General features: G+C 51.1%; 54 protein-coding genes, 2 tRNA genes and 1 pseudogene (2 of these 57 cut by a window edge). 31 read left to right on the top strand and 26 right to left on the bottom strand.

All coding sequences use genetic code 11. The annotated features are described in order from the left end of the window. Together O9K67_RS15590 and O9K67_RS15585 are read left to right on the top strand one after the other, a co-directional pair. Positions 1-278, top strand: the 3' portion of a protein-coding gene (locus O9K67_RS15590) for a translesion error-prone DNA polymerase V autoproteolytic subunit (protein WP_061494772.1). 145 nt of this gene lie to the left of the window's left edge; 278 of the gene's 423 nt are visible here — the last part of the coding sequence; the start codon falls outside the window, past its left edge; its stop codon occupies positions 276-278. A gap of 2 nt (positions 279-280) precedes the next feature. Then, entirely contained in the window at positions 281-1,546 is a 1,266-nt protein-coding gene (locus tag O9K67_RS15585; RefSeq protein WP_061494773.1) for a Y-family DNA polymerase, read from the top strand. On the opposite strand, the gene O9K67_RS15580 is transcribed toward O9K67_RS15585, so the two are convergent. After that, complete coding sequence (locus O9K67_RS15580; protein ID WP_061494774.1) at positions 1,539-2,210, bottom strand: SOS response-associated peptidase; 672 nt, start codon at positions 2,208-2,210, stop codon at positions 1,539-1,541. The genes O9K67_RS15585 and O9K67_RS15580 overlap by 8 nt on opposite strands. Positions 2,211-2,488: 278 nt before the next feature. Between O9K67_RS15580 and O9K67_RS15575 the strand changes: the two genes are divergently transcribed. After that, entirely contained in the window at positions 2,489-2,953 is a 465-nt protein-coding gene (locus O9K67_RS15575; RefSeq protein ID WP_061494776.1) for an STM2901 family protein, read from the top strand. Further along, positions 2,947-3,273, top strand: a complete 327-nt coding sequence (locus O9K67_RS15570) for a DUF1493 family protein (RefSeq protein WP_061494777.1) — start codon at positions 2,947-2,949, stop codon at positions 3,271-3,273. Before O9K67_RS15575 ends, O9K67_RS15570 begins: the two co-directional genes overlap by 7 nt. A gap of 806 nt (positions 3,274-4,079) precedes the next feature. Here the strand turns inward: O9K67_RS15570 and O9K67_RS15565 are convergent. From O9K67_RS15565 to O9K67_RS15530, 8 genes are all read right to left on the bottom strand, one after another. Further along, complete coding sequence (locus O9K67_RS15565) at positions 4,080-4,505, bottom strand: hypothetical protein (RefSeq protein ID WP_408612877.1); 426 nt, start codon at positions 4,503-4,505, stop codon at positions 4,080-4,082. Positions 4,506-4,554: 49 nt separating this feature from the next. Further along, on the bottom strand, positions 4,555-5,424 hold the full coding sequence (locus O9K67_RS15560) for a winged helix-turn-helix domain-containing protein (protein WP_061494778.1): 870 nt from the start codon (positions 5,422-5,424) through the stop codon (positions 4,555-4,557). Positions 5,425-5,735: 311 nt separating this feature from the next. Then, the gene (locus O9K67_RS15555; protein ID WP_061494779.1) at positions 5,736-6,413 is read right to left on the bottom strand and encodes a fimbrial biogenesis chaperone; all 678 of its coding nucleotides are present in this window, start codon (positions 6,411-6,413) and stop codon (positions 5,736-5,738) included. Beyond that, positions 6,403-8,046, bottom strand: coding sequence for a fimbrial adhesin EcpD (gene ecpD, locus O9K67_RS15550; protein WP_061494780.1), 1,644 nt, complete (start codon positions 8,044-8,046; stop codon positions 6,403-6,405). Before ecpD ends, O9K67_RS15555 begins: the two co-directional genes overlap by 11 nt. Continuing rightward, the gene (locus O9K67_RS15545) at positions 8,036-10,558 is read right to left on the bottom strand and encodes a CS1-pili formation C-terminal domain-containing protein (protein ID WP_061494781.1); all 2,523 of its coding nucleotides are present in this window, start codon (positions 10,556-10,558) and stop codon (positions 8,036-8,038) included. The genes ecpD and O9K67_RS15545 overlap by 11 nt, the downstream gene beginning before the upstream one ends. 31 nt (positions 10,559-10,589) lie before the next feature. Then, a complete protein-coding gene (locus tag O9K67_RS15540; protein ID WP_071889984.1) occupies positions 10,590-11,255 on the bottom strand; it encodes an EcpB family pilus assembly chaperone in 666 nt (221 codons plus the stop codon). A 55-nt stretch (positions 11,256-11,310) separates the two neighbouring features. After that, positions 11,311-11,892: a common pilus major fimbrillin subunit EcpA gene (ecpA, locus tag O9K67_RS15535; RefSeq protein WP_061499962.1), complete on the bottom strand. Its 582-nt coding sequence runs from the start codon at positions 11,890-11,892 to the stop codon at positions 11,311-11,313. A gap of 967 nt (positions 11,893-12,859) precedes the next feature. Next, complete coding sequence (locus O9K67_RS15530) at positions 12,860-13,438, bottom strand: LuxR C-terminal-related transcriptional regulator (protein WP_271044604.1); 579 nt, start codon at positions 13,436-13,438, stop codon at positions 12,860-12,862. Between the two features lie 617 nt (positions 13,439-14,055). Here O9K67_RS15530 and O9K67_RS15525 point away from each other — a divergent pair. Further along, positions 14,056-15,438 carry a diguanylate cyclase gene (locus O9K67_RS15525; protein WP_061494783.1) on the top strand — a complete coding sequence of 461 codons (1,383 nt, stop codon included), beginning with the start codon at positions 14,056-14,058 and terminating at the stop codon, positions 15,436-15,438. 50 nt (positions 15,439-15,488) lie between these two features. Here O9K67_RS15525 and O9K67_RS15520 read toward each other — a convergent pair whose 3' ends face one another. Beyond that, positions 15,489-16,238 (bottom strand): SDR family oxidoreductase, encoded by a 750-nt coding sequence (locus O9K67_RS15520; RefSeq protein ID WP_061494784.1) that lies wholly within the window; start codon positions 16,236-16,238, stop codon positions 15,489-15,491. Positions 16,239-16,338: 100 nt separating this feature from the next. Here O9K67_RS15520 and O9K67_RS15515 point away from each other — a divergent pair, with 100 nt between their 5' ends. Further along, positions 16,339-16,698 (top strand): winged helix-turn-helix transcriptional regulator, encoded by a 360-nt coding sequence (locus O9K67_RS15515; protein ID WP_061494785.1) that lies wholly within the window; start codon positions 16,339-16,341, stop codon positions 16,696-16,698. Here the strand turns inward: O9K67_RS15515 and O9K67_RS15510 are convergent. Beyond that, complete coding sequence (locus tag O9K67_RS15510; RefSeq protein ID WP_061494786.1) at positions 16,695-17,480, bottom strand: SDR family NAD(P)-dependent oxidoreductase; 786 nt, start codon at positions 17,478-17,480, stop codon at positions 16,695-16,697. The genes O9K67_RS15515 and O9K67_RS15510 overlap by 4 nt on opposite strands. A 127-nt stretch (positions 17,481-17,607) precedes the next feature. Continuing rightward, entirely contained in the window at positions 17,608-18,057 is a 450-nt protein-coding gene (locus O9K67_RS15505; protein WP_061494787.1) for a winged helix-turn-helix transcriptional regulator, read from the bottom strand. Positions 18,058-18,210: 153 nt separating this feature from the next. Between O9K67_RS15505 and agp the strand changes: the two genes are divergently transcribed. Next, on the top strand, positions 18,211-19,449 hold the full coding sequence (gene agp, locus O9K67_RS15500) for a bifunctional glucose-1-phosphatase/inositol phosphatase (protein WP_061494788.1): 1,239 nt from the start codon (positions 18,211-18,213) through the stop codon (positions 19,447-19,449). Positions 19,450-19,488: 39 nt separating this feature from the next. Here agp and O9K67_RS15495 read toward each other — a convergent pair whose 3' ends face one another. Next, positions 19,489-19,716 carry a YccJ family protein gene (locus tag O9K67_RS15495; protein WP_061494789.1) on the bottom strand — a complete coding sequence of 76 codons (228 nt, stop codon included), beginning with the start codon at positions 19,714-19,716 and terminating at the stop codon, positions 19,489-19,491. Positions 19,717-19,736: 20 nt separating this feature from the next. Beyond that, complete coding sequence (gene wrbA, locus O9K67_RS15490) at positions 19,737-20,333, bottom strand: NAD(P)H:quinone oxidoreductase (protein WP_061494790.1); 597 nt, start codon at positions 20,331-20,333, stop codon at positions 19,737-19,739. Between the two features lie 394 nt (positions 20,334-20,727). Between wrbA and O9K67_RS15485 the strand changes: the two genes are divergently transcribed. Both O9K67_RS15485 and O9K67_RS15480 read left to right on the top strand, forming a co-directional pair. Beyond that, a complete protein-coding gene (locus O9K67_RS15485) occupies positions 20,728-20,904 on the top strand; it encodes a con-10 family general stress protein (protein ID WP_071889987.1) in 177 nt (58 codons plus the stop codon). A 131-nt stretch (positions 20,905-21,035) separates the two neighbouring features. Next, positions 21,036-21,956 (top strand): DMT family transporter, encoded by a 921-nt coding sequence (locus O9K67_RS15480; protein WP_061494792.1) that lies wholly within the window; start codon positions 21,036-21,038, stop codon positions 21,954-21,956. On the opposite strand, the gene rutF is transcribed toward O9K67_RS15480, so the two are convergent. From rutF to rutA, 6 genes and pseudogenes are all read right to left on the bottom strand, one after another. Then, positions 21,944-22,450, bottom strand: coding sequence for an NADH-dependent FMN reductase RutF (gene rutF / locus O9K67_RS15475; protein ID WP_061494793.1), 507 nt, complete (start codon positions 22,448-22,450; stop codon positions 21,944-21,946). The two genes, O9K67_RS15480 and rutF, sit on opposite strands and share 13 nt — an antisense overlap. A gap of 9 nt (positions 22,451-22,459) precedes the next feature. Continuing rightward, positions 22,460-23,050: a malonic semialdehyde reductase gene (locus tag O9K67_RS15470; protein WP_061494794.1), complete on the bottom strand. Its 591-nt coding sequence runs from the start codon at positions 23,048-23,050 to the stop codon at positions 22,460-22,462. Then, the gene (gene rutD, locus O9K67_RS15465) at positions 23,047-23,859 is read right to left on the bottom strand and encodes a pyrimidine utilization protein D (RefSeq protein ID WP_061494795.1); all 813 of its coding nucleotides are present in this window, start codon (positions 23,857-23,859) and stop codon (positions 23,047-23,049) included. The genes O9K67_RS15470 and rutD overlap by 4 nt, the downstream gene beginning before the upstream one ends. A 7-nt stretch (positions 23,860-23,866) precedes the next feature. Next, positions 23,867-24,253, bottom strand: a complete 387-nt coding sequence (gene rutC / locus O9K67_RS15460; protein ID WP_061494796.1) for a pyrimidine utilization protein C — start codon at positions 24,251-24,253, stop codon at positions 23,867-23,869. Next, positions 24,249-24,957 (bottom strand): annotated as a pseudogene (rutB, locus tag O9K67_RS15455) (pyrimidine utilization protein B); the annotation flags it as partial. The gene rutC and the pseudogene rutB, both read right to left, overlap by 5 nt. Beyond that, positions 24,957-26,048 (bottom strand): pyrimidine utilization protein A, encoded by a 1,092-nt coding sequence (gene rutA, locus O9K67_RS15450; protein WP_061494798.1) that lies wholly within the window; start codon positions 26,046-26,048, stop codon positions 24,957-24,959. The pseudogene rutB and the gene rutA, both read right to left, overlap by 1 nt. A gap of 278 nt (positions 26,049-26,326) precedes the next feature. On the opposite strand from rutA, the gene rutR reads away from it, so the two are divergent. Then, positions 26,327-26,965 (top strand): HTH-type transcriptional regulator RutR, encoded by a 639-nt coding sequence (gene rutR, locus O9K67_RS15445; protein WP_061494799.1) that lies wholly within the window; start codon positions 26,327-26,329, stop codon positions 26,963-26,965. Between the two features lies 1 nt (position 26,966). On the opposite strand, the gene O9K67_RS15440 is transcribed toward rutR, so the two are convergent. Continuing rightward, on the bottom strand, positions 26,967-27,362 hold the full coding sequence (locus O9K67_RS15440) for a lysozyme inhibitor LprI family protein (protein ID WP_061494800.1): 396 nt from the start codon (positions 27,360-27,362) through the stop codon (positions 26,967-26,969). Between the two features lie 457 nt (positions 27,363-27,819). On the opposite strand from O9K67_RS15440, the gene O9K67_RS15435 reads away from it, so the two are divergent. From O9K67_RS15435 to O9K67_RS15410, 6 genes are all read left to right on the top strand, one after another. After that, positions 27,820-28,803, top strand: coding sequence for an autoinducer 2 ABC transporter substrate-binding protein (locus tag O9K67_RS15435; protein ID WP_061494801.1), 984 nt, complete (start codon positions 27,820-27,822; stop codon positions 28,801-28,803). Positions 28,804-28,909: 106 nt separating this feature from the next. Then, complete coding sequence (locus O9K67_RS15430) at positions 28,910-30,409, top strand: sugar ABC transporter ATP-binding protein (protein WP_061494802.1); 1,500 nt, start codon at positions 28,910-28,912, stop codon at positions 30,407-30,409. Beyond that, positions 30,402-31,391 (top strand): ABC transporter permease, encoded by a 990-nt coding sequence (locus O9K67_RS15425; RefSeq protein ID WP_061494803.1) that lies wholly within the window; start codon positions 30,402-30,404, stop codon positions 31,389-31,391. Before O9K67_RS15430 ends, O9K67_RS15425 begins: the two co-directional genes overlap by 8 nt. 1 nt (position 31,392) lies before the next feature. Beyond that, on the top strand, positions 31,393-32,346 hold the full coding sequence (locus O9K67_RS15420; protein WP_061494804.1) for an ABC transporter permease: 954 nt from the start codon (positions 31,393-31,395) through the stop codon (positions 32,344-32,346). A 16-nt stretch (positions 32,347-32,362) separates the two neighbouring features. After that, positions 32,363-34,000, top strand: coding sequence for an FGGY-family carbohydrate kinase (locus O9K67_RS15415; RefSeq protein ID WP_061494805.1), 1,638 nt, complete (start codon positions 32,363-32,365; stop codon positions 33,998-34,000). Further along, complete coding sequence (locus tag O9K67_RS15410) at positions 33,997-34,599, top strand: KpsF/GutQ family sugar-phosphate isomerase (RefSeq protein ID WP_061494806.1); 603 nt, start codon at positions 33,997-33,999, stop codon at positions 34,597-34,599. Before O9K67_RS15415 ends, O9K67_RS15410 begins: the two co-directional genes overlap by 4 nt. A 74-nt stretch (positions 34,600-34,673) precedes the next feature. Here O9K67_RS15410 and putA read toward each other — a convergent pair whose 3' ends face one another. Then, positions 34,674-38,633 carry a trifunctional transcriptional regulator/proline dehydrogenase/L-glutamate gamma-semialdehyde dehydrogenase gene (gene putA, locus O9K67_RS15405; RefSeq protein ID WP_271044603.1) on the bottom strand — a complete coding sequence of 1,320 codons (3,960 nt, stop codon included), beginning with the start codon at positions 38,631-38,633 and terminating at the stop codon, positions 34,674-34,676. Positions 38,634-39,052: 419 nt separating this feature from the next. Here putA and putP point away from each other — a divergent pair, with 419 nt between their 5' ends. Continuing rightward, the gene (gene putP / locus O9K67_RS15400; RefSeq protein ID WP_061494808.1) at positions 39,053-40,561 is read left to right on the top strand and encodes a sodium/proline symporter PutP; all 1,509 of its coding nucleotides are present in this window, start codon (positions 39,053-39,055) and stop codon (positions 40,559-40,561) included. Between the two features lie 100 nt (positions 40,562-40,661). Then, on the top strand, positions 40,662-41,096 hold the full coding sequence (locus tag O9K67_RS15395) for a DUF3574 domain-containing protein (protein ID WP_061494809.1): 435 nt from the start codon (positions 40,662-40,664) through the stop codon (positions 41,094-41,096). Positions 41,097-41,130: 34 nt separating this feature from the next. Here O9K67_RS15395 and O9K67_RS15390 read toward each other — a convergent pair whose 3' ends face one another. After that, positions 41,131-42,315, bottom strand: coding sequence for a NupC/NupG family nucleoside CNT transporter (locus O9K67_RS15390; protein WP_061494810.1), 1,185 nt, complete (start codon positions 42,313-42,315; stop codon positions 41,131-41,133). A 276-nt stretch (positions 42,316-42,591) separates the two neighbouring features. On the opposite strand from O9K67_RS15390, the gene efeU reads away from it, so the two are divergent. The 6 genes from efeU to O9K67_RS15360 all read left to right on the top strand — a co-directional run bounded on the left by efeU (position 42,592) and on the right by O9K67_RS15360 (position 48,721). Next, complete coding sequence (gene efeU, locus O9K67_RS15385) at positions 42,592-43,425, top strand: iron uptake transporter permease EfeU (RefSeq protein WP_061494811.1); 834 nt, start codon at positions 42,592-42,594, stop codon at positions 43,423-43,425. Positions 43,426-43,476: 51 nt separating this feature from the next. Next, positions 43,477-44,604: an iron uptake system protein EfeO gene (gene efeO, locus O9K67_RS15380; protein WP_061494812.1), complete on the top strand. Its 1,128-nt coding sequence runs from the start codon at positions 43,477-43,479 to the stop codon at positions 44,602-44,604. Between the two features lie 3 nt (positions 44,605-44,607). After that, positions 44,608-45,891, top strand: a complete 1,284-nt coding sequence (efeB, locus tag O9K67_RS15375; protein ID WP_061494813.1) for an iron uptake transporter deferrochelatase/peroxidase subunit — start codon at positions 44,608-44,610, stop codon at positions 45,889-45,891. Between the two features lie 538 nt (positions 45,892-46,429). Then, on the top strand, positions 46,430-47,218 hold the full coding sequence (phoH, locus tag O9K67_RS15370) for a phosphate starvation-inducible protein PhoH (protein WP_061494814.1): 789 nt from the start codon (positions 46,430-46,432) through the stop codon (positions 47,216-47,218). A gap of 174 nt (positions 47,219-47,392) precedes the next feature. After that, a complete protein-coding gene (tnpA, locus tag O9K67_RS15365; RefSeq protein WP_061493626.1) occupies positions 47,393-47,827 on the top strand; it encodes an IS200/IS605 family transposase in 435 nt (144 codons plus the stop codon). A 195-nt stretch (positions 47,828-48,022) separates the two neighbouring features. Then, complete coding sequence (locus tag O9K67_RS15360; RefSeq protein WP_061494815.1) at positions 48,023-48,721, top strand: hypothetical protein; 699 nt, start codon at positions 48,023-48,025, stop codon at positions 48,719-48,721. Between the two features lie 358 nt (positions 48,722-49,079). Here the strand turns inward: O9K67_RS15360 and O9K67_RS15355 are convergent. Beyond that, a tRNA-Ser gene (locus tag O9K67_RS15355) sits at positions 49,080-49,167 on the bottom strand. Between the two features lie 582 nt (positions 49,168-49,749). Next, a tRNA-Ser gene (locus O9K67_RS15350) sits at positions 49,750-49,837 on the bottom strand. Between the two features lie 263 nt (positions 49,838-50,100). On the opposite strand from O9K67_RS15350, the gene ghrA reads away from it, so the two are divergent. From ghrA to ymdB, 6 genes are all read left to right on the top strand, one after another. Further along, the gene (gene ghrA / locus O9K67_RS15345) at positions 50,101-51,039 is read left to right on the top strand and encodes a glyoxylate/hydroxypyruvate reductase GhrA (RefSeq protein WP_061494816.1); all 939 of its coding nucleotides are present in this window, start codon (positions 50,101-50,103) and stop codon (positions 51,037-51,039) included. A gap of 83 nt (positions 51,040-51,122) precedes the next feature. Then, positions 51,123-51,860: a phosphatase gene (locus O9K67_RS15340; protein WP_061494817.1), complete on the top strand. Its 738-nt coding sequence runs from the start codon at positions 51,123-51,125 to the stop codon at positions 51,858-51,860. Between the two features lie 19 nt (positions 51,861-51,879). Further along, the gene (locus tag O9K67_RS15335) at positions 51,880-52,434 is read left to right on the top strand and encodes a TorD/DmsD family molecular chaperone (protein WP_061494818.1); all 555 of its coding nucleotides are present in this window, start codon (positions 51,880-51,882) and stop codon (positions 52,432-52,434) included. A 102-nt stretch (positions 52,435-52,536) separates the two neighbouring features. Further along, complete coding sequence (locus tag O9K67_RS15330; protein ID WP_061499963.1) at positions 52,537-53,022, top strand: DUF1097 domain-containing protein; 486 nt, start codon at positions 52,537-52,539, stop codon at positions 53,020-53,022. A 145-nt stretch (positions 53,023-53,167) separates the two neighbouring features. After that, a complete protein-coding gene (locus O9K67_RS15325) occupies positions 53,168-53,479 on the top strand; it encodes a type 1 fimbrial protein (protein ID WP_140418302.1) in 312 nt (103 codons plus the stop codon). A gap of 102 nt (positions 53,480-53,581) precedes the next feature. Then, positions 53,582-54,124: an O-acetyl-ADP-ribose deacetylase gene (ymdB, locus tag O9K67_RS15320; RefSeq protein WP_061494820.1), complete on the top strand. Its 543-nt coding sequence runs from the start codon at positions 53,582-53,584 to the stop codon at positions 54,122-54,124. A 71-nt stretch (positions 54,125-54,195) separates the two neighbouring features. Here the strand turns inward: ymdB and mdoC are convergent, their stop codons facing one another. Then, positions 54,196-55,344 carry a glucans biosynthesis protein MdoC gene (gene mdoC / locus O9K67_RS15315; protein ID WP_061494821.1) on the bottom strand — a complete coding sequence of 383 codons (1,149 nt, stop codon included), beginning with the start codon at positions 55,342-55,344 and terminating at the stop codon, positions 54,196-54,198. 272 nt (positions 55,345-55,616) lie between these two features. Here mdoC and mdoG point away from each other — a divergent pair, with 272 nt between their 5' ends. Next, positions 55,617-57,118, top strand: partial view of a glucans biosynthesis protein MdoG gene (mdoG, locus tag O9K67_RS15310; RefSeq protein ID WP_088236549.1) — the 5' portion only. It continues 34 nt past the right edge of the window; only the first 1,502 of its 1,536 coding nucleotides appear in the window; it begins with the start codon at positions 55,617-55,619; the stop codon falls past the right edge of the window.

The raw sequence follows: 57,118 nt of genomic DNA, 5'->3' as shown, positions 1-57,118 counted from the left end.
CAAGCGCTACGTATTTTGTAAAGGCAGCTGGCGATTCAATGATCGAGGGTGGGATCAGCGATGGTGATCTCCTGGTGGTTGACAGCTCCCGGACCGCTCAGCATGGCGACATTGTGATAGCGGCTGTAGATGGTGAATTTACAGTTAAACGCCTTCAGCTCAGGCCAACCATTCAGCTCAACCCAATGAATTCGGCGTACAGCCCGATCAGGGTGACGAGCGAAGATACGCTGGACATTTTCGGTGTGGTGACTTTTATCGTTAAAGCGGCGAGCTGATTATGTTTGCGCTGTGCGATGTGAACTCGTTCTATGCGTCGTGCGAGACGGTATTCCGCCCGGACCTGAAAGGGCGTCCTGTTGTCGTTCTTTCGAACAATGACGGCTGTGTCATTGCGCGCAGCGCTGAAGCGAAGCCACTTGTCGTTATGGGTGAGCCTTACTTCAAGCAGAAAGAGGCGTTCAGGCGGCACGGCATAGTTGCGTTCAGCAGCAATTACGAGCTGTACGCGGATATGTCAAACCGCGTGATGACGACACTCGAGGAGATGAGCCCTCGCGTCGAAATATACTCAATCGATGAGGCATTTTGTGACGTGACCGGCGTTCGCAATTGCCGGGATTTAACCGACTTTGGGCGCGAGATACGCGCGACCGTGTTGAAGCGCACTCACCTGACTGTCGGCGTCGGCATAGCTCAGACCAAAACCCTGGCGAAGCTGGCCAACCACGCTGCAAAAAAATGGCAGAAGCAAACCGGGGGCGTTGTAGACCTGTCAAATGTTGACCGTCAGCGCCGTTTGTTGGCGATGGTGCCGGTGGAGGATGTCTGGGGTATTGGCAGGCGCATCAGCAAGAAGCTCAACGCTATGGGTATAAAAACTGCGCTGGAGCTTTCAGAGCAAAGCACCTGGATTATCCGGAAGCATTTTAATGTCGTGCTAGAGCGAACTGTGCGGGAACTGCGCGGGGAACCCTGCCTCGGACTGGAGGAGTTCGCACCGGCAAAGCAGGAGATCGTCTGCTCCCGCTCATTCGGGGGCCGCATCACTGACTATCACGAAATGCGCCAGGCCATATGCAGCTATGCTTCACGCGCTGCTGAAAAATTACGTGGTGAGCACCAGTATTGCCGGTTCATATCCGCTTTTGTCAAAACATCGCCCTTTGCACTTAACGAACCGTACTACGGCAACAGCGCATCGGTGAAGCTGTTAACGCCAACACAGGACAGCCGGGATATCATCGGCGCCGCAACGCGCTGTCTGGACAGCATCTGGAAAGACGGTCATCGATATCAGAAAGCAGGTGTTATGCTGGGCGACTTTTTCAGCCAGGGCGTGGCGCAACTTAATCTTTTTGACGATAACGCCCCACGCGCGAATAGCGAAAAACTGATGGCGGTACTGGATCAACTCAACGCAAAAGACGGGCGCGGAACGTTATATTTTGCAGGGCAGGGGATACAACCCCAGTGGCAGATGAAGCGTGACATGTTATCGCCGCGTTATACGACCCGATTCTCGGATCTGCTGGTGGTCAGGTGACTGGTTCGATTAACTCTGGTCCCTGATTTTTCGGATTCCCCACGGCGCGCGAAACCGCGTGCCAGATAAACTTGTCGGCAGACACTGCACCGTCAGCGATAATCTCTTCCGCTTCTTTCCCTCCGATCTCCTGCCGCATCCATTCCCGTGCTGCTTCCGGTGACAGCACCAGGGGGCGTCGGTCATGAATATCGACCAGGCCTTTATCTGCTGCTGATGTGACTATCAAAAACCCCTCATCCTCGTCGCCACGCTCGAACGGAGTGCTGCCGATCGCCGCCATGAATATAGGCTGGCCATCTTCCCGGTGAATGAAGTAGGGTTGTTTCTTGTCGCCTTCCTTCCGCCACTCGAACCAGCCGTCGGCAAAGCAGATAGCGCGGCCATGTTGCCATAGCGGCTTAAACATCCTGCTGGTGGCCGCAGTTTCTACCCGAGCGTTGATTAGTGGTGCCTTATCCCACCATCCCGGTGCATATGACCAGAGTACAGGATCAAGATAGAGTTGTTCGTCACGTTCACTTAGCAGCAAAACCTTTGTTCCCGGCGATACGTTGTAACGGCCAATGGGTTCCGGGTCGTAAGCAATGTTGCGATCAGCTTCATCGGCCAGGTATGCCAGGTACTCTTCACGGGTTTGGGCTTGTGCAAAACGTCCACACATAGAAACCTCCAGTCAGCAGACTGAAAGTATAGGATAGGGAGGAAAAACGGTGCGCACCTTTAAAACGTGATTTTAAAGGAGATCAGATTAAAAATGAGAAGCCCTTACGAGTAAAGGCAGGAAAATAAAATCTGGAAACGGCCTCGCAAAACGAGGGTAAATTGTCAGGAAGTTTTTTCTTCATTTTATCCAAGGAATTGTCGGGAAGATTCTGATAGACAAGCTTAAAAATATTGCCCAAGCTCTTTATCCGTAAGAACTTCAACGGGATAAATATCATGGACACGGTAGAGGAACTCAACGGAACGTATTTTTACGCGGGTAAATCTAACCTGACAGCGACAGAATTGTTTTTTATGGTTTTTTGTGAGAAAACCGTCGAGCAATTTGGTCTTGGGCTTCTGGATTTTAGCGCAGTTATTGCAGTGGTTTCAGGACGTAACGATCTTGAGACAAGACAGAAACCCAGTGATGCACTTAAAGGAACATCCTATGCGTCAAAAGGGGCGCGAGCCGTCTTCAAAAAAGCAAAATTTCCGTTTGGATTGTCGTTACCTACGTGGCTTGGCGGATACACGCCATGGACTGCCCGTAGGGTTATGGTCAGAAATATAGGAACCTTTGTGGGTCGTACTATACCACTGCTTGGAGTGCTCGTTTTGACAAACGACGTGTCGCAAATTGTTTACTGTACAATTCGGGACTACAACGCTATTGCAAGGGGTAACGATAAAATATGGTAAATGATATCGAGGCTCGTGTTTATGAGCTAATACGCCCCTTTGCCGGAACTTATGTATTTTCAAATAAGGAGGTTCCATTAACCCCGGAAACTGATCTGGATTCAGATTTAGGTATCGATGAGCTTGAAGCTGAAGATTTGATGAATCTGTTTTTTAAGGAATTTGGCGTTGACAGAAACAATTTTAAAATAACAACCTATTACCCGAATGTCCCGTTTTCCTTGAATTTCTTCAAAAAGAGGGAACCAGTACCTGTACCGAATTTCACGATAGGCATGTTGATTGAATCAGCTAAAGCAGGTCATTGGTTGTATGACTGATAACGCTTTCGGCGTTGTGAAACACGAAAATAATGGTGTTTCATCAGACCGTATGTAAGAGCGCGATGCGGCAGGGTGTCTGTTGTTCATGCCCGTTGAATCAAGGGTCAACGCTGGAATTTGACTACTGCACTGTGATGTAAATCGACAGGGCTTTACCTTCATTTCCCTTTCCAAAAACACAGGCATAAAAAAAAGCCGTAAGAGGCTGGTTTTCTTGGGTGATTTGGGGCGACACAAGAGGATTTGAACCTCCGACCACTGACACCCCATGATGATGCGCGCTATTTATGGTGTATGATCGTTAGAATTTCGCCGTAACTTTAGGTTCAGAGCGGGCATAAACTGTTGGTATATTAACTCATTAAAAGTTAGTAAGAGATTGATTTTAGGTTCTATGAAATAAACAGTTTATACCATCAAAAACTCGTAACAGCATGAATTAAAATGGTTTTAGATCGGTCTTGAAAACCGGCGACCCGAAAGGGTTCCAGAGTTCGAATCTCTGCGCTTCCGCCAGATTAAACAAGGGGTTACCGAAAGGTAACCCCTTTGTTTTTTTCTAAGGTGATGGGCGAGGGATGTTTATCTGGCCTGCAGCCTGCTCCTGGCATCAGTATCCCAGCATTACTCCAGTTGCTTCATATGTATTTCAGAAATTCTGGCCGTTTTGATCGCGCATATCGTTGTGCGTTACCTTAACCTCACTGGCAATCTGATGTCGTCAATTATCGTATGACAGTATAATGATATTTCCTAAGCATGAAGGCTGAAAAATATCATATTAGCTATTCTTCATTGTTAATTCAGCGTGCACAAAAAAATAAAGGTCGTTTGCCGATTGCAAATAGAAAACCACTATCACCTTGATTTTGAATAAAATAATTAATATATTTTTGTGGGTAGACATAAAAATCAGGCATGACCAGGGCAATGATGTCATCGGATAAGGTTTCAACATTTTTAACTTTGTTTACCATAGTCGATGTGAAGTTGTAGGTATCTCTGTTTTCTGTCCATGTATAAGAAACATCTCTGCGTATATTTCCCGCAGGGTGATTGTTTTTTATATAATTGCCACTAACAGCTACCACACCTCGGTGTTCTTTCAGATTATACATAAAATCTAATGTCAGATTAGCGTGAGTATCCTCATAAAAAACCACGAGCGAGGCAGTACATTTTTCCTCATTATAGTGTCGCGATATTAAAAATTGATAAAAATAGTCCACGGCTACACCGACGACAAAGAAAAAAAAGGAAAAGAAAATTATTTTCTTTCTAGTCACTATTGATTCCTCGGAAGTAAAGTGAAACGCATTCAGGTCCCGATGTCGTTAAAATGTTATTTTTGCAAATCAATGCAGTTAACGTGGGCGATGTTTTGGACATGGGAAAATATACCCAAGGGTAATTCTTGCAATTTAAACCTGACTCTAATATCAGTGACTTATATTTCTGATAGTTACTGCTACCGTCTAATGCGTCGTCTTTAGTATAGAAACTGCATCCGTTATCTTTTTCCATTAATGAGTAAGAATTAAGTAAGCCAGTACCACCGCTTAAATGTTTTGCAACGCTGTTTATAAATAGACCTATAGAAAAAGAAATAAGCATTACAATAATTGGCAGCTTATAGCGATGGGCGAATGCTATTTTTTTTAGGAATGATCTTTTATGAATTACACCAGGGCCATTCTCTTGGAGATCCAACTCCCCATCATGTAGATTCGCGGGGATATTGACCTCATCACTTCGCGCAGAAGGAATGTCATCTATGTTATTATGGTTTATTGTAATATTTTCCGCGTCAGACCGTTTGGCTATTTTAACGCTTCCGTCTATCTGAAAACCTTTTCTGGGGATGGTCGCAATTAATCTTCTATCCGTTTCTCCTACGGCGCGCAATCCTCGACGAACAATAGAAATATTCTGGTAAAGAGTATTTGTTGGTACGAGCATACCTTCCTCTTCCCAAACCTTTTTGAAGAAGTCCTGCTGGAGTACTATCTCCGGAGAAGCTTCCAAAAGGAGTAAGAGACAGCGGCTGGCAGGCGTTGTCAATGTTACGTTCATCTCTGGATTGCAGGCTGATGTCAGCTTTTTTGCATCCGGTCGGAATTCAATATTATCGTTGATAATCCAATACATATATCTATATACGCCACAGCCGGTGGCGATGTCCCTTTTTAGAATTACATCTTCTCTGATTAAAAGCGTTGGCTCTATTTATTTCATCATATCAATGGAATGTTTACCATTCTTTTTTACAATGATTTGTGTAGCATAACACAAATACTTAACACCGTGTAAAACCAGGCTTTTATATAAGTAAGCAAGCGTTCTTCCTTGAGGGCAGAAATCGATGCATGAAAATAGATAGGTTAATACATATACAAAAAATGAATTCGTAATGCCTATTCATTGATGGGTATTATACAAAATTACTTTTACAGCGTTAATTATTTACATACGTCTGTGACCTTTATAAAACGATCGTCATAAATAATGAATATATTTGCTGAGGTTTCGAGCCGCTTCTTCTGAAGAACATCTCCGGGACGCATATACCACGTATCACTCTCATCCTCTGTCGCTTCACAATTTGGTTTTATGAGTAACCTGAACCAGGTGTTACCACTATTTTTAAACAAACCAGCCTGTCGATCATATACCCATCTGAAATCAACGTTGCGGGGACGAACGACCAAAATTGTATCGATTACAATGACAGGTATTATACTGACGTTCCCATTGTTGTTACTGAAATTTGTCCGGTTTTGTAAGGGGATTTCCTCAAATGCAATACGATAGTAACGCTCGGTATTATCTTTAGGACCATTGAAAAAAAATTTAAAAAAATCTCCTTCGCCGGGTTGCAGTGTTATTTGTCGAGGAGAGAATAGCAGTTGTCCGTCTACTGGCTGAATTTTATTTTCATGCGGCCCCGGGGTATCTATGGGTACAGCAGCTACACGATAAAGACGCGTCGCTTTATTATTATTTATAACATACTTAGTCACCATCCTGCTTGCGGGGGGCATTGAAAAGGTCAGACTACCGACATAAATAGCCTGGGAATAGGTGCTTATTGAGAGTGCGACCGCAATACCTATAAGTTGTCTGGTTTTAAGGAACATTTTTCCACGTTGCCTTTATTCGAATTTCACCGGATGCACTGACATCACCATACCACCCCGTTTGGTTTACCGTGTTTAACGATTCTGGGGAATCCATGGCTATGGAAAACTTTACATTTGATTTATTCATAACACCTGACACCCCAGTTGTGTCTGTCCAGGGAGTTGTAATCCACAGAGCATCAGTTATATCTCGCCATTGACCGTCACAACCTACATCATAAGTTTTATCGACCCCTCCTTTTGTTGTAAAGATCAGTGAAGCAGGGAAAGGCACATGCATAAGGCCATCATCGGAACTAAAAATGCACCACGGACGGCCATTAATATTTTGCGTTGGGCCGGTTATTTGTACCATGACTTCATCCGCTGCTGTTTTACCGTTGGTTGTAACAATATAATCAAAATCAAGGGCAGGTTTAGCTCTTCCTACCGCTCCGGTACGATGGGGATTAATCATATAATCTTTAGATATAATGCTAACGCTGAAGTCGCGAGGTTTAATAACCATTTGCGCAGAAGGCGAAAATTCATACCAACCTGACTCTGGGGCCGTGATGTTCTGAACCCGAAAATTGAATAAGTCATGTGTGTTAGTATCGCTTATTCCCAGATTAACCATCGTTTTGAAAAAATTACCCGATAAAAAAATATAGAGAGAATCTCTACCTTTCATGTCATTAAATGAATAATAATTGGTTATACCACTAACATTTTTCCAGGATCTTCCATCAATACTAAATTGCATGTCTCCGGATTTGATTGTTGCTGCCAGCGTAGGATGGTTGATGGCCGGGAAAATACGAATTGAACTATTATTAAGACCATTGTGATTTAGGGTGTAACTCATCATTTTGCATGTTACCCCTGTATTTCCCCCAAGGACCTGAATATTACATCCGGAGTTGCCTTCTCCTAATGTTGGACGACCATCACTGTCTATAAAAACCTCTGATAACGCGTTTGTATTGTATAACTTCAAATGCGCTGCTTTGGTATAGGATACTTTTCGCACGTACCAATAGCCGGACCCCATATATCGGCAGCGTTGACCAGCAATCGCGTTATAATTCTCCCGGGTCTGGCAGGTATTTATTGTCATGGTAAAATTACTACCAACCGGAGTGGCATTGAGATATTGGTAAAACTGATCGGACATCATTCCATGCATCCATTTTGCATCGCCAGTCGGTACGATAACACCATAAAATCCTTTAGCATCGGTGGCTTGAGGCGGAATCATACTCGTATTCATATCGCAACCTGAATACCAGTTAATACAACGTAACCCTCGGAGTGGCTGTGAGACGGGGCTATTGTCTAACCACATATCAAATCTCCAGTTCCCTAGCAGCAGTGTGTTATAGCCATTATCGATATATCCAAGACTCTCCTGGTATTTCGTCCCCGAACCTGAATACTTTAAGCCAGTCCAACGATTCGAACCGGTCATGCGAGGATCCAATACCCCCCCAGGAGTCACAAAAAAATTGTCGTCTGTGTCATTTTCGATAAATACATACTCACGTGTTGGCGCGTCTCCCCATACTGTTTTGGTCACAGCCGGATAGCATGGGGTTGCCAGCAAGCAACTAAGGCATAAAAAAATAAGATAAATCCCGCTAATCTTCATGGAGAATCCCTGCAGAAAGGGTCGCGGTATACGTTTTTAAACCCTGACAGACGATATCACCAACCCAAATTGCGCCACGCGCGTGTTGGATATCCAGAGATGCTTCACAACTTTTATTTTTTCTGTAAATAAAATCTATGTCTGGATAATTTTTATCAATATCAATAATAAATTCACCATTACTGTCGGTTGTTGTTTTACCAATGTGATTATTGATTTGAACATGAGTAAGCAATGTTCCATCTTCCGCACGCATGCGGCCGAAAACAGTAACCATTTGCCTGACTGATGGGCGAATCAATACAAGATTACCGGGATAAAGCGTGAGCGCGGTTTTTCTGTCACTCACAATATCGTAACTATCTAGCGAGTCTTTACTATTATTGATTTCGACGTCGTAGCGATTGTAAGGCTCAAGAGGGATATAGTTTTGTTTACCGCTTAACTGAAAAGTACGGCCATTAATCCTTGCTGTAAGTTTTCCTTCATCATTAACGTCAGTGTTGAAAATTACACCCGCATTACCTTCGCTATTACCGCTTGCAGCAATATGTTTTCCGACCCAGCCGATACTTCCACTGGCTGTCAGGTTGGTATTGATATATCCATCCATCCCACTATTGATATTTAATGTTCCCGATGAATAACGGGTTTCATATTTTGTCCATGCTCCACCACTGAATGTATCGTTATCTTCACTTGTCCCCGATATAACGCGAGAAAGATTCGCCCCAACAGTACGAATAACGCTGCCCTGAAAGTATTTTTGTGCGGACAGATTAGCGATGGTACTGCCATTTTGGTGTGTTAAACCCGTTCTAAGCCAGCCACCCAACGGCAGGGTAAAATCAAGTCCGATATATTTCTCCGTACGGATACGATTACCGTTGTACCCGCTTTCGTACCGTTGTATTCCTGCGCGCATCCCTAAAGAGCCATACTTACCGTTATAGAGCGACTGAGTATAATCAGAAGTGAAGTAATGACTTCGATAGCGGCGGTCGTCGTTATAGCTACCGCTTATTGTGCCCAGGAGGGGCCATATGGCATTCAGATTCAATGATGCACCGATTGCCCGATTATCTGATCCATTGCGGCGTAACCTATTGCCAATAATGGCTTTATCCTGACTGAACCAGACGGAACTAAATCCCCCCGGGAGTGTGGCACTCAGGCTACTGGTGCTGCTCCAGGAGCGATCGGTGGACAACATGTTTTGCATACTTAATGTCATATAACTGGCAATGGGCCAGGAGAGTTGTGCCTCGCCAATAGTAAGTGCGTTATAGTTATATCCCGTGGCCATCCAACTAAAGCTTTCAACTCCACCTGCTGCGGACAACCCCATAAGAACCGTTTTTTTTGCCCGCAGTTTCTCCCCATTTTCCGTACTCCAGGCATTCATCTGCATATTCCCACCCCAAATTTGCCACCCAACAGGCATACCGGCCCCCCGGGTGTGTGCGAAAAATTTGTTTATGCGCTGGATGGTTTTACTGACCGTTTGACCATTAACAATTACTTCGGTACTGATGTCATAAATACCGTATGGCAATCCCCGGGTATCTACTTCATGACTACCCATGCCGAAGTTTTGTACACTGAGTAATTTCCCATCCCGGGATAAATGAACTTCTCCAGCTGAAGGAAGAAACACGATGACAGGCAGGGTGGAATATGATGAATCGAAGACTGTTGAGTTCGCATTGTTTCCCCATGAAATACCATAAATTTTCCCCGAAGTGATTGCAGTTATTGGACCCAGCGATTGCATATTCCATGTGTCTAACATTCCACCCGCAAAACGATAACCCGCAAAGTCACGTTCATACATAGCCTTGTATATTTCTTTTTGTTGCCTGTTTGTCCCGATGCCGTAAAGTGTTCCATCAATTGCAATATGGTGTTCACGTAAAGCAGTGACGTTATTCATCGAAAGATAACTGGACGTATTATTCTTTCCATCTCTCATTTGGTTATTATAAATGCCAAGATTATAGCTTATTGTATGGCTGATGTTTTCCCCGCTGGATTTACCAATGTCATCGCTGCGAGAAAGTAAGTGGGTTTGTAATGCTTGCTGACGGACAATAAGTTGTAGTGTGAGTCGCTGGAAATTCAAGTATAATCTTGCATTCTGACTCAGCCGGATAACAAAGTTCTGGTCAAATGCCGTTTGTTTAAGTGTGGATAGCTCGTGACGTGTTTTTTCATTTATCGATGCATTATTATCACGCTCTTCAAGGGTGACGTGATGCACATGGATCGCATTATTGATAAGTAATATAGAAACAGTCCCGATACGTTGATCGTCCTGGTTATTCTGCACGCCATCCAGGTGCAGGAAAAGTGGTATAGTCATTCCATCACGCAATGCGCTATCAAATGCTTTTGGTATGATAACGCCGCCAATTTGACTGATATGAGATGTGACGGCAAAAGTGCTGTTTGAAACAGTAAAGAGCACAATACCTAAAGTATTTAGAATTTTTTGGAGATGATTATAAAGCATACACAAATATGATGACTCCACGATAAAATAATTATTTTATGGGGATAAAGTGCTCGGCTTGCCAAAAAGCAATGTGTCCGTTGGGATTTGATACATCAACATGTGTGAATACTCGTGATTTTCCGGGCATCAGGAAGTAGTTTTCCTTACATTCGCGGCTTCGTTGTGTTAGGCATGGGCCATATGCAATGAGTCGGAGTGTGGCGTTACCTGTATTTAATATCTTACCCGGTGTGTACTGATAGTCATATTTCACTTTACGTGGCGCTACGACCAAAATTGTACTGATACGGGCAGATACTGTTGCGATAGCATTCCGTGATGAGTTATTTCTTTGTCCCTCACTTAGTGCTTGATCAAGCCATGTTATTCGGTAATACCTTTCTCGGTTATCTTCGGGGCCATTGTAATAAAAACGGATGATTTCATTGCTCTTTGCAGGTAATAATAAACTGCCGGGAGTAAATAAAAGTTCATTTTTGCTATCCATTGGAATAGTTTCCCCATTATCAAGCGGTGAGGTTATTCTATCTACATGAATATTAATGAATCGCCCTGAAGTGGTAGTGTTTTTAATCTCTTTACTTATCATCGAATCGTTACTATGCATGAATGATGAGATATCACCAACATCAAGCGCTGATACGGGAAACGTACTGATTAGAAGACTCCATACTAACAAAATAGTCTTTTCCATTGGCATACCATTAAATAAGCAGGGCGGTTCACCGCTCCTGCTTTAGATAAAAAAATCAGCTGGTCCAGGTTGTATCGAATTGAACACTGACGTCACCACTCCAGATCCCCTCAGGAAGTTGGCTGAAATCAGAGGCTTGTGTGGAACCATCTACTGTGCCGTTAATAATTGAGAATGTGAAGCTATCCTGCGCTGCTGTGCGGCCTGGGGTATTGTAACCGTTACCCAGAGGACTTAAATTCCCGCCAAGGATACCGCTAGCTGTATCAATCATCACAGTATCGCTACTTTTAGATAAAGTTGTTCCCAAATAACTTACGCCGACATCGAGTGTGGAGCCTGAACCGTTGAGTTGTGTTAGCGTATTTGCAAGTAGTCTCGAGGTGAGTTTAAATGCTGTTGTTTGAGGCTCACCTTCCAACGCGACGTCAAATAAACCTTTCTGTGAACCAAAACCACCGATGCCTTGAGCATATTGGAAGGATAAGCTGCCTAGAGGTGTTACGATCAGTTTGCTTGATGTATCTTTTTTTGCTGTTGCGGACCAGGTCGCAACGGCCTGAGCCGTAACTCCGGCCTGAACACTTCCGGTTGTAAATGTCGCCATCAGTGCAAAAATAAATGCAGTCTTTTTCATATTAATTAACCACCATGTTGAAGGCCAATTTATATTGGCGAAATCCCATGTGGACAACCATGGGTGTTTTGCAAGGTTGAGCATTCAATTGTTCCAGCCTGTTAAGATCGTATGTATATAGATACGGTGATTAAGTATTAACTCCTGAGCCCATGATAGTTCAGAATTAGCATTGGTATTTACATATTCATACTGCGAAAATGTCTATCGACAAATAAGACATTAATCCTTTTTCGGACCATTCATTTGCATGCTTAAGACTAGCAGTGGTCGTCCTTTCCGGTTAGTAAAAAAATATAATGACGAAAAAAAATAAGTTACATTACACGTGTGTTAATTGGAAAGTCCGGAACAATCAACTGGTTATGCCTTTTTTTAACTTTTATCTAACATTTATGTTGTGTGACAGGATAGATGATGTGTTTTTTTAAGAGCTATAGAGGTGGTTTTTACCCGGTTTGCAATCAAATATTTCAGTGAAAATAGAAAATTATAAGGAAAATATTGATAATTTTAGATTGGGAAGTGCTTGTGCCTACATGGCGAAAAGAATAGGGAAGAGAGCAAAATAAGAACTGTCCATCGTATTGCCAACAAATTTGTGGCAGATATCTGCGGAGTGGGTGGTCAGAGGGAGAGTTACGTGAAAAATGAAACGCATGACATTGGACAATGTGTTTTATTTATTAAGCAGGATGTGATTGAAAACGTAAAGCGGTATGGTTTATTGAAAAGAACTGGCTTTATCTCTAATTCAAAATACTTAATAAAAATTATTTAACTGATATGTTTTGTAGCTTCGCCTCGTTTTTGTTATTCCTTGTAGGAGGTATGATAGTCATCAAATGGCAAGGCGCAATGTGCTTTCCCGCCTGGATTAGTGAACAGTCTCGTATCAGTCAGGTTAATGCCTCCGTTTGTACTGTAATGTGTAACAGGCGGAGGCAGAATGATTGCAGACGGTGAGTTATAAATTACAACCCAGTTGTTCAGCTTTGGAGCGCGACGGAAGTCGGGTGCAGGAATCTTCAAGGAGTTTTTCCCGGATAAGAAGAAGATCATTAATTTTCTTTCCGCCAAGTTTTTTACATGCTCTGGTGCGATAAGCGTACACTTTTTTGGGTGACAAGTTTAAGGCATTAGCAATTAAGTTAATGCTGCTTCCTTTTAGTGACTCATTCAGAATGATGTTTTCGATGTCACTAAGCATGCTACTGGTTGTTCTGTATTTTTTCTCTTTTTTGATTGTGAAATTAATGGCTTCAATGATGCTGGATAATGATTCTCTTGATTTTATAACATTATCGGCATCGCCGATCACTATATCCCTCGTGCCTTCCAATAATACTAACAATTTGCTTTTTTGATTTATTGATGATATCGCTCTCGCGTAATAACTATTTTTGACATCGACATGGAGAATTACCATATCATCACAGGTTAATTCTTCTACGTGAAAATTGTTCAGATCATATGCAATTGTTTTCCACCCTTTTAATTTTGCCAATGCAACAACTCCATACCGCAAATAAATGTTACTGCTCATTATATAAATATTCATGTCTTCCCTGGCTGTGTGATTTTATGTAATGGAGTATGTAATTGTAAGGTGTTCGACGGGCAACTCTGAAATTAAATTATCTTAAATGCGTAGGCAAAACATGCAAATGCTACAAAAACAATGGTTATTTCTACCACACGTTAATTGACATGTTTTGTGTTGATCATCAGTCAATGAAACACTTTATCTTTTCGCCATCACCGATCTTAAACACCTTATATGCATACCGGCTTAACATTTAAGGTAAGTGACTAACACACGCAAAAGCGCAGCGATAACATATGTGTAAACCCCAAAACGAATAACAGGTCTGTTAATGACTTTCGTTTGTGCTGTTTCTGCTACGTCTATTTTATAAGGTCTATACTTCATTCATGCATAGAGATGCTCACTCAAGATTTGGTTTTTAATTCTGTGTTATGTTTACTTTTTGACTTTTAAACCTGCGTAGCCTCTTATTGATAGATTTTTATTTGACCTGCCAGTGAGCCACGGAAAACGTTCGCTATCGCTGGCATCGTTTTACATGCTGACTGCTATCGACAGCCCATGTTCAGACGCTAGCCCAAACCAGAGGTATTTTTACTGTAGAGGTTTGAATGATGGAGACTTATATTAAAACAATGAAAGGTGAGTGGGAGGATTTACTCGGTCAGACAGACTTCCATATACGCCGCATGGCTGCAGAACTGGCCAAAGCTCATGCGCACGAACTGAGTATTGCCTTCTATCGCATCGTCCTTGCCGACGCGCACGCCGAGGAGTTTCTGTCAAACGAGCAGGTAGAAAAACAACTCAAGCATGCCCTCGAATTGTGGATCGTTGAGGTTTTGTCGTGCCAGGTAGAGGATATCGATCGTCAGATACAGGTTCAACAACATGTTGCCGAGATCCATGCGCGCATTGGTATTCCGGTTGAACTTGTTGAGATGGGATTTCGCGTACTCAAAAAACTGCTCTATCCGTTTATTATTGCCTCGTCATGCAGCGCACAAGAAAAGCTGGAACTCTATCATTATTCTATCAACAGTATTGATCTGGCGATGGAGATTATGTCACGGGCGTTTTCATTTACTGAAAGTAGTTCCGCAAAAGAGGATGAAAACTACCGCATATTCTCTCTGCTGGAGAATGCTGAAGAGGAGAAGGAGCGTCAGATCGCGGCGTTGCTGGCGTGGGAAATGGATATGATTTACAAAGTGTTGTTGGATTCTGACTTAGGTAATAGCCTGCCACTAAGCCAGTCGGATTTTGGACTTTGGTTTAATCACAAGGGACGCCATTATTTTAGCGGTATCGCCGAAGTTGGGCATATTTCAAGGCTATTACAGGATCTTGATGAACTGTTTCGTAATATTGGTATGACACCAAAAGCGCTTCGCAACAAACCTATGCGAATTAAGTTTTTGATGCAAATAAGGAATACGCTTGCGCAAATTAATTCATTGTTGCGGGAGTTATTTGATGAAGTGTCTCGTCATGAAGTCGGTATGGATGTCTTAACGAAGTTACTGAACCGTCGATTTTTGCCCACTATTTTCAAACGGGAGATTTCGCAAGCCAATCGCGCTGGCTCACCGTTGTCGGTGCTAATTATTGATGTGGATAAATTCAAACAGATTAATGACACATGGGGGCATATTGTGGGTGATGAAATCCTGCGCAAAGTATCAAATGCCTTTTATGATAACGTTCGGAGTTGTGATTATGTTTTCCGCTATGGCGGCGATGAGTTTGTCATTGTATTAACTGAAGCATCCGAAGTTGACACTCTGCGTATTGCTGAACGTATCCGCACACGCGTGGAGAAAACAAATATCAAGTCGCCCACTGGCGAGAATATTGCACTTTCGTTATCTATTGGCGCGGCGATGTTCAGCGGACATCCTGACTATGAGCGGTTGATCCAGGCTGCGGACGAAGCCCTGTACATTGCCAAAAAAAGGGGACGGAATTGTGTTGAGTTGTGGAAAGCTGCACCCTAAGTATTGTCTCCGTTTTTTCAACGAGCCGCGCGTGGCGGCTCCTTTTGCAACTACAGACTGCCTGTGCCGCCATCCACTAACAACTCGGTCCCGACCACATAACTGGACTCATCGGATGCCAGGAAAAGCGCGGCTTGCGCCAGCTCTGTTGGTGTGCCCAGTCTGCCGAGCGGCACCAACGCGTTAATATCGCTTTGCAGCGCCTGTTGCGCTGGGCCGCTTAACCCAAGTTTATTCATCGCCGGCGTTTCCACCGGGCCCGGGCTCAGCCCGTTAACGCGCACACCACGTGATAACAGTTCCCCTGAGAGCGTTCTGGCAAGTGAAAGTAATGCGGCTTTGCTCGCCGCGTACACGCTGCTGGCTGGCAGCCCGATGCGTGCGCTGACAGAGCCGCACAGAATCACCGATGACGGATTATGCAGCAACGGCAATAGTGCCTGGATCAGAAAATAAGGGCCTTTCAGATTGGTATCCATCAATTGATCCCAGTTTTCTTCACGCCACTCCTCAAGCAAACCGTGGGAGACATCCCCGGCATTAATATACACCACGTCCACTCGAGGCCAGCGTGTGGCGAGCGCTGTGGCAAGCTGGCGCTGCTCATCGGTTCGCCCGGCATCGGAGGCAATCACCCACGCGTCTGGCCCTAACATCGCCTGTGCCTGCGCCAACGTAGTTGGGTTGCGCCCGGTGATCGCAACTTGCGCCCCCTCGGCAATAAATGTCTGCGCCGTGGCCAGTCCAATGCCGGTGGTTCCACCCGTGATCAACGCATATTTACCTGCTAAACGGCCCATTTTTTCCTCCTCATCTTTGACTTGAGAAGGCACTATAAAGTCGTTAGTATCTTTTGAATACAAGGTACCAAATGGATACTAAAGAGGCGGGAGGTGCGCTATGGCGGAACCAGCGGTAGGGGGGCCGGAAAAAAATAATGCGACAGAACCCTGTCCGATGACGGATTTTGTCAGCCTGATTTCGGGAAAATGGGCGATCCCGATCCTTTATCGCTTGATTGTCCTGAACACGCCGGTGCGTTTTAGCGATCTGCAACGGGCAGTGTCCCCGATTACGCAAAAAGAGCTGACGCGCCAGCTACGTTTGTTTGAACAGCGCGGGCTGGTGTCGCGTCAGGTCTATGCGGAAGTGCCGCCGCGCGTGGAATATTGCATTACGCCGCTGGGATCAACCTTGCGAAGCGCACTGGATCCGCTGGCGGAGTGGATGCGCAGTCACGGCGGCGCGTTAAAACGTTAACGGTGGGTGTAGCGGGACGCTGGTTTACCATTGCGTGCAGCGCTGAATAGCGCCAGTCGAGCCGCTTCCCACTCCTCCCATAACTGCACATTTTCTACAGGCGGTATGGTCACGGGTTCACCAAGATCCAGCCCCGCCAGTGCGGCATCCACTAAATCTTCCGTGGTCATCACCGAACCTTCCGGCAAAGCATCCAGCGTAATACCGGAATGGCCCCAAATTTCTGTGGCTGTTGCCGCAGGCAGTACTGCCTGAATGCGAATGTTGCTGTCGGCGAACTCTTCCTGTAAACCGCGGGTGAAATTCAGCACCCAGGCTTTGGTTGCACTGTACACGGCGCTGCCTGCACGGGCATGGAATGCTACTACTGACGCAATATTGATTAGGGTCCCACGATTGTTCTCAACAAAGCGGGGCAACACCGCCAGCGTCAGGCGCATCAGTGCGGTCGTATTCAGTGTATTGATGGCTTCATGTTGTTGTGCCGTGCTGCTGAGGAATGGTGAGAGCGCTGCTGCTCCGGCATTGTTAACCAGCACCGCAATTGACGCATCTTCCTGGAGTACCGTTTCAACGCGCTGAATACCCTCAGGCTGGCTAAGGTCGGCTACCATGGTCCGGGCTTCGATACCGTAACGTTTTTGTAGATCCGCGGCCAGTGAGTTCAGTCGGTCTTCGCGGCGAGCGACCAGCAGCAGGTTGTAGCCTCGGGCAGCAAGACGGTCTGCATAAACAGCGCCAATGCCAGAAGATGCGCCAGTGATAAGTGCGGTAGTGGTCATGTTCGTTTCCTCTCACAAAGTGGTTTTATAATGAAACTATATTCAGCATGCGGCATTTGGTTTTATTATGCAACCAAATAGAGGGCAAAAAATGCGCTATTGGGAAAGAAAAGAGTAACGTGTTGAATTACTGCGGGCGGGCAATACGCAATGTCACCTCTTCAGGTTGCAGTTCACGCCCATCTTCTGCACGTAGCGCCAGTTTCTGTAACGGTCGGCGTGACTGATTATCCACCAGCACGCTGGCAGGTTCGCCCTGCGCAAACAGCCATTCGTTCCCCCATTGTGAGAGCGCCACCAGCACGGTTTGCAGGGAACGGCCTTTATCCGTCAGCACGTACTCCTGCCATGCACTGCCATCAGAGGCCGGTTGCATACGCAGGATCTCTTCATCCACCAGCAGTTTAAGTCGTGCGGTCAGCATATTTTTGGCGATGCCAAGGCTTTTTTGAAACTCGCCGAAGCGTTTAATGCCACTTAGCGCGTCGCGTACAATCAACAGCGACCACCAGTCGCCAATAATATCCAGCGAGCGGGCGACAGGGCAGAAGGTCTCTTCAAGGCGGGTGCGTTTCATGGTGTTCCTCCGGTTAGTGGTTTAATTATAAAACTACCCACGGCAGGAAAACATCGCTTTTTGCGCCAGAACACACTCCGTGAAATGCGTCCCGGTTTGTCGTCATAAATGTGTCACACTTTTATTTTCAGGCTGAGAAAAGAGGAAAACAGGATGAAAACCGTACTCTGGCTCACGGCGATCGCCGCTGCTATGGCAACACCTGGCGTGATAGCGCAAACCACGCCGCAGAGCTACCAGTTACAGCAAGTGTTGATCATGAGCCGACACAATCTGCGTGCGCCGCTGGCAAACAATGGCAGCGTGCTGGAGCAATCCACACCAAACGCCTGGCCTGAATGGGATGTCCCTGGCGGTCAGCTCACCACCAAAGGTGGGGTACTGGAAGTCTATATGGGGCATTACATGCGCGAATGGCTGGCGGAGCAAAAGCTGGTGAGTTCCGACGAGTGTCCGGCGTCGAACAGTGTTTATGTGCGGGCGAACAGCCTGCAACGTACGGTCGCGACCGCTCAGTTCTTTATCAGCGGTGCTTTTCCGGGCTGCGATGTGCCGGTTCATCATCAGGATAAGATGGGCACCATGGATCCCCTGTTCAACCCGGTTATTACAGATGAGTCTGATGCTTTTAGCCAGCAAGCGGTAAGTGCAATGGAGGCGCAGCGTAAGCAGTATGCGCTGGGGGAAAGCTATGCGTTGTTGGAGAAAATCACCCGCTACCGTGAGTCTCCCGCCTGTAAAGAGAAGCAGCAATGTTCACTCGCGGACGGGAAAGATACATTCAGCGCCAAATACCAGCAGGAACCGGGGGTATCCGGGCCGCTGAAAGTGGGGAATTCATTGGTTGATGCCTTTACCTTGCAATACTACGAAGGTTTCCCTCTGGATCAGGTGGCGTGGGGTGAAATCAAAACAGAACAACAGTGGCGGGTATTGTCGAAGCTGAAAAACAGCTATCAGGACACGCTGTTTACCTCGCAGCAAGTGGCGCGCAATGTGGCGAAGCCGCTGGTGAAATACCTCGACAACGCTTTGGTGGAAGAGGCGGGCAACGCACCGAAAGTCACGGTGCTGGTGGGACATGATTCTAACATTGCATCATTGCTGACAGCGCTTGAGTTCAAACCTTATCAGCTTCATGATCAGTATGAGCGCACGCCGATTGGCGGCAAAATCGTCTTCCAGCGCTGGCATGACACCACTGCGAATCGCGATCTGATGAAAATTGAATACGTCTATCAGAGCAGTGAACAGTTACGGAATACGCAAGCGCTGACGCTCAAGGCTCCACCACAGCGCGTGACGCTGGCATTAAAAGGTTGTCCGGTCGATGCCAATGGTTTCTGCCCCATCGATAAATTCAATACGCTGATGCGTGAAGCAGCGAAGTAAGGAAAACGCTCCCCCGTGATAGCGCGGGGGAGCCAACAGCTAGACGTTCTGACGCTCTATCGTTTGTTCTCCCCAGAAGAGCGCGTCTTTATCTGTCTTTTCGAAGGCGCGCAGCAAGACTTCATCGCTGCCTTCCTCCCAAATTTTTTCCGCCAGCACTTCATCGTACCCGGCGATCTCAAAAATCGCTTCGGCGATTTCTGGCGACGTGTTACGTAAACTGGCCCATTCACCTACGCGATGAGCTTTCGCTTCTTGAGTTGGCATCTGTGTCCTCCTGTAGAAGGTTAGCCGTTCAGTTTTACTGCCAGACCAGCAACATACTCACCCTGATAACGGGCAATCGCCAGCTCTTCGGCACTTGGCTGACGCGACCCGTCGCCACCGGCAATGGTTGTCGCGCCGTAAGGCGTACCGCCGCGAACCTGTGAAACATCGAACAGTTCCTGTGCGGCGTAGCCGATGGGAACAATCACCATCCCATGATGTGCAAGGGTAGTCCATGTTGAGGAGATTGTATGTTCCTGTCCGCCTCCGGTGCCGGTGGAGCTAAAGACGCTCGCCAGCTTGCCATATAACGCGCCAGAGGCCCACAGACCGCCGGTCTGATCCAGGAATGTTCGCATCTGCCCCGACATATTGCCAAAGCGGGTGGGCGTACCAAAAATAATGGCGTCATAATCCGCCAGTTCCTGTGGTGTCGCGACCGGGGCGTTTTGCGTTTTCCCCCCGGCCTTCAGAAAGACTTCCGCCGACATGGTTTCCGGCACGCGCTTGATGACGACCTCTGCGCCATCCACTTTTTGCGCCCCTTCAGCTATTGCATGCGCCATCGTTTCAATGTGTCCATACATGGAGTAGTAAAGTACCAACACTTTAGCCATTTCTGTCACTCCTCGGTTTGACGTTAGCAGGCAGCATATCGCTGCGTTCTTTTAAGCGTATGCTGTGACAGGCAGAGTGCAAGTAAGAGCACCATTTCTTTGATAAATAACAAATTAGTTAAAAAGCATTGCCTGTTGCAATTGGACACATTTTCGCAGGTGTCTTTTTTTAAAGACTTAAGAGGGGCTTATCGGTTTCGCTTGGGTAATATCAGCCAATCGGCAGGGAACCTGTTGCAGGATATTACCGAATGCTGGCTGGATCGCCGTATTCCACTAAGCTTAGTTGCACGCGGCGCAGATAAAGGCTCTGCCTTAACGTCGTGAGGTGAAAGAATCCTCTTTTACTGAATGCAGTATGATGTCTGATATTTCACTTATCTGGAGGTGAGACATGGCAAACCATCGTGGTGGTTCAGGTAATTTCGCTGAAGACCGTGAAAGAGCATCAGCAGCAGGTCGTAAAGGTGGTCAGCAAAGCGGGGGCAATTTTAAAAATGACCCTCAGCGCGCCTCAGAAGCAGGAAAAAAAGGGGGCAAAAACAGTCACGGTAGCCGCAGTAGCAGCTAACGATGATGGCAGGCAACGCTGACCCGTTGTCGACCATGCCCGCCGCCGGGGAGACCCGGCGGTTTTTTTATCCTTGCGTCGTCCCCCGACCCACCGCACACTACGACGTTTCTCCTTTTATGGGTCGCTATATGTCTTCTTCCCGTTACGCTTTTTCCATTAAGCCTCAGGAAGCACTGTTGATCCTGATCACCATGTTCTGGGGCGGCACATTTCTCGCGGTGCAGTATGCGGTAACCATGAGCGGCCCGTTCTTCTTTGTGGGGCTGCGCTTTGCCACTGCGGCGCTGGCGGTTGCGCTTTTGTCGCTGACGATATTGCGTAACATCACCTGGCGGGAGGTGAAAGCGGGCGTGATGATTGGCGTCTCCATTGCTCTGGGCTACAGTCTGCAAACCTGGGGACTGCAATCCATCCCCAGCAGTAAATCTGCGTTTATTACCGCCATGTATGTACCGCTGGTGCCCTTGCTGCAATGGCTCTGTCTCGGGCGTATGCCAGGGCTGATGTCCTGCATGGGCATCGTGCTGGCGTTTACCGGTTTGCTGCTGTTGGCCGGGCCGGAAGGCAATCTGCTGTCACTCGGGAAAGGGGAACTCATCACGCTTGCCAGCGCGTTGGCAATAGCCGCCGAAATCATTCTCATCAGCGCATGGGCCGGAAAAGTCGATGTTCGCCGGGTAACGGTGGTGCAACTGCTGACTGCGTCTGTTGTTTCATTTTGCGCGATGTTCCCGTCAGGGGAGTCCGTGCCGCCGCTCTCACCAGGCCTGGTGCTGGTGGCGTTAGGCTTAGGGATTTTCAGCGCCATTATCCAGGTGGTCATGAACTGGGCCCAGCGTAGCGTTTCTCCCACCCGGGCCACGGTGATTTATACCGGCGAGCCAGTATGGGCGGGGGTGTTTGGTCGCCTCGCGGGGGAGCGTTTACCGTTACTGGCGTTATTGGGTGGTGCGTTGATTGTGCTGGGCGTGCTGGTGAGCGAACTGAAGCTGAAAAAGAAAAAAGCGCCGTTGCCAGCGCCTGAAAAACGTCTGAATCAGGAGCCCTGATCCAGACAGGCCGGGCGTACCAGCGCATGGTAGCGCCGGTCAAACCATACCAGTCCTTCCGGTACCGGTTGGCGCGCAATGTCCACTATCTGGCAAAACAGGATATCGTGCGTACCCACGCTGGTGACCTGGCTAATAAGGCAATCGAAAGACGCCAGCGCGCCCAACAATCGCGGGCAGCCCGTTTCGCCTGGCTGCCATTCAGCCGCGGCGAAGCGCTCCGGCATTGCGGTTTTCCCGCCAAACAGATTCGATAATGCCTCCTGTCCCGCCGCCAATGTGTTAACACACAATGTCTGGTTCTCGCGAAACACGGGCCATACGGAGGCATTGCGATTCAGACACACCAGTAGCGTTGGCGGTGAATCGGTCACACTGCATACGGCGCTGGCGGTAAAGCCGGCGCGCCCGGCAGGCCCATCGGTTGTAATGATATTCACGGCGGCGCCAACACAGGCCATGGCGTCGCGAAATGATTGGGTATCGATGCTCATAGTCACACCTCAGACAAGCTGACAGGCGTCAGCGAAGGGCAGCCGCGGCAGGCGGGGAAACAGCTTGCTGGCATCGCCATAGCCGATATTGACCAGTAAATTGCTGCGCAGTGGCGTACCGGCAAAGAAAGCGGCATCGACTTTTCCGCGATCGAACCCCGACATCGGCCCGGTGTCCAGACCCAGCGCCCGACAGGCGAAAATCAGGTATGCCGCCTGCATCGAGCTATTACGAAAGGCAGTCTCTTCCGCCAGACTTGCGCTGGATGTAAACCAGCTGCGCGCATCACCATGGGGAAAGAGCATAGGAAGCTGTTCATAAAATTCGCTGTCCCAGGCAACGATGGCGGTAACGGGGGCGCTAAGGGTTTTTTCGAGATTCCCGCTGGAGAGCGCCGGGCGCAGTTTCTCTTTGCCTTCCGGGGTGCGGATAAACACAAAGCGCGCCGGGCTGCAGTTGGCGGAGGTCGGTCCCATTTTCAGCAGATCATAAATTTCATGCAGCGTCTCGTCGCTCACCGGGCGATCCCGCCAGCCATTGTGAGTACGAGCCTGAGTAAACAATGTGTCCAGCGCGGCTGGGGTGACGGCCTCACTCATACATTCTCCTTTAAAAACGGTGTCGGGGTGGGCAGCATCGATGCCAGCCCACTGAGTAATAAGGTATTGAAGGTGGTGCTTTCACTGATATTGCAGGCATGCGCACCACGCTCCATCACCCTCAACTGGCTATCGGGGATGGCCTGCTGCATGTCGCGGGAGCAGGTCCAGGGCACCAGCAGGTCATCCCGCGAGCAAATGATCAGTGTCGGGCACTGGATCGCCATGGCGTGGGCGCTGAAGTCTGCTGCTTTCAGGGCGTTGAGTCGGCGCAGCAGATTGGTTTCCCCCTGAAAATGCGCCACCGCCAGTGCGTCTTCGGCTTCCATTCGCGGGGCGTGTGCCGCCATCCAGTCAGCCGGGTAAAGAAACAGTGGCTGCGCCTGGACCCAGGCTTCTGCACCCCCCGCCTGCAACAGGCGTTCGCGCACCTGAAAACAGCGCCGGGTGTGATCGTTAAGCGTTAGCCAGCCATTCACCAGCACCAACCCACTGACGGCGTCCGGGTGATCGAGGGCCAGTTGCAGGCCGATAAGCGCACCCAAGGCGTGGCCTGCCACGCAATAACGGTGAATACCGGCTTCGCCTAACGCCTGATGCAGTTCCGCAGCCATATCCTGCATACGGTAACCTTCCGGTAGCGTGTCCGGGTTGTTACCGGTGCCGCGTTGATCGTAACGCACCACCTGGTAATGCGCCTCAAGGGCGGCAAGTTGCGCCAGCCAGTAGCTGCCCGCCCCGCCAAGGCCGGCGCTCAGTACTACGACCGGCGCGTCGGCAAAGGGCGCCGCACTCAGGGTCAGCTTCATGCATGCCTCACTTACTGATATGCGCGACGGTGGCGATTTCCACCAACGCCTCTGGTTTCACCAGACCGCACTGGATGCAGAAACGGGCCGGTTTATCGCCGGGGAAAAACTCGGCATAGACTTCATTAATCGCGGCGTAGTTTGTCCAGTCGGTGATAAAGATACTGTTGAACGTCACGTCCTCCATCGTGCCACCCGCTGTTTCGATCACACTCCTGATCGTTTCCAGCACGTGGCGCGTTTGCGCCTTTGGGTCGCCGACATAGACCACGTTATTTTGCTTATCGAAGGGCAGCGTGCCGGAGACATACACGACACCGTCGGCCAGCGTGCCGGGGACAAAGGGCGCAATCGGGGTAGTGGTACCCGGCGGAATAATGATCTGTTTTGGCATAATGTCTCTCCTTAAGCGATATTGACGAGTTTCTGTGGCGACAGGGCAGTGCAGAAGGTCTGCACGTCGCTGACCCAGCCAAAGAAGGTTTCAATGTTGAACAGCGCGGCCTGTTGGGCGAACGGCGGGCCGGCCTGATGGGTGGCGTCTTCCAGCACAATGCCGAAATATTCGAGGAAGAAACCATCGCGCAGCGTCGACTCGACGCAGACATTGGTGGCGATGCCGGTAAACACCAAATGACGAATACCGCGGCTGCGCAGAATGCTATCGAGTGGTGTATTAAAAAAGCCACTGTAGCGCGGTTTGGGCAGGACGATATCGCCCGGCTGCGGTTGCAATGCATCCACAAGGGCATAGTCCCAACTACCTTTCGCCAGCAATGTTCCTTGTAACTCCGGGCGCTGACGCATGGTTTTTAATGCGTTGGACTTGTGGTAGTTCGGCGAACCAGGGCCGCCCGCTTCAACGTAGTCGCTGTCCCAGCCGTTCTGAAACCAGATAATTAACATTCCTGCTGCGCGGGCGGCGGCGACGGCAATATTAATATTGTCGACCACCGGTTGGGTGGCAGAGACATCGAAACCCGCCAGATCGAGGTACCCCCCCGGACTGGTATAGGCGTTTTGCATATCCACCACAATCAGCGCGCTGCGCTCAGGAGCGAAGGTGAGGGATTCAGGTCGGGCGTTCAGTGTAATCATCAGGCCACCTCACGCGTGGGGGCGGGAATATGGCGACGGCACTGCATCAATGGCTGAATGCGCTCGCCAAAGGTTTCCACGCCTTGCAGAAAATCATCAAACGTCAGCAGCACGCCATCAGTGCCAGGGACGGTGGCGACGTCATCCAGCAGACGGGCAACGGTGGCATACGAACCGACCAGCGTCCCCATGTTGATATTGACGGCAGAGGTGGGATCCGCCATCTGACGTACGTTGGTATCCGCGCCGGAGCGGGTGTCTTTCTGGCTCTGCTCGGTCAGCCAGGCCAGCGCTTCGTCATCTGCCCCGGCTTTGTAGTGTTCCCATTTTGCCCGTGCGGCGTCGTCTGTTTCATCGGCGATCACCATAAACAGCACATAAGAGCCTACGTTGCGTCCCGTTTCATTGGCGGCCTCCTGCATCCGTTTAGCGGTGGGCGCAAAGGCCGTTGGCGTGTTGACCCCTTTGCCGAAGCAGAAGTTGTAGTCTGCATATTTTGCTGAGAACGCCATACCGGCGTCGCTCTGTCCGGCGCAGATCACCTTCATCGGGCTGGTGGGCTGCGGGCTGACGCGGCAGTCATTCATGGTGAAAAATTCACCTTTGAAATCACTCTTCCCGGTGCCCCAGAGATCGCGCAGCACCTGTACGTACTCCGTCAGATAGTCGTAACGACGGGCGAAGTACTCATCCCCCGGCCACAGCCCCATCTGCTCATACTCCGGCTTCTGCCAGCCGGTGACCAGGTTCACGCCGAAACGGCCGTTAGCGATGGAATCGATCGTCGATGCCATCCGCGCCACAATCGCTGGCGGCAGCGTCAGGGTGGCGGCGGTGGCGTAAATCTGGATGCGGGAGGTCACCGCGGCCAGCCCGGCCATCAGGGTGAAGGACTCCAGGTTGTGATCCCAGAATTCGGTTTTACCGCCGAAGCCGCGCAGCTTGATCATCGAGAGCGCAAAATCGAAGTGATAGTGTTCGGCTTTCTGCACAATCGCTTTATTCAGTTCAAAGGTCGGTTTGTACTGTGGCGCATGGGTCGAAATCAGCCAGCCATTGTTGCCAATCGGAACGAAAACACCAATTTTCATCACATACCTCGCATTGTCAGGTGAATGTCTGGCGTGGCGCTGCATCCTGCATTGTCCTTTCAGCCTCGCTATCAATGAGTTGCAAAGCGGATGCCAACATGAAAAAGCCATTGTTATTAATGTGTTAATTAAAAGTTGGCGAAATGGGTTGGTAAAAAGTGGACTAAATGGTCAAAAACGGTGCACAAAAAGCAGGCGTTTGTGCGCAATCAGAGTGCACGGGGTCGAGCCGACGGGTTCCATTTGTTATGCTGCATCCAACATAAAGGAGAACAGATATGGCACAGGGTACGGTGAAGCGTGCGGATAAGCGCACCCGGGCAGTCAGTGAGAAGCGACAGGCGATTTTAACCGCCGCGCTGGACGCCTTTTCCCGGCTGGGTTTCCACGGCGCGCGTCTTGAGCAGGTGGCGGAGCTGGCCGGGGTGTCGAAAACCAATTTACTCTATTACTACCCCTCAAAAGAGGCGCTCTATATTGCTGTGTTGCGCCAGATTCTGGATATCTGGCTGGCGCCGCTGAAAGCGTTCCGCAGCGATTTTACCCCACTGGTGGCGATCAAAGAGTACATCCGGCTTAAGCTGGAGGTGTCGCGGGATCACCCGCAGGCTTCCCGGTTGTTTTGTCAGGAGATGCTTCAGGGCGCACCGCTGTTGAAAGCAGAACTGACCGGCAGTCTGAAAACGCTGGTAGAGGAGAAATCGGCGATTATTGCGGGCTGGATCGACAACGGCGAACTCGCGGCTGTCGATCCGCATCATCTGATCTTTATGATTTGGGCCGCCACGCAGCATTACGCGGATTTCGCCATTCAGGTAGAAGCCGTGACCGGTGCGACATTACAGGATCCGGCATTCTTTCAGCGCACCGTCGACAATGTGCAGCGGATGATTATTGAAGGGATCCGCGTGCGTTAAATTAATGTGCGGGCGGTAGTGGGCAGCTTACGTCGCCTTCTTCACACTGCAACAGCGAAGCAAGCCAGGCCTCACGCTCAGAGGTTTTATCCGCCAGACACTGGTTTTGCACCATGGGCTGCACGCTGCCGCCATCTACGCCGGAACTGACAAACGCGCAATCACTGTCGCGCAGGCTAACCCAGGTCTGCTGTGCTTTTTTTAGCAGCGCTGCCTGCGGTGGGGTCGCGCGCTTGAGGGCGTCCTGATAAGTCTGATTCAGTTTTTTATCCGCGGCCTGATACTGACTGGCGGTACAGCTGTTCAGCTCGGATTGCGTGGAGGCGTTATCACACTCGTCGGCCAATGCCGCACTGCTTAGCAACAGCGCCGTCAGCGCCAGCATGCTACGTTTCATCAACTTCCCCTTGTTATCGATTTCACTACAGCCGTTTCTTAGCATAGCCCCTCACCAATGTCACCCGAATGACCATTATCGTGTGATTGCCGCATTCTGTTGCGTAGTCGATTGCCCTGGTGCCTTCCCTGCCCATATACCTTTCTCGTTTCAGTTCTCAAAATGAGAAATTTACCTGCACTGCAGGAGGATATATTGGACAAGCGATTATAGCCAGATGGCAATAAATGATAAGAAAATGATAATTAATTGTTATTTTTTGATAGTTATTTAACGTGCCTTTTGGGCTTTGAGGCAGAATGATTGTCATTTTTAACTTAAAATTAACTATAATTTTACCAAAAATAAACATTTTGGGGCGTTGGTCACATTTTGACTATTGACGTTATTTTGCCTCTTCCATTCGTTGCTAACCTCCTTTCCGCGACTTTCCTCTGTCCTCAAGAAAGGTACAACTATGAAATTCAAACTCGCATTACTCAGCGCAGCCCTCATTTCTGCATGCATGGTGTCTGGCCAGTCTGTTGCCGCGGAAAAGTACGAAATCGCCGTGGTGGCGAAAGTCACCGGCATTCCCTGGTTCAATCGTATGGAAACCGGCGTCAATGACGCGGCAAAAAAACTGGACGTCCATGCTTACCAGACCGGGCCCTCCACACCGGATCCGGCGCAACAGGTGAAAGTGATTGAAGATCTGATCGCCAAAAACGTCAACGCCATTATCGTGGTGCCGAACGATGCCAAAGTACTGGAACCGGTACTGAAAAAAGCCCGTGATAAAGGCATTGTTGTACTGACGCACGAATCGCCGGATCAGCAAATAGGCCAGTGGGATATTGAAACCATCGACAGCGAAAAATATGCGCAAGCCAACGTCGATGAGCTGGCGAAAGAGATGGGCGGTAAAGGCGGGTATGCCATCTACGTAGGTTCGCTGACCGTGCCGCTGCACAACGCGTGGGCCGATTACGCCATCAAATATCAAAAAGAGAAATACCCGGACATGTTTGAAGTCACCTCGCGTCTGCCGGTGGCGGAAAGCATCGACAAATCCTACGCCACTACACTCGATCTGATGAAAACCTACCCGCAAATGAAAGGGGTGATTGGTTTCGGTTCGCTTGGGCCGATTGGTGCCGGGCAGGCGGTGCAGAAAAAACGGGCAAAAGACAAACTGGCGGTGGTAGGGATTGCCATGCCAGGCCAGGCGGCACCGTATCTGATGCGCGGCGATATCAAAAAAGCGCTGCTGTGGGATCCTCGTGACGCCGGGTTCGCACTGGTGACGGTTGCCGACCAACTGCTGAAGGGCAAAGAAGTGACCTCCGATCTGACCATTGACGGGCTGGGTAAAGCCGATGTGGATAATGAGAAAAAGGTCATCCGCTTTAACAAAATCCTCGAAGTCACGAAAGATAACGCGCAATCACTTGGTTTCTGAGTTTTTCAGGCCACATCAGGGAATCGGAGCCCGGCCGCCAGGCCGGCTCTTTTCGCAGTAGGTTTAACCATGGCGTCCTCCCCGGGCGCTGGCAGAGGTATCGTCGATGACAGACACTACCGCATTTATCACGCTTGAAAATATCAGTAAGCAGTTCCCCGGCGTGCTGGCGCTGGACAGTGTGAATCTGACGCTACAAAAAGGCGAAGTTCACTGCCTGGCGGGGCAAAACGGCTGCGGTAAAAGCACCCTCATCAAAGTGATCTCCGGCGTTTATCAGCCGGAAAAAGGGGCCAGCATTGCGCTGGATGGCAAACTGTTTCATCACCTGACGCCGCAACTTTCCGCACATTACGGCATTCAGGTGATTTATCAGGATCTCTCGTTATTCCCCAATTTCAGCGTGGCGGAAAATATCGCCATCCACCGTTATCTGCCGGGTGGCGATCTCTGGGTGCACCGCAGCGCGATGAGAGCGCAGGCCCAGGCGGCAATGGCGCGTATTGGCGTACGCCTCGATCCGGATAAAAAAGTGGAAAAACTCTCCATCGCCGACCGCCAACTGGTGGCGATTTGTCGCGCGATTGCCGCCGATGCCCGGCTGGTCATTATGGATGAGCCGACTGCCTCGCTAACACGCCAGGAGGTAAATGGTCTGCTGCGTGTGGTGAACGAACTGAAAACGGCGGGGATTTGCGTGGTTTTTGTCAGCCATCGCCTGGATGAAGTGATGGAAGTGGCCGATCGCATCAGCGTGATGCGCGACGGCAAACTGATTGGCACCTGGCCGGCCAGCGAGATGGATAGCAATGAACTGGCGTATCTGATGACGGGACAGCGCTTTCACTACAGTCCGTTGCCGGAAAAACCGCCGGTCGAACAGCAGCCGATGCTGGAGTTGCGCCATCTGAGCCGCAAAGGCAAATACCGCAATATCAACCTGACACTGCGCAGTGGTGAAATTGTGTCGATTGTCGGTCTATTGGGCGCCGGGCGCACCGAGCTGTGCATGAGTCTGTTTGGTATGACCCGCCCGGAGGACGGCGAAATATTAATCAACGGTGAGCCTGTGAAATTGCGCAATAACCACGACGCGATCCGCCACGGTATTGGCTATGTCTCGGAAGATCGGTTAACGCAGGGGCTGATTATGGAGCAATCCATTTATGACAACACCCTCGTTACGGTTTTCGACAAAGTCCACACCCGTAGCGGTTTGCTCGACCATGCGAAAGCACAACGGCTGGTGGCGGACCTGATCCGCGAGCTGAATATTAAAGTTTCCGATGCGCGACTGCCGGTTAAAACGCTCTCCGGCGGCAATGCGCAGCGTATTGCTATCGCCAAGTGGGTCGCGACCCAACCGCGTATTTTAATTCTCGACTCGCCGACGGTAGGGGTGGATATCGCCAATAAAGAGGGAATTTACCAGATCGCCCGTCAACTGGCGGAGCAGGGAATGGCAGTGCTGATGATTTGCGATGAGATCCCCGAAGCGTATTACAACAGTCATCGCGTGTTGGTAATGCGTCAAGGTGAACTGGTGGCGGAGTTTAACCCTCATCACTGCACAGAACAGGAGATTGCGGAGGTGGTTAATGCGTAATGCCGCCCTTGCTCGCCTCGTCGGGCAACACGAATTTTGGCTTGGTCTGCTGGTAGTGGTCTTGGCTATCGGGCTGAGTAGCGCAACGGATGAATTCCTCTCGTTGGGTAACCTGACAGATGTGGCCACCAGCTATGCCATTCTCGGGATTCTGGCCTGCGGGCTGTTTGTGGTGCTGATCTCCGGTGGCATTGATATTTCGTTTCCGGCCATGACCGCCATCGCCCAGTATGCGATGGCCAGTTGGGTTATTGCCCACGGCGGCAATTTTGCGCTGGCGCTGCTGTTATCCATGAGTGTGGGTCTGCTGCTTGGGTTACTTAACGGCTTGCTGGTCTGGTGGCTGCGCGTGCCCGCCATCATCATCACGATTGCCACGCTTAACGTCTATTACGGGTTATTGGTTTATGCCACCAATGGCACCTGGCTGTATGGATTCCCGGACTGGTTTATGAACGGGATCAACTGGTTCTCGTTCACCGCTGCGGATGGCTACGACTATGGCCTGACGCTGCCGCTGTTGTGCCTCGGCGCGGTGATTATTTTTACCGCCGTGTTGATGAACACAACCCGGCTTGGGCGTCAGATTTATGCGATGGGTGGCAACCGCGATGCGGCTTCCCGCCTTGGCTTGAATCTCTGGAAACTGCATCTTTACGTGTATGGCTATATGGGGATCCTGGCTGGCGTGGCGGCGGTCGTGCAGGCGCAGATCACCCAGTCAGTCGCGCCCAATTCATTGCTTGGTTTTGAACTCACCGTGCTGGCAGCCGTCGTGCTCGGCGGTACCAGTATGAGCGGCGGGCGCGGCACGCTGACCGGTACGCTGCTCGGGGTGATCCTGCTGGCCTTTTTACAGAATGGCTTAACCCTGCTTGGCGTCTCTTCTTACTGGCATACGGTATTTAGCGGCGCGATCATCCTGGTGAGCATTAGTGCCACCGCGTGGAACGAAAAACGCAAACTGGCAAGGGAGCTTTAAGATGAAATCCATCGTCCGAATTTTGCCTGGTGATGCCATCATTCGTTTGCAGTGTGTGATCATCATTGCGGTGGCACTGGTTTTTTCTGCGTTGCTTGGCAGCCGCTTTTTCAGTATCGCCAACTTCCAGTCCATCGGCTCGCAACTGCCCATTCTTGGCATGCTGGCGCTGGGAATGGGGATCACTATGCTGACGGGTGGCATCAATTTATCGATTATCGCCGGGGCCAATGCCTGTTCGCTGGTGATGGCGGCGGTGATTGTCAGTCACCCGGATAACCCGCTGTTTGTTGCGCTGGCGCTATTGACCGGGCTGCTGGTCGCGGTGGCGATTGGCGTACTGAACGGGGCGTTGGTCGCAGGAGTTGGCGTCTCACCGATCCTTGCCACGCTTGGCACCATGACGCTGATCTCCGGGCTGAATATTCTACTCTCCAACGGTACGGTCATTTCCGGTTTCCCGGTCGCGATCCAGTACCTGGGCAATGCCACGCTGTTGGGCATTCCGGTAGCGCTGCTGCTGTTTATTTTTGTGGCACTGCTGATGTGGGTCTTATTGGAGCACACGACGCTTGGCCGCAGCCTTTACCTGGTGGGCTCTAACGAGCAAGCCACACGCTACAGCGGCGTCAATACGGTGCGAGTGCAGATTGCCGTTTACGTTATTTCTGCCTTACTGGGGTGGGTGGCGGCCATCTTGATGATGGCGAAATTCAACTCCGCCAAAGCGGGTTACGGCGAGTCTTATCTTCTGGTCACCATTCTGGCTTCCGTGTTGGGCGGCATTAACCCCGACGGTGGCTTTGGGCGCGTGCTTGGCCTCGTGCTGGCGCTGGTGGTGCTACAAATGCTGGAAAGCGGCTTTAACTTGTTGGGCATCAGCAGTTATCTGACGATGGCGCTCTGGGGCGCGGTGCTGATCCTCTTTATTGCATTACAAAATCGTAAAGCCTGATGTCAGGAGAAAAACAATGGCGAGCTATTTTATTGGTGTAGATGTTGGTACCGGCAGCGCCCGCGCAGGGATATTCGATTTGACCGGTCGGATGGTCAGCCAGGCGAGCCGGGCCATTGAGATCTATCGTCCGCAGGCGGACTTTGTTGAACAATCCTCTGACAATATCTGGCAGTCGGTCTGCAATGCCGTGCGCGATGCGGTGAACCAGGCTGACATCAATCCCATTCAGGTTAAAGGCCTCGGTTTTGATGCCACCTGTTCGCTGGTGGTGCTCGACAAAGAGGGCAAGCCACTCACCATCAGCCCCTCCGGGCGCAGTGAACAGAACATTATTGTGTGGATGGATCACCGTGCGATTTCACAGGCCGACCGCATTAATGCCACGCATCATCGGGTACTTGATTATGTGGGAGGGATTATTTCGCCGGAGATGCAAACGCCAAAGCTACTATGGCTGAAACAGCATATGCCGAACACCTGGGCCAATGCCGGTTATTACTTTGATCTTCCGGATTTTCTCACCTGGCGGGCAACAGGGGACGATACGCGTTCGCTCTGTTCAACCGTGTGTAAGTGGACCTATATGGGGCACGAAGATAAGTGGGACACCAGCTACTTCCGCCAGATTGGGCTGGATGACTTGCTGGAGCATGACGCCGGGAAAATTGGCCGCTACGTGAAAACCATGGGTGAACCCCTTGGGCGTGGGCTGACGCAACGCGCGGCAACAGAAATGGGGCTGATGCCCGGCACAGCCGTGAGCGTATCGATTATTGATGCGCACGCAGGCACGCTGGGTACGCTGGGCGCATCCGGTGTTTCCGGCGAAGTGGCGGACTTCGACAGGCGCATTGCCTTGATCGGCGGCACCTCGACCGGGCATATGGCTATCTCCCCGCAGCCGCGATTTATTGGCGGTGTATGGGGACCGTATTACTCAGCCGTGCTACCGGATTATTGGTTGAATGAAGGTGGGCAGTCGGCAACGGGCGCGTTGATCGATCATATCATTCAGTCGCATCCGTGCTACGAAACATTGCTCGCCCAGGCGAATACGCACGGGCAGACGATTTACGAAGTGCTTAATGCGCTGCTGCGTAAAATGGCGGGAGAGCCGGAGAACATAGCTTTTCTGACCCGCGATATTCATATCTTGCCCTATTTCCACGGCAACCGTTCCCCGCGTGCGAATCCGACGCTAACGGGCGTCATTAGCGGGTTGAAATTGTCCCGCACGCCGGAAGATATGGCGCTGCACTACCTGGCCACCATCCAGGCGATTGCGCTGGGCACCCGGCATATTATCGAAACCATGAACCAGAGTGGGTACAACATCGATACGGTGATGGCCAGTGGTGGCGGAACCAAAAACCCGATCTTTGTGCAGGAGCATGCCAACGCCACCGGTTGCGCCATGCTGTTGCCGGAAGAGAGCGAGGCAATGCTGTTGGGCGGCGCGATGATGGGGACCGTGGCGGCGGGGGTGTTTGATAGCTTCCCGGAAGCGATGTCGGCGATGAGCCGCATTGGCAAAACGGTGACGCCGCAAACGAACCGTATTAAGCAGTACTACGATCGTAAATACACCGTGTTCCACGAGATGTATCAGGATCATATGAAGTACCGCAATCTGATGCAGGAGGGCGCATGAGCGCGGGCTGGCACCAGGCCTGTGCGGCCTGGCACATCTACAGCGAGGAGATGGCAGCGCTGAGCAGCCGCCTTAATGATGCATTATGGGAGGCACTGATCGCGGAACTGCGCGGTTGCCGGGGCAAGATTGCGGTGACTGGCGTGGGCACATCCGGCATTGCCGCCCGCAAAATTGCGCACATGCTGGCGTGTGTTGAGCGCCCGGCGATATACCTGAATGCGACCGACGCGGCGCACGGTGATTTGGGCTTTCTTGACGGCAATGATCTGATGATTATGCTGTCGCGCGGTGGTCATTCCGATGAGCTGACACGCTTGCTACCGGGCCTTGCGGCGCGAGGCGTGCCGTTAATCAGTGTGACAGAAAACCCGGACTCCGCCATTGCCCAGGCCGCCCGGCTGGTGATCCCGACCGGTGTGCAGCGGGAAATCGATCCGCTGAATATGCTGGCGACCACCTCCATTGTGCTGGTGCTGGCGATTTTTGACGCCGCCTGCGCCTGCCTGATGCGCGAAAGCGGCTATTCAAAGGAGACTCTGCTGTCTGTGCACCCTGGCGGGGATGTCGGGTTAACATTAAGTAAAAAAGCGCCATAAGGCGCTTTTTTCGTGGCGGAACCAGGATCTCTATGCCCGATAAGCACGGCGCCATCGGGCATTTTTCACCGGGTTTAACCAATCGTCATCAGACTGGCATTGCCCCCGGCTGCGGCGGTATTGACGCTGAGTGAACGCTCAACCCACAGACGCTCCAGCAGGAGATTGTTTTCCCCGCGGGCAAAACCCTGAACCGAAACGATCGCACCGTCACGCGCGGCAACGTTTTCACACAACGATATCAGTTGATCGGAATCGCCGTGGAAAATTACGGCATCGAAGGCCTGTGCCATCAGCACGTCCGCTTTGGCAAACTGGATCCGCTGGCTGACACTTGCCGGCAGTGATTTCGCCAGATCCCGGTGTAATGCATCGTCCGTCCACAGCAACTGGCTGCCACAGGCGATCACTGCCGCCAGTTGCACCAGCGCATCCTGTTCGTTATCCGCCACGCAGAGTACCCGCTCGCGTGGAGCCAGCGTCCAGCTATTGCGCTCCCCGGTCGGGCCTTGTAACAGACGTTGTGTGCCTGTTTGCGCCAGCTCGCCAAACTGGCGGCACTGTTGTAGCAGCGCCGGCCGATCTTTTGCCCATGCGGTCAGGTCTTCCAACGGTTGCGCCAGCACAGCCTTCAATTGAGCATCCACCGGGAACTGCGCATCATGGCGCGCCAGCGTTTTCTGTACCGCATTTTCCGGGCGATGGCTCAGTAAACGGTAGAGATAGAGTGGCCCGCCGGCTTTTGGACCGGTTCCGGATAAGCCTTCACCGCCAAACGGCTGCACGCCGACCACCGCGCCCACCATATTGCGGTTAACATAGAGGTTGCCGACATGCGCGCTACCTGTGACCTGGGCGATGGTCTCATCAATACGCGTGTGCACTCCGAGAGTCAGGCCGTAGCCGGAAGCGTTAATCTGGTCGATCAACTGCCCTAACTGATGACGGCGGTAACGCACCACATGCAGCACCGGCCCGAAGATCTCTTTTTTCAGCTCGTCAAAACTCTCCAGCTCAATCAGCGTGGGGGCAACGAAGGTGCCGGTGCGCCATTCGCGGGCATCTTCACTGTTTTCACGCACCGCCTGGAATACCGGGCGGCCTTTTGCCCGCATCGCCTGGATGTGTTTATCAATATTCTCTTTTGCCTCGGCATCAATCACCGGCCCAATGTCGGTGGTCAAACGACCGGGGTTACCCATCCGGCATTCCGCCATCGCACCGCGCAGCATGGTCAGCGTATGGTCGGCGATGTCGTCTTGCAGGCAGAGCACGCGCAGGGCAGAGCAGCGTTGACCGGCACTGTCGAACGCGGAAGCCAGCACATCGATCACCACCTGTTCCGTGAGCGCTGAAGAGTCAACGATCATCGCGTTCATGCCGCCGGTTTCCGCAATCAGTGGCGTCGGGCGACCTTGTGCATCGAGGCGGGTGGCGATATTGCGTTGCAGCAGCGTGGCGACGTCGGTTGAACCGGTAAACATGACACCGCGCACCCGCGTATCGGCAGTGAGCTGAGCGCCAACGGTCTCGCCGCGCCCCGGCAGCAGTTGCAGGACGCCAGCAGGCACACCCGCTTCCAGTAGGATCGCCACACCCTGCGCTGCGATCAACGGGGTTTGTTCTGCCGGTTTTGCCAGCACGCTGTTACCGGCTGCCAGTGCGGCGGCAATCTGCCCGGTGAAGATGGCCAGTGGGAAGTTCCACGGGCTGATGCAGACCACCGGCCCCAGCGGGCGGTGTGTCTCGTTGTCGAAATCTACGTTCACCTGCCCGGCGTAGTAGCGCAGGAAGTCGACAGCTTCACGTACTTCGGCGATGGCATTACTGAAGGTTTTGCCGGATTCACGCACCAGGATGCCAATCAACTGCTGCATCTGATCTTCCATCAGTACCGCTGCGCGCTCAAGAATGGCAGCGCGCTCCTGCGGCGGAGTGGCAAACCAGATGGGGGCATGGCTGACGGCGTTCTCCAGCGCCTGATTAACGTGGGTTTCGCTGGCTTCAACGACGTAACCCACAATATCTTTCGGCTCGGCCGGGTTAATCACTGGCTGCGGTTCACCCTCCGTGATCGTGTGTTCCAGCATCGGGCGGGCGTACCATTTTTGCGCGGCGCTGTTGAGCAGCGCGGAGGAGAGAGAGGCCAGGCGGTGTTCATTCGCCAGATCCAGCCCGGCAGAGTTGATCCGCCCTTCGCCATATAAGGCGCGGGGCAGGGCAATCTTCGGATGCGGCAGCCCGACGAGGCCCTCCTGCGCGGCGAGTTTTTCCACTTCGGCGACCGGATCCGCCACCAGGGCGTCCAGCGGCAGCGTGTTGTCGGCAATGCGGTTAACAAAAGAGGTGTTGGCACCGTTTTCCAGCAGACGGCGCACCAGGTAGGCTAGCAGCGTTTCATGGGTGCCGACCGGGGCATAAATGCGGCACGGGCGGTTGAGTTTGCCATCGGCTACTTTACCGACCACCTGTTCGTAGAGCGGTTCCCCCATGCCATGCAGGCACTGGAACTCATACTGTCCAGGATAGTAGTTCTGCCCGGCCAGTTGATAAATGGCCGCCAGCGTATGGGCGTTGTGGGTCGCGAACTGAGGGTAGATCAGGTTCGGCACCGCCAGTAATTTCTTGGCGCAGGCGAGGTAGGAAACATCGGTGTAGACCTTACGGGTGTAGACCGGATAACCTTCCAGCCCTTCCATTTGCGCACGCTTAATTTCACTGTCCCAGTAAGCGCCTTTTACCAGACGGATCATCAACCGGCGACGGCTGCGGGTGGCTAAATCTGTCAGGTAGTCAATCACAAACGGGCAGCGTTTCTGGTAGGCCTGGATCACGAACCCGATGCCGTTCCAGCCGGCCAGTTCCGGTTCAAAGCAGAGTTTTTCCAGCAGATCGAGGGAGATTTCCAGACGATCGGCCTCTTCGGCATCGATATTGATGCCAATATCATACTGGCGCGCCAGCAGTGTCAGCGATTTCAGGCGTGGGTAAAGTTCGTCCATCACCCGATCGTACTGCGCGCGGCTGTAACGCGGATGCAGTGCGGAGAGTTTAATGGAGATGCCCGGCCCTTCATAAATGCCGCGTCCGTTGGAGGCTTTTCCAATCGCGTTAATCGCCTGCTGGTAAGAGACCATATAGGCCTGCGCATCGGCGGCGGTCAGCGCGGCTTCGCCGAGCATGTCGTAGGAGTAGCGGAAACCTTTCTCTTCCAGTTTTCGCGCATTCGCCAGCGCTTCAGCGATGGTTTCACCGGTGACAAATTGCTCACCCATCAGACGCATCGCCATATCAACCCCTTTGCGGATCAGCGGCTCGCCGCTTTTGCCGATAATACGGTTCAACGCGTGGGAGAGGTTGGCTTCGTTATGTGTGGAGACCAGACGACCGGTAAACAGTAATCCCCAGGTGGCGGCGTTAACGAACAGCGATGGACTGCGGCCGATATGGGATTGCCAGTTACCGTTACTGATTTTGTCGCGGATCAGTGCATCACGTGTGGCTTTGTCCGGAATACGTAACAGCGCTTCAGCCAGGCACATCAGCGCCACACCTTCTTGTGAAGAGAGGGAGAACTCTTGCAACAGGCTTTGCACCATACCCGCACGCCCGGATGCCGTTTTCTGATTACGGAGTTTTTCGGCTAACTGATAAGCGAGTTTATGGGCTCTCTCGGCCACCGGCTGCGGCAGTCGGGCCTGTTCCAGCAACATTGGCACGGCATCGGTTTCCGCCCAGCGCCAGGCTCTGGTAATGGCCGCTCGGGAAACAGATTGCGGCAGGATCTGCTCGGCGAAGTCAAGGAACGGCTGGTGGCTCTCGTCCATGGCCAGGTTCGGCTCTTCATCCTGCGCGCCACTGCTTTGTGCACCGGCCAGTTCAGGCAGCACTTCATTGCTTTCCAGCTTTTCCAGGTAATTGAAAATGGCTTGCTTAATCAGCCAGTGCGGCGTGCGGTCAATAGTGGCTGCTGCGGCTTTGATCCTTTCGCGTGTTGCGTCATCAAGCTTGACCCCCATGGTGGTGGTGCCCATGCTTTGCTCCTGTTTTTTACGTTGTTTTGCGGTTCAGGCTGAAATATCCACCATGTTGCAACTTTGTGCAACCTTGTTAAATGTGACCGGGTTGGCAACGTAGAAAATGACTGAAATGTTAATTACCAGTAACAGGGAATGGCGGCCAGGATTTTACTGTCGACCCAGGTTTTATGCGGTGCGTAACACTTTTTTAAGGTGCAACCTTGAAAAGTGTGACACAGTGCAACCTATCGCGAAATCTTATTAAGCACAGGATGAATTTGATGTAAATGCTGTGTTAAAACAATTGTGAATAAGCGAGCCTTCCGGCAGGATACGGTCGCCGCAAACGACAAGTACGCACCACCACCCCGTTCCGGTGATGGATAAAAACGGCAAACAAGACAGTTGCCGACAAGAATTCTGGAGACCTTTTAATGGCAATTAGCACACCGATGCTGGTGACCTTTCTTATTTATATCTTTGGCATGATATTGATTGGGTTCATCGCCTGGCGTTCGACGAAAAACTTTGACGACTATATTCTCGGCGGTCGTCGCCTTGGGGCACTGGTGACGGCGCTGTCTGCCGGGGCCTCGGATATGAGCGGCTGGCTGCTGATGGGCTTGCCGGGTGCGATTTTTATTTCCGGTATTTCCGAAAGCTGGATTGCCATCGGCTTGACCCTGGGCGCATGGATCAACTGGAAACTGGTAGCAGGCCGTCTGCGTGTTCACACCGAAGCAAACAATAACGCACTGACATTGCCGGATTATTTTACTGGCCGTTTTGAAGATAAAAGCCGCCTGCTGCGTATTATTTCGGCGGTGGTGATCCTCGTGTTCTTCACGATTTATTGTGCGTCCGGGATTGTGGCGGGCGCGCGTCTGTTCGAAAGCACCTTCGGCATGAGCTACGAAACGGCGCTGTGGGCCGGCGCGGCAGCGACAATCATCTACACCTTTATTGGCGGCTTCCTGGCGATTAGCTGGACCGATACGGTGCAGGCCAGCTTGATGATTTTTGCCCTGATCCTGACACCGGTCATTGTGATTATTGCTGTCGGCGGTTTTGGTGACTCGCTGGACGTTATCAGACAGAAAAGCCTTGAAAATGTCGATATGCTCAAGGGGTTAAATTTTGTCGCTATTCTGTCGCTGATGGGATGGGGCCTGGGCTACTTCGGGCAACCACATATTCTGGCGCGCTTTATGGCGGCGGATTCCCACCACACCATTGTGCATGCCCGTCGCATTAGCATGACGTGGATGATCCTGTGCCTTGGCGGCGCGGTTGCTGTCGGCTTCTTCGGTATTGCCTATTTCAGCAACAACCCGTCTGTCGCGGGTGCGGTGAATCAGAACGCCGAACGTGTGTTTATTGAACTGGCACAGTTGCTGTTTAACCCGTGGATTGCGGGGGTACTGTTGTCGGCGATCCTCGCGGCGGTGATGTCGACGCTAAGCTGCCAGCTGCTGGTGTGCTCAAGCGCGATTACCGAAGATTTCTACAAGGCTTTTCTGCGTAAAGGCGCGAGCCAGACTGAGCTGGTTTGGGTAGGGCGTGCCATGGTGCTGCTGGTGGCGTTGATTGCCATTGCGCTGGCAGCCAATCCGGAAAACCGTGTACTTGGACTGGTAAGCTATGCCTGGGCCGGCTTTGGTGCTGCGTTTGGCCCGGTCGTGCTGTTCTCGGTGATGTGGCCGCGTATGACGCGTAACGGTGCATTGGCGGGGATGGTGATTGGCGCCGTGACGGTGCTGGTGTGGAAACAGTATGCGTGGCTGGGTCTGTACGAAATCATCCCGGGCTTTATTTTCGGCAGCATCGGCATTGTGGTGTTCAGTCTGTTGGGCAAAGCGCCTTCTGCGGCCATGCAGCAGCGTTTTGCTGAAGCAGACGCGCATTACCGCTCTGCGCCGCCGTCCCGTTTACAGGCGGAGTAACGCTGGTTGCACGAAAAAACCCGCTTCGGCGGGTTTTTTTATTGCTAAAGCAATGTAATTACGCTGATATCTCACCACAAATAACAATGAGGATAGCAACATGAAGTTAAAGACAGGATTCACTGCACTGGTGATGGCGGGTGTACTGGCTGGGTGCGTGGCACCTGCACCGAAACCGGTGGCTACAGCGGCGATACAAAGCTGTAAAGCGGATAACCAAATGCAGCAAACGACGCTCTATTTCGGTTTAAGTCGCCCGGCGGGGAAAGCGATCACCGGTCAGGAGTGGCAGCAATTTGTTGATGGTGATGTCACGCCGCGTTTTCGCGAGGGGTTGACGGTATTTGATGCGCATGGACAGTGGTTGGGCAACGACGGGAAGGTCGCGCGTGAAGAGAGTAAAGCGTTAATGCTGATCCACGGTACTGATGCGCAAAGCGAGGCGAAAATCGAAGCGCTACGCGGCATTTACAAATCACGTTTTGCCCAGGAATCGGTGATGCGTGTCGATCAGCCGGTTTGCGTTCAGTTTTAATAAAAATCCCTCTCCCGCAGGAGAGGGAATACACTCAGAGCACGAGGCCCGCAAATGCAGCGGACAGCAGGCTCACCAGCGTTGCGCCGTAAACCAGACGCAGGCCGAAACGGGAAACGGCGTTGCCTTGTGGCTCGTTCAGACCCTTAATCGCACCGGCAACAATGCCGATAGAGGCAAAGTTGGCAAACGACACCAGGAAGACTGAGAGGATACCCAGCCCGCGCGGCGACATTTCTGCGGCAATTTTTTGCAGTTCGATCATTGCCACAAATTCGTTCGCCACCAGTTTGGTTGCCATAATACTGCCCGCATGCAGCGCATCGCTCAGCGGGATGCCGATAAGCCAGGCCAGCGGATAGAACACATAGCCGAGGATCTGCTGGAAGCTGATGCCGAACAGTGCGCTGAAGAGCGCATTGATTGCGCTGATTAACGCAATAAAGCCGATCAGCATCGCCAGAATGATCATCGCCACTTTAAAACCAGCCAGAATATACTCGCCGAGCATCTCAAAGAAACTTTGCGATTCGTGGAGTTTTTCCAGTTTGATTTCAGCTTCTGCTTCCGGGCGTGTCGGGTTAATGACCGACAGCACAATAAAAGTGCTGAACATATTGAGGATCAATGCCGCAACAACATATTTGGCATCCAGCATGGTCATATATGCCCCCACGATGGACAGCGACACCGTCGACATGGCCGTGGCGGCCATAGTGAACAGGCGGCGTGAGGAGAGGTCTGACAGTATCCCTTTATAGGCAATGAAGTTTTCTGACTGACCGAGGATCAGTGAACTGACGGCATTAAAGGACTCCAGCTTGCCCATGCCATTCAGTTTCGATAGCAGCGTGCCAATCAGACGAATAAAAATGGGCAGAATACGCCAGTGCTGCAAAATACCAATCAACGCGGAAATAAACACGATAGGGCATAAGACGCCCAGGAAAATAAAGGCTAACCCTTTTTCGCTCATACCCCCGAAAACAAAACCCGTGCCTTGCCCAGCAAATTTCAGCAGGGCTTCAAAGAAACCGGAAACATAGTTAATCAGCGTCAGGCCACTCTGGGCATGTAAAAAAAACCATGCCAGTGCGAACTCAATGACAATCAGTTGCAGAATAAAACGGATGCGGATTTGTCGGCGGTCGAAACTGACCAGCCAGGCCAGCGCAAGGATCACCACTAACGCCAGCAGAAAGTGCAGAAAATTGATCATATCTCTAAAGGGGCAGGTAAACAGGACGTTTATTTAGCCATAGCGGCGGCGTGCGGTAAATACAAAGTTAACGATTTGTAAGCTAAGTTTTTGCAGTATTTCAACCACTTCTGCATAAAGCGCCGGCCCGGTAGTTAGTCTGCTCTGCGTTTACATCTGGTTATCATTCTCATCATTTTTCGCTTGAGTTTCTGTTCGCCGTAATGATAATCACTATCAAACGAATTTACTTTTCTTTGCAACCACTGACTGCGCATGACATTAGGGGCGTTCTCCATGTTTGTTCCATTTCTCATTATGTTACGTGAAGGCCTCGAAGCGGCGTTGATCGTTAGCCTCATCGCCAGCTACCTCAAACGTACGCATCGGGGGCGCTGGATTGGCGTGATGTGGCTGGGTGTGTTCCTCGCTTCGGCTCTGTGTCTTGGCCTGGGCATTGCCATTAACGCAACCACGGGAGAGTTTCCGCAGCGAGAGCAGGAACTGTTTGAAGGAATTGTTGCGGTGATTGCCGTTGTGATCCTCACCTGGATGGTGTTCTGGATGCGTAAAGTGTCGCGTAACGTCAAAGTGCAACTGGAGCAGGCGGTAGATAACGCACTGGCGCGCAGCAACAACCATGGCTGGGCGCTGATCATGATGGTCTTTTTCGCCGTGGCGCGTGAAGGACTGGAGTCGGTATTTTTCCTGCTGGCCGCATTCCAACAGGATGTGGGCATATGGCCGCCCGTCGGCGCGATACTCGGTCTTGCGACGGCAGTGGTGCTCGGTTTTCTGCTCTACTGGGGCGGTATTCGTCTCAATTTGGGCGCGTTTTTCAAATGGACCAGCCTGTTTATTCTGCTGGTTGCCGCAGGGCTGGCTGCCGGTGCGATTCGCGCCTTCCATGAAGCCGGTCTGTGGAATCATTTCCAGGATGTGGCCTTCGATTTAAGCAACGTTCTGACCACGCATTCACTCACTGGCACTTTGCTGGAGGGGATCTTCGGCTATCAGGAAACACCGAGCGTGAGCGAAGTGTTCATCTATTTCCTCTATTTGATCCCGGCGCTGCTGCTGTTTTTTATGCCACCACGCGCCGGTTCGCAGCCTTCCAGGGCTGCACCGTAATCTCGCTTATTGGTTGCTGTAGTTACAACATACTTATTTAAGGGAAGGGTCATGGCAATTCATTTTCGTCGTAATGCATTACAGGTAGGGATCGCCGCACTGTTTTCTTGCGCTTTCGCGGCACAGGCCGCGGATGTACCGCAGGTGAAAGTGACGGTCACGGACAAACAGTGTGAACCGATGAACCTGACGGTGAACGTCGGTAAAACACAGTTTGTGATCGTTAACCATAGCCAGAAAGCGCTGGAGTGGGAGATCCTCAAAGGTGTAATGGTGGTGGAAGAGCGTGAAAACATTGCGCCGGGCTTTAGCCAGAAACTGACGGCTAACCTGCAACCGGGTGAATATGACATGACCTGCGGTCTGTTAACCAACCCGAAAGGCAAGCTGATAGTGAAGGGCGAAGCCACTGCCGATGCGGCAAAAGGTGAAGCGCTGCTGAGCCTCAGCACGGCGATTGCCGACTATAAAGCCTATGTGGTTGCGGAAACCGCTCAGCTTGTGACGGGTACCAAAGCCTTTACCGATGCCGTGAAAGCAGGGGATATCGAAAAAGCGAAAGCCCTGTATGCCCCGACCCGCCAACACTACGAGCGCATTGAGCCGATTGCTGAATTGTTCTCCGATCTGGATGGTAGCATTGACGCCCGTGAAGATGATTACGAGCATAAAGCCGCCGATCCGAAATTCACCGGTTTCCACCGTCTGGAAAAAGCCCTGTTTGGCGACAATAGCACCAAAGATATGGGCCATTATGCCGATCAGCTCTACACCGATGTGGCTGATTTGCAGACTCGCATCAATGAGCTGGCGTTCCCGCCATCTAAAGTGGTTGGCGGCGCAGCTGGGCTGATTGAAGAAGTAGCGGCGAGCAAAATCAGCGGTGAAGAAGATCGCTATAGCCACACGGATCTGTGGGACTTCCAGGCAAACGTCGACGGTGCGCAGAAAATTGTTGATCTGCTGCGTCCGCAGCTGCAAAAAGATAACGGTGAACTGCTGGCCAAAGTCGATGCCAACTTCAAAAAAGTGGACACTATTCTGGCGAAATACCGCACTAAAGATGGTTATGAAACGTATGACAAGCTGACCGATGCGGATCGCAATGCGCTGAAAGGGCCGATCACCACGCTTGCGGAAGATCTCGCACAATTACGCGGTGTGCTGGGACTGGATTAAACCATGAGTGAACATGATAACAGCGGCGTCAGTGAGCCTTCCCGGCGCCGTTTATTAAAAAGTATGGGCGCGCTGGGAGGCGCGCTTGCACTGGCAGGTGGATGCCCGGTCGCCCACGCGGCGAAACCGCAAAGCGCGCCAGGCACGCTGTCTCCTGATGCACGCAGTGAAAAACAGCCGTTCTTCGGTGCACATCAGGCCGGTATTTTAACGCCGCAGCAGGCCTCAATGATGCTGGTAGCATTTGATGTTCTGGCGACGGATAAAGCCGATCTTGAACGTTTGTTCCGCTTATTGACGCAGCGTATTGCTTTCCTTACCGCTGGCGGCCCGGCACCGGATACACCTAACCCGCGTTTGCCGCCGCTGGATTCCGGGATCCTGGGGTCGTACATCGCGGCGGACAATTTGACGGTGACGGTGTCCGTTGGGCAGTCGCTGTTTGATAAGCGCTTTGGTTTAAGCGCCTTGATGCCGAAAAAACTGCAAAAGATGGTGCGTTTCCCCAACGATTCTCTGGATGCCGCGTTATGCCATGGCGATCTGTTGCTCCAGATTTGCGCGAACACGCAAGATACGGTGATTCATGCGTTGCGCGATCTGATCAAACACACGCCGGACTTGCTTAGCGTGCGTTGGAAGCGGGAAGGGTTTATCTCCGATCATGCTGCGCGCAGTAAAGGAAAAGAGACACCCATAAATTTGCTGGGTTTTAAGGATGGCACCGCTAACCCGGACAGCAGTAACAACGCGCTGATGGACGAGGTGGTGTGGGTGACCAGCGATCAGGATGAGCCAGCCTGGGCGGTAGGCGGCAGCTATCAGGCGGTACGTATCATTCAGTTCCATGTGGAGTTTTGGGATCGTACGCCGCTGAAGGAGCAACAGACCATTTTCGGGCGTGATAAACATTCCGGTGCGCCGCTGGGTATGCAAAATGAACATGATGTCCCGGATTACGCCAGCGATCCGGACGGTGATGTGATTGCGCTCGACAGCCATATTCGTCTGGCAAATCCGCGTACCAAAGAGACGCAATCAAGCCTGATGATGCGCCGTGGATACAGCTACTCGCTCGGCGTAACTCACTCCGGGCAGTTGGATATGGGACTGTTGTTTGTCTGCTATCAGCACGATCTGGAAAAAGGTTTTCTTACGGTGCAAAAACGCCTGAATGGCGAGGCGCTTGAAGAGTATATTCGCCCGATTGGCGGCGGTTACTTCTTTGTGTTGCCGGGTGTGAAAGACACCAGTCGCTACCTTGCGCAATCTCTTCTCGAAGCGTAAAGATCCTATCCTGCCCGCTACCGGGCAGGATATTCTGTCATCTGTAGCATTCTGACATACTTTTTCTGCCATCCAGATATCATTTTTTCGTATTAGAAAGTATCTGTTATATTTCTGTAATATTCGTAGCAGACACTTTCTGCAACGACGCAGCGGTCTTGCACGTTATGGTTACGTAAAAATAATGTTGCAATGATGATAAGCTTTGATGTAATTAATTAAAGCGTTGAGACCCTGCGGTGATGACGTCACCAGGAGATCGCGGATGGTTAGGTCCTGTAGCGGACAAACAAAAAGACCACGCAACAACCGGCACGGAGGTGCGACCTCCGGCAGCGATTTCTTCGCCCCTGAATTTTCCTCCTCATTTTTCATCTCTCTTTCCAACGATGTGACAGACGATGCTGTTGCCTGTTCTGCCACGTCATTTACAAAGGCAAGCCATGGCTTACAAGGAAGCCAACCCTCAGACGTTCGTGCGCATAATCGCGTCGCTAGTGGCGCGTGTGATGTAAACCAACAACTCAAGGTGCTATCCATGGGAAGACAAAAAGCAGTGATCAAAGCTCGTCGTGAAGCGAAACGCGTGCTGAGACGTGATTCACGCAGTCATAAACAACGTGAAGAAGAGTCGGTCACCTCGCTTGTGCAGATGAGTGGCGTAGAAGCAATTGGCATGGCGCGGGACAGCCGTGATACTTCTCCAATTGCTGCTCGCAACGAAGCTCAGGAGCACTACCTGAATGCTATCGAGAGTAAACAACTGATCTTCGCAACTGGCGAAGCCGGATGCGGTAAAACCTGGATCAGCGCGGCGAAAGCGGCGGAGGCTCTGATCCATAAGGACGTGGAGAGGATAATTGTGACCCGGCCGGTCCTGCAAGCCGATGAAGATCTTGGCTTCTTACCCGGCGACATCTCGGAGAAGTTCGCGCCTTATTTCCGGCCCGTCTATGATGTGCTGTTGAAACGCTTGGGTGCGTCCTTTATGCAATACTGCCTGAGACCAGAGATCGGTAAGGTGGAGATCGCGCCGTTCGCCTATATGCGTGGACGTACCTTTGAAAATGCGGTGGTCATTCTTGATGAGGCCCAGAATGTCACGGCTGCGCAAATGAAAATGTTTTTAACGCGCCTCGGGGAAAACGTGACCGTCATCGTCAATGGTGATATTACCCAGTGTGACTTGCCTTCCGGCGTGAAGTCGGGTCTGAGCGATGCACTGGCGCGTTTTGAGGAAGACGAGATGATTGGTATCGTACGCTTTAACAAAGATGATTGCGTACGTTCTGCACTCTGTCAGCGCACGCTGAAAGCCTACGATTAATACCCTTATCTAACCCAAAAGCCCGGTCTGCTTCAGCAATACCGGGCTTTTGCTTGTCACCCCTAAACCACCTCCTGGGGAGGTGGTGATTGATCCTGTAAGGCTATAGCCTGAAGAATGCCCATGCCGGAATATCTCTGCTTACTCACCACAAGTAAAAGGAGACAAACCGACATGGGGCTTTACAGGAGTTCATCACATGTATATTGGCGTTGTAAATACCACATAGTCTGGACGCCTAAGTACCGTTTCAGAATCCTGAAAGATAAGTTGGGCAAGGAACTTTACAGGACAATCTACATTCTCTGCGGAATAAAGGATTGTGAGGTTCTGGAGCTAAATGTTCAGCCAGATCATGTACATCTGGTCGTAATAGTCCCGCCGAAAATCTCGATATCAACTCTAATGGGGCATCTGAAAGGTCGCAGCGCAATCAGACTCTACAATCGTTTCCCACACATAAGAAAGAAGCTATGGGGCAACCACTTTTGGTCACGTGGCTACTTTGTAGATACTGTCGTTGTGAACGAGGAAATTATCAGACGATATGTGAGGCATCAGGAGAAAACGGAACAAATACATGAACAGCAAATGGAATTGCTAGAGTAGTAAGCGGAAAGTGACAATAGCCCCCCTTACAGGGGGCATTCTCAAAAGCCACCTTCTAAGAAGGTGGTCTTTTACTTTATTCCCCCCTGGAATTTGCCTTCCCCATTCATAAAGTATGCCTGGTCCTACGCCGATAACCGTTGAGGCGTTTGTCGCGCCCCACGTTTATTGTTTTTTGGGTAAGGATATCAACCAATGAAATCTCTTTTTACGCTTTCCGCGCTCGTGCTTTTCCTCACGCTGGCAGGCTGTAGTAATAAGCCGTTACCGCCGACTGAAAAAGTGGTGAAAACCACGGTTATTAAAGCTGACAATGGTTCCACACTGAAGATTGATGGTTATGAGCAATTAAAAACGGACTTCCATAAGCCAACCGATACCGCACTGCGTTACATCACTCGAAGTGATACCAGCAAAGTGGTGGCTCTCAAGACACTGAGCTTTATTGCCGGGGCATTTGCGGGCGGTGCGCAGGAGAGCGGATTTACGAAATATGAACTGGTTGGGACGCCCATTACCACGTTGTCTAACCCGTCTGTGACGTATTTCAGTGAAGAGATGGAGAAGTCGCTGAAATCTTCGGTCGCAGAAAAAGCGGCTGGCCAGTTACAAAATCCGATTGAGATCCGGCCTTATGTCTGGATGCTGGTTTACGAAAATCTGTCTGGCGGGGAAAACTTTGAGCTGCACTATTCCACTGTCATCACGCGCAGCAAAGATCACCCGACGAAAAAATATGATGTCGCCAGCCTGAACTGTACGCCAGAGCCGATTAAGGCACCGCTTGCAGAATGGGAAGCCAATAATTATCAGAAGGTTAATGAGGTGACGCGCAACTATATGGCCCGTTGCTTGCGGGATTTCAATGAAACCAAAGATCAGTTTTTACAGTAAGGGTTAGGAAAGCGTACTTCGTGGGAAGTACTCTCTACAAACCGGGTAGGGTGAGTCCGTTCTGAGGTCTGATAAAGAGAAGGGCAGGTTTCGGGGCGGGGGGCTCATCCCCCCGGTTCGGGAGGATATAAAAGAAAAAAGCCCGTACTTTCATACAGGCTCTTATCTGAAATGATGGCGGTGAGGGGGGGATTGACTCGCTGCGCTCGCCCTGCGGGCAGCTTCCTCGCAGGCTCGTCATCTGTCCAACGGGCAGTTGCCCGTTGTCGACCCCCGGTCGGGCGTTCTCATCCCCCCGGTTCGGGAGGATATAAAAGAAAAAAGCCCGTACTTTCGTACAGGCTCTTATCTGAAATGATGGCGGTGAGGGGGGGATTCGAACCCCCGATACGTTGCCGTATACACACTTTCCAGGCGTGCTCCTTCAGCCACTCGGACACCTCACCACATTGTCTTGCTGCCACCCTCTTAGGGGGCAACGGGGCGCTACTATAGGGAGTTGAACGAAAACGGTCAAGCAGATTTTCCGCTTTGCGGATTGTTCGCTTAAGGTATGAGCAATGCGAGGTGCGACGCTGGTCATAAGGCTATTTGTGAAGCGAAAACCAGGCCATTCACGGGCCGGTTAAGGTGAAACGTCTTCAGGCATGATGGGGCAGGCAGGTTGCGGGAGGGGGGATTGACTCGCTTCGCTCGCCCTGCGGGCAGCTTCCTCGCAGGCTCGTCATCTGTCCAACGGGCAGTTGCCCGTTGTCGACCCCCGGTCGGGCGTTCTCATCCCCCCGGTTCGGGAGGATGTAAAAGAAAAAAGCCCGTACTTTCGTACAGGCTCTTATCTGAAATGATGGCGGTGAGGGGGGGATTGACTCGCTTCGCTCGCCCTGCGGGCAGCTTCCTCGCAGGCTCGTCATCTGTCCAACGGGCAGTTGCCCGTTGTCGACCCCCGGTCGGGCGTTCTCATCCCCCTGGTTCAGGAGGATATAAAAGAAAAAAGCCCGTACTTTCGTACAGGCTCTTATCTGAAATGATGGCGGTGAGGGGGGGATTCGAACCCCCGATACGTTGCCGTATACACACTTTCCAGGCGTGCTCCTTCAGCCACTCGGACACCTCACCACATTGTCATCCCGTTATTAACGGGACGGGCGCTAATGTAGGGAAAACCACGAAAGCCGTCAATCTTCTTTTTCAATAAATTAACGCGTTTAGACAAACTTCAAACAACATGCTTCTTAAACATCCTGAAATCGCTTTTTTTCTCGGCACAGGAGTTTCTCCGCGCTGCTCAGGAGAAATTTGTTATGCTGCTTTCCTCATAAAATCATACACAACAGCGCCGCGAATGATGCGGATACCCCACAACATGTTCTGGAGTTGATATGGACATTATCTTTTATCACCCCTCTTTTGATCACCACTACTGGCTGGGCGCAATAAGAAAGGCGTTGCCACAGGCTAACATTCGCGCCTGGACAAAAGGGGATAATGCGCCCGCAGACTATGCGTTGGTTTGGCACCCCCCCGTCGACATGCTAAAAGGGCGCAAACTGAAAGGGGTTTTCGCACTTGGCGCCGGGGTGGATTCTATTCTGGGTCAGCTTAAAGCCCACCCGGAAATGCTGGCAGAATCGATACCGTTGTTTCGGCTGGAAGATACCGGCATGGGCCTGCAGATGCAGGAGTATGCGGTGAGTCAGGTGCTGCATTGGTTCCGTCGCTTTGATGATTACCAGCAATTGAAGCTGCAAGCGAAATGGCAACCGCTTGATGAATATCGACGTGAAGATTTCACCATTGGCGTTCTTGGGGCTGGTGTGCTGGGGGGTAAGGTTGCGGAAAGCCTTCTTGCATGGGGGTTCCCACTGCGCTGCTGGAGTCGAAGCCGAAAATCACTGCCCGGTGTAACAAGTTTTGCGGGTGTGGCTGAATTGGGGGATTTTTTGCACGGTACGCGAGTTCTGATTAACCTGCTGCCGAACACACCAGAAACGGCGGGGATCATCAATCATGCGTTGATCGAGCAACTGGCAGACGAAAGTTATGTTATGAACCTGGCGCGTGGCGTCCATCTGGTCGAGAAGGATCTGTTGCAGGCACTGAATAATGGCAAACTGAAAGGGGCAATGCTGGATGTGTTTAATCAGGAGCCGCTACCCGCGAACAATCCGTTATGGGCGCATCCGCGCGTGGCAATGACACCGCATATAGCTGCCGTAACCCGCCCGGACGAGGCGATTGCCTTTATTACGCATACAATCTTGCAACTTGAGCAAGGTCTGCCAGTCACCGGGCTTGTTGATCGGCAGCGCGGCTATTGATGACATACCCGGTAACGCCGGGTTTTCATTAAACTGCATAACGATAACTGCTATCCTTGCAGAAATAACTATCGGAGTGAAACATGTATCCCGTTGACCTGCATATGCATACCGTCGCCAGCACGCACGCTTACAGTACCCTGCATGACTATATTGCCGAAGCGAAACGTAAAGGCATTCGACTCTTTGCCATTACCGACCATGGCCCGGACATGGCGGATGCGCCACATTACTGGCACTTTGTGAATATGCGTATCTGGCCACGTCTGGTGGACGGGGTTGGCATCCTGCGTGGCATTGAGGCCAACATTAAAAACACGGACGGTGAAATTGACTGCAGCGGGCCAATGCTCGCGTCGTTGGATCTGATCATCGCCGGATTCCACGAACCGGTGTTTCCTCCGCAGGATGAAGCGTCGCATACGCAGGCAATGATTGCGACGATGGCCAGTGGTAACGTGCATATTATTAGCCATCCGGGCAACCCAAAATTCCCGGTCGATATTCCGGCGATTGCCGCTGCAGCGGCGAAGTACGACGTGGCGCTGGAAATCAACAACTCTTCGTTTTTACACTCCCGTAAAGGCAGTGAAAAAAACTGCCGTGCGGTTGCGGCGGCCGTACGAGATGCCGGAGGATGGGTCGCGCTCGGTTCAGACTCACATACCGCTTTCACATTGGGTGAGTTTGACGAGTGTCGAAAGATCCTTGATGCGGTGGACTTTCCGGAAGAGCGTATCCTTAATGCCTCTCCTCGCCGTTTACTTAACTTCCTTGAATCGCGCGGAATGGCGCCGATTGCCGAATTTGCTGAACTTTAATACTGACTGGAACAACTGAATGAACGAATTTTCTATCCTTTGCCGGGTGCTCGGCTCGCTGTTTTATCGCCAACCGCAGGATCCGCTGCTGGTGCCGCTGTACACCCTGATCCGTGAAGGAAAACTGGCGGAAAGCTGGCCGCTGGAACAGGATGAACTGCTGGAACGCTTGCAAAAAAACAGCGATATGCAAGCGCTGGCAGCGGATTATAACGCGCTTTTCGTTGGCGAAGAGTGCCGTGTATCGCCGTTTCGCAGCGCCTGGGTTGAAGGGGCGACTGAAGCCGAGATTCGTTCATTTTTGTCGACCCGCGGGATGCCATTAACCGATACCCCAGCTGATCATTTCGGTACGTTATTGCTGGCAGCATCCTGGTTGGAAGACCAGTCGGCTGAAGACGAGAGTGAGGCGCTTGAAACGTTGTTTGCTGACTATCTGCTCCCCTGGTGCGATACCTTCCTTGGCAAGGTTGAAGCGCATGCTTCCACGCCATTCTGGCGTACCATGGCGCCGCTTGCCCGTGATGCGATTGCCGCTATGTGGGAAGAGTTACAGGAAGAATCTGACGAATAATTGTGATTGTTATCGCAAAAATATTGCAACGATTACGATTTCGTTTCAAATAACGTGCTGTCTGTCGCATAAGTTTGGTGCGTATTTGTTATGATGCGCGCCATGAACATACTTCTTTCTATCGCATTAACAACGGGGATCCTCTCTGGCCTCTGGGGCTGGGTCGCGGTATCTCTTGGCTTATTAAGCTGGGCAGGGTTCCTCGGTTGTACGGCATATTTTGCCTGTCCACAAGGCGGCATTAAAGGGCTACTCATCTCCGCCTGTACAGTGATGAGCGGCGTGATTTGGGCTCTGGTGATTATTCACGGTGCTGCACTGGCTCCGCATCTTGAAATATTCGGTTATGTGATGACCGGTGCGGTGGCATTTTTGATGTGTATGCAGGCAAAAAGTTTTTTACTCTCCTTTGTGCCTGGAACGTTTATGGGTGCCTGCGCCACCTTTGCCGGCCAAGGTGACTGGCAACTGGTGATGCCGTCGCTGGCTGTGGGTTTACTGTTTGGATATGCGATGAAAAATAGCGGCTTGTGGCTGGCTTCCTGGCGCGCGTCGGTACTTTCCTCAGAAAAATCTTCTTTAAATTAAATATCCCTTCTTTTGGTGTGAATATGAGTTGTTTTAAGCACTTATCTTAAATTCCTCACTGCGTTAGTTTCAAAAAATGTGCAGCTATGTCATCTTAATTCCTGGTCATACCAGTGTGATGAGTTGAAGGTGTCCTGAGGTGCTTATGCGTCTTTTTAACCTGTGTATTTTCGCTCTTTCCGGATTTGCTGTTGCCAGTTTTTGTTCTGCTACTCCCTCCGCCGATACGGGGAATATTGCTTTTCGGGGGGCAATTGTCGAAAAGGGGTGCGATATGCAAACTGTACCGCACACACTGGTCATATCCTGTGCGCAAAATACCAAAAAGCCGATCCAGCGTATTGATTTGAATACTATCGTCACAGCACCTCAATCTGTTTCCGTATTCGAAAAAGTGCAGATGCGCTACCTTAACCAACAGCATTCGATGGCGATTATAGCCGTCGCCTACAACTGATTACGCAGGCCAAGGGAAGGATGCGATGCCCGTCATTTCCTCTCAGTCCAGGATACACTTAAGTGTGTGAATGGGTTAGCAGCCGTGAAGGGGGCAAAAAAGATGCAACCACGTGTGCAAGTGCTTCAGGGGGATATCACTACCCTTGATGTCGATGTCATTGTTAATGCGGCAAATCCGTCATTGCTTGGCGGTGGGGGCGTCGATGGCGCGATCCACCGTGCGGCGGGGCCAGCGCTGCTGGAAGCGTGCAAACAGGTGCGACAGCAACAGGGGGAATGTCCTCCCGGGCATGCCGTTATCACCACGGCTGGAAATTTACGCGCGAAAGCCGTGATCCACACGGTGGGGCCGGTCTGGCGGGGAGGAGATGAACATGAAGCCCGGTTGCTTGAAGATGCCTACCGCAACAGTCTGCAACTGGCCGAAGCGAATGGCTACACGACCATCGCTTTCCCGGCGATCAGTACCGGCGTGTACGGCTACCCGAAAGCGGCGGCCGCAGAGATTGCCGTCAACACGATAACGGATTATCTCACCCGGCATCACCATTTACAGCAGATATACTTTGTTTGCTATGACGATGAGACCACCCATCTTTATCAACGTTTACTTACCCAACTGGGCGATGAGCCGACTGGTTGATCCACCACTTGCCTGCCAGTTCTGTTCGGTGGATTCTGTGGCTGCTTTGAAGACCAAAGCAGCCATCCGGATTATCGTGCCGTGACGTGTTGTTGTGCATTTTTCTCCTGCGGTTTCCCCGAAAAGAGGAAGCGCAGTAGAGGAATACGCAGGTGCATTTCATACAGCAACACCGCGATACCCACCACAAAGACCAACCCGGTAATAAAGCCTAAAAGATTTGACTGAATATGTGGGGTTATCCATGCACCGAATAACAGCGTAAGAGGATGGTGCACCAGATAGATGAACAGCGATGCGTTAACGAAATAAGTCACCCGCGCTGACTGGAAATTCAGCAAGCGATGCCCCAGAGAGAACACGACGTTCACCATCCACAACCCCAGCAACATAGTAATAATGGCTTCGGTTTCATACAGCCAGGCATCGCCGTTACCGTAACGCTGGTTGAGCAAATATGCAGCAAACGCCAGTAATGCTCCTACTGCACACCACGGTGACGGGGTGGTGAATAATGACTTGAGCCGCGGATTGATGAACGTCAGCGCGCCAAGGAGGAAAAATGGAATGTAAAACAGTGACTGCATCACTGCGAAATTAAACAGCGCATCACGCAATAATTCCGGCCAGGCGATAACGATTATTCGGCGCAGCACTGCCCAGACAATGCCAAACAGCAGAAACCACAGTGAGAGTTTGCCCAGCGAAATAGCGCCCAGGAAGTGTTTCGCATTGTTTTTTATTTTTTTAAACAACCACATGCCGATTGTCGTTAATACAACAAGCACTAATAGAAACCACAAATGGGAGATCAATTCCCAGGAAAGGGTGTTGAATTTGTCATAAGCCGAGAGGGCGTGCCATTCGCTGGTTTTGTCTTTCACATATTGCAACATAATAAATTGCGGCAGCGTTAATAGAGGAATAGCGGTCAGCATGGGAATACCGACGCGTTCAACGCGGAGTGTCCACCAGCGCTGCATCGGATAACGCAAATAAAGCATGTATGAAAAATAACCGGAAATAACGAAGAATACCTGCATGCGGAACGCATGAATGGCGTCGTTGAACAGCGTTAGCCACCACGACGGGTAGACGCTGTTGACATGCCACATATGACTCGAATAAATCAGCGATATGTGGAATGGGATCCCGAGCAGCATCAGCCATGCGCGTATGGAATCAAGGAAATATTCACGTTGTGCAGGGGCTCTGGTCATATAACTCTGTGCATTCTCAGACTTTTCGTCTTATCCATAAGACAAATAATGATTACATTCGCAACTAACCCTACACTACGACCGGGATCCTGTCTCCAGGATAGCTCGCAAAACGATAAAGGGTTAGTTTCAATTGTTTATTCACTGAGCCGGCATGCAGAACAATGCGGGGATTCAGTTGTCGGATTGCGTGAGTTTCCATTAAAATGGATCGGATCGATTTAAGCACACAAAGGGGGAAGTGCTTAGTTATTATGAAACCTAAATTACGAATGATGAAAATGCGTTGGGTAGGTGCAGCGGTACTGTTGTCACTTTATACGTCATCGGGATGGGCTTTTTCTATTGATGATGTCGCAAAACAGGCACAATCCCTGGCCGGCAAAGGCTACGAAGCGCCCAAGAGCAACTTGCCCTCTGTGTTCCGTGAAATGAAATATGCGGACTATCAGCAGATCCAGTTTAACCACGATAAAGCCTACTGGAACGCGACCAACACCCCGTTTAAGCTTGAGTTTTACCACCAGGGTATGTACTTCGACACGCCGGTGACCATCAATGAAGTGACCGCCACCGCCGTACGCCAAATCAAATACAACCCGGACTACTTCAATTTTGGCAATGTCCAGCACGATAAAGACACGGTCAAAGATCTGGGTTTTGCGGGTTTCAAAGTTCTTTACCCCATCAATAATAAAGACAAAAACGATGAAATCGTCAGCATGCTGGGAGCCAGTTACTTCCGCGTGATCGGCGCGGGCCAGGTTTACGGCCTTTCCGCTCGTGGTCTGGCGATTGATACGGCGCTGCCGTCCGGTGAAGAGTTCCCGCGTTTCCGTGAGTTCTGGATCGAACGTCCGAAGCCGACGGATAAGCGCCTGACTATCTATGCATTGCTGGACTCGCCGCGTGCGACCGGCGCGTATCGTTTTGTGATTATCCCGGGTCGGGATAGCGTGGTTGACGTGCAGTCGAAAGTTTACCTGCGCGATAAAGTCGGCAAACTGGGCGTCGCTCCGCTGACCAGTATGTTCCTCTTTGGGCCTGCTCAGCCGTCGTCCGCCACCAACTATCGTCCTGAATTGCACGATTCTAACGGGTTGTCGATGCTGGCTGGTAATGGCGAATGGATCTGGCGTCCATTGAATAACCCGAAACATCTGGCGGTGAGCAGCTATGCGATGGAAAACCCGCAGGGCTTTGGTCTGCTGCAGCGTGGGCGTCAGTTCTCCCGTTTTGAAGATATTGATGACCGCTACGATCTGCGCCCAAGCGCGTGGGTAACGCCGAAAGGGGAGTGGGGCAAAGGGAAAGTTGAATTGGTTGAAATTCCGACCAACGATGAAACCAACGATAATATCGTCGCTTACTGGACGCCGGACCAACTGCCGGAGCCCGGTAAAGAGATGAACTTCAAATACACCATCACCTTTAGCCGTGACGAAGACAAGCTGCATGCGCCGGATAATGCCTGGGTGCTGCAGACTCGCCGTTCTACGGGGGATGTGAAACAGTCAAATCTTATCCGTCAGCCAGACGGTACCATCGCGTTTGTGGTGGACTTCACTGGCCAGGATATGAAAAAACTGCCGCAAAACACCCCTGTCACTGCGCAAGCCAGCATTGGCGATAACGGCGAGATCGTTGAAAACACCGTTCGCTATAACCCGGTTACGCAAGGTTGGCGTTTGATGCTGCGTGTGAAAGTGAAAGATCCGAAGAAAACGACGGATATGCGTGCAGCGCTGGTCAATGCCGATCAGACCCTGAGTGA

The organism is Kosakonia oryzendophytica (genome assembly GCF_027886705.1).
GTDB classification, from domain to species: domain Bacteria; phylum Pseudomonadota; class Gammaproteobacteria; order Enterobacterales; family Enterobacteriaceae; genus Kosakonia; species Kosakonia oryzendophytica.
The sequence above is the reverse complement of the archived record's forward strand: the minus strand, read 5'-3'. Positions and strand labels throughout refer to the sequence as shown.

What these genes read in the sequence shown, in the direction of transcription:
- O9K67_RS15540 (WP_071889984.1), bottom strand. Translation starts at nt 11,255, where the DNA reads ATGGAAAAGACTATTTTGTTAGTATGGAGTCTTCTAATCAGTACGTTT.
- O9K67_RS15335 (WP_061494818.1), top strand. Translation starts at nt 51,880, where the DNA reads ATGAACGAATTTTCTATCCTTTGCCGGGTGCTCGGCTCGCTGTTTTAT.
- O9K67_RS15575 (WP_061494776.1), top strand. Translation starts at nt 2,489, where the DNA reads ATGGACACGGTAGAGGAACTCAACGGAACGTATTTTTACGCGGGTAAA.
- O9K67_RS15395 (WP_061494809.1), top strand. Translation starts at nt 40,662, where the DNA reads ATGAAGTTAAAGACAGGATTCACTGCACTGGTGATGGCGGGTGTACTG.
- efeO (WP_061494812.1), top strand. Translation starts at nt 43,477, where the DNA reads ATGGCAATTCATTTTCGTCGTAATGCATTACAGGTAGGGATCGCCGCA.
- O9K67_RS15505 (WP_061494787.1), bottom strand. Translation starts at nt 18,057, where the DNA reads ATGAAACGCACCCGCCTTGAAGAGACCTTCTGCCCTGTCGCCCGCTCG.
- O9K67_RS15480 (WP_061494792.1), top strand. Translation starts at nt 21,036, where the DNA reads ATGTCTTCTTCCCGTTACGCTTTTTCCATTAAGCCTCAGGAAGCACTG.
- O9K67_RS15430 (WP_061494802.1), top strand. Translation starts at nt 28,910, where the DNA reads ATGACAGACACTACCGCATTTATCACGCTTGAAAATATCAGTAAGCAG.
- wrbA (WP_061494790.1), bottom strand. Translation starts at nt 20,333, where the DNA reads ATGGCTAAAGTGTTGGTACTTTACTACTCCATGTATGGACACATTGAA.
- putA (WP_271044603.1), bottom strand. Translation starts at nt 38,633, where the DNA reads ATGGGCACCACCACCATGGGGGTCAAGCTTGATGACGCAACACGCGAA.
- ecpD (WP_061494780.1), bottom strand. Translation starts at nt 8,046, where the DNA reads ATGAAGATTAGCGGGATTTATCTTATTTTTTTATGCCTTAGTTGCTTG.
- O9K67_RS15360 (WP_061494815.1), top strand. Translation starts at nt 48,023, where the DNA reads ATGAAATCTCTTTTTACGCTTTCCGCGCTCGTGCTTTTCCTCACGCTG.
- O9K67_RS15340 (WP_061494817.1), top strand. Translation starts at nt 51,123, where the DNA reads ATGTATCCCGTTGACCTGCATATGCATACCGTCGCCAGCACGCACGCT.
- agp (WP_061494788.1), top strand. Translation starts at nt 18,211, where the DNA reads ATGAAAACCGTACTCTGGCTCACGGCGATCGCCGCTGCTATGGCAACA.
- ecpA (WP_061499962.1), bottom strand. Translation starts at nt 11,892, where the DNA reads ATGAAAAAGACTGCATTTATTTTTGCACTGATGGCGACATTTACAACC.
- O9K67_RS15525 (WP_061494783.1), top strand. Translation starts at nt 14,056, where the DNA reads ATGGAGACTTATATTAAAACAATGAAAGGTGAGTGGGAGGATTTACTC.
- O9K67_RS15495 (WP_061494789.1), bottom strand. Translation starts at nt 19,716, where the DNA reads ATGCCAACTCAAGAAGCGAAAGCTCATCGCGTAGGTGAATGGGCCAGT.
- rutR (WP_061494799.1), top strand. Translation starts at nt 26,327, where the DNA reads ATGGCACAGGGTACGGTGAAGCGTGCGGATAAGCGCACCCGGGCAGTC.
- tnpA (WP_061493626.1), top strand. Translation starts at nt 47,393, where the DNA reads ATGGGGCTTTACAGGAGTTCATCACATGTATATTGGCGTTGTAAATAC.
- O9K67_RS15410 (WP_061494806.1), top strand. Translation starts at nt 33,997, where the DNA reads ATGAGCGCGGGCTGGCACCAGGCCTGTGCGGCCTGGCACATCTACAGC.
- ghrA (WP_061494816.1), top strand. Translation starts at nt 50,101, where the DNA reads ATGGACATTATCTTTTATCACCCCTCTTTTGATCACCACTACTGGCTG.
- O9K67_RS15520 (WP_061494784.1), bottom strand. Translation starts at nt 16,238, where the DNA reads ATGGGCCGTTTAGCAGGTAAATATGCGTTGATCACGGGTGGAACCACC.
- ymdB (WP_061494820.1), top strand. Translation starts at nt 53,582, where the DNA reads ATGCAACCACGTGTGCAAGTGCTTCAGGGGGATATCACTACCCTTGAT.
- efeU (WP_061494811.1), top strand. Translation starts at nt 42,592, where the DNA reads ATGTTTGTTCCATTTCTCATTATGTTACGTGAAGGCCTCGAAGCGGCG.
- O9K67_RS15435 (WP_061494801.1), top strand. Translation starts at nt 27,820, where the DNA reads ATGAAATTCAAACTCGCATTACTCAGCGCAGCCCTCATTTCTGCATGC.
- O9K67_RS15515 (WP_061494785.1), top strand. Translation starts at nt 16,339, where the DNA reads ATGGCGGAACCAGCGGTAGGGGGGCCGGAAAAAAATAATGCGACAGAA.
- rutA (WP_061494798.1), bottom strand. Translation starts at nt 26,048, where the DNA reads ATGAAAATTGGTGTTTTCGTTCCGATTGGCAACAATGGCTGGCTGATT.
- putP (WP_061494808.1), top strand. Translation starts at nt 39,053, where the DNA reads ATGGCAATTAGCACACCGATGCTGGTGACCTTTCTTATTTATATCTTT.
- O9K67_RS15580 (WP_061494774.1), bottom strand. Translation starts at nt 2,210, where the DNA reads ATGTGTGGACGTTTTGCACAAGCCCAAACCCGTGAAGAGTACCTGGCA.
- O9K67_RS15420 (WP_061494804.1), top strand. Translation starts at nt 31,393, where the DNA reads ATGAAATCCATCGTCCGAATTTTGCCTGGTGATGCCATCATTCGTTTG.
- O9K67_RS15415 (WP_061494805.1), top strand. Translation starts at nt 32,363, where the DNA reads ATGGCGAGCTATTTTATTGGTGTAGATGTTGGTACCGGCAGCGCCCGC.
- O9K67_RS15440 (WP_061494800.1), bottom strand. Translation starts at nt 27,362, where the DNA reads ATGAAACGTAGCATGCTGGCGCTGACGGCGCTGTTGCTAAGCAGTGCG.
- phoH (WP_061494814.1), top strand. Translation starts at nt 46,430, where the DNA reads ATGGGAAGACAAAAAGCAGTGATCAAAGCTCGTCGTGAAGCGAAACGC.
- O9K67_RS15555 (WP_061494779.1), bottom strand. Translation starts at nt 6,413, where the DNA reads ATGTTCCTTAAAACCAGACAACTTATAGGTATTGCGGTCGCACTCTCA.
- O9K67_RS15510 (WP_061494786.1), bottom strand. Translation starts at nt 17,480, where the DNA reads ATGACCACTACCGCACTTATCACTGGCGCATCTTCTGGCATTGGCGCT.
- O9K67_RS15325 (WP_140418302.1), top strand. Translation starts at nt 53,168, where the DNA reads ATGCGTCTTTTTAACCTGTGTATTTTCGCTCTTTCCGGATTTGCTGTT.
- mdoC (WP_061494821.1), bottom strand. Translation starts at nt 55,344, where the DNA reads ATGACCAGAGCCCCTGCACAACGTGAATATTTCCTTGATTCCATACGC.
- rutC (WP_061494796.1), bottom strand. Translation starts at nt 24,253, where the DNA reads ATGCCAAAACAGATCATTATTCCGCCGGGTACCACTACCCCGATTGCG.
- O9K67_RS15570 (WP_061494777.1), top strand. Translation starts at nt 2,947, where the DNA reads ATGGTAAATGATATCGAGGCTCGTGTTTATGAGCTAATACGCCCCTTT.
- O9K67_RS15485 (WP_071889987.1), top strand. Translation starts at nt 20,728, where the DNA reads ATGGCAAACCATCGTGGTGGTTCAGGTAATTTCGCTGAAGACCGTGAA.
- O9K67_RS15530 (WP_271044604.1), bottom strand. Translation starts at nt 13,438, where the DNA reads ATGAGCAGTAACATTTATTTGCGGTATGGAGTTGTTGCATTGGCAAAA.
- efeB (WP_061494813.1), top strand. Translation starts at nt 44,608, where the DNA reads ATGAGTGAACATGATAACAGCGGCGTCAGTGAGCCTTCCCGGCGCCGT.
- O9K67_RS15390 (WP_061494810.1), bottom strand. Translation starts at nt 42,315, where the DNA reads ATGATCAATTTTCTGCACTTTCTGCTGGCGTTAGTGGTGATCCTTGCG.
- O9K67_RS15545 (WP_061494781.1), bottom strand. Translation starts at nt 10,558, where the DNA reads ATGCTTTATAATCATCTCCAAAAAATTCTAAATACTTTAGGTATTGTG.
- rutD (WP_061494795.1), bottom strand. Translation starts at nt 23,859, where the DNA reads ATGAAGCTGACCCTGAGTGCGGCGCCCTTTGCCGACGCGCCGGTCGTA.
- O9K67_RS15585 (WP_061494773.1), top strand. Translation starts at nt 281, where the DNA reads ATGTTTGCGCTGTGCGATGTGAACTCGTTCTATGCGTCGTGCGAGACG.
- O9K67_RS15330 (WP_061499963.1), top strand. Translation starts at nt 52,537, where the DNA reads ATGAACATACTTCTTTCTATCGCATTAACAACGGGGATCCTCTCTGGC.
- O9K67_RS15470 (WP_061494794.1), bottom strand. Translation starts at nt 23,050, where the DNA reads ATGAGTGAGGCCGTCACCCCAGCCGCGCTGGACACATTGTTTACTCAG.
- O9K67_RS15560 (WP_061494778.1), bottom strand. Translation starts at nt 5,424, where the DNA reads ATGTATTGGATTATCAACGATAATATTGAATTCCGACCGGATGCAAAA.
- rutF (WP_061494793.1), bottom strand. Translation starts at nt 22,450, where the DNA reads ATGAGCATCGATACCCAATCATTTCGCGACGCCATGGCCTGTGTTGGC.
- O9K67_RS15425 (WP_061494803.1), top strand. Translation starts at nt 30,402, where the DNA reads ATGCGTAATGCCGCCCTTGCTCGCCTCGTCGGGCAACACGAATTTTGG.